The sequence below is a fragment of the Haloarcula rara genome (assembly GCF_029338235.1).
Lineage (GTDB): Archaea > Halobacteriota > Halobacteria > Halobacteriales > Haloarculaceae > Haloarcula > Haloarcula rara.
The window spans coordinates 1-56,548 of the sequence record NZ_CP119786.1 but is presented as its reverse complement, the minus strand read 5'-3'; the positions used below and the strand labels follow the sequence as shown (position 1 = coordinate 56,548).

49 protein-coding genes and 8 pseudogenes (1 of these 57 cut by a window edge) are annotated in these 56,548 nt (G+C 65.5%); 25 read left to right on the top strand and 32 right to left on the bottom strand.

Translation table 11 applies throughout. The features are described 5' to 3' along the window. From P1K32_RS16560 to P1K32_RS16550, 3 genes are all read right to left on the bottom strand, one after another. Positions 1-272, bottom strand: partial view of a MarR family winged helix-turn-helix transcriptional regulator gene (locus tag P1K32_RS16560; RefSeq protein ID WP_276252358.1) — the 5' portion only. It extends 4 nt beyond the left edge of the window; the window shows 272 of its 276 coding nt (coding positions 1-272); the start codon lies at positions 270-272; its stop codon lies beyond the left edge, outside the window. A gap of 654 nt (positions 273-926) precedes the next feature. Continuing rightward, positions 927-1,121: a hypothetical protein gene (locus P1K32_RS16555; protein ID WP_276252357.1), complete on the bottom strand. Its 195-nt coding sequence runs from the start codon at positions 1,119-1,121 to the stop codon at positions 927-929. A gap of 899 nt (positions 1,122-2,020) precedes the next feature. Continuing rightward, positions 2,021-2,866, bottom strand: a complete 846-nt coding sequence (locus tag P1K32_RS16550) for a hypothetical protein (RefSeq protein WP_276252356.1) — start codon at positions 2,864-2,866, stop codon at positions 2,021-2,023. Positions 2,867-3,039: 173 nt separating this feature from the next. Here P1K32_RS16550 and P1K32_RS16545 point away from each other — a divergent pair, with 173 nt between their 5' ends. Next, entirely contained in the window at positions 3,040-3,213 is a 174-nt protein-coding gene (locus tag P1K32_RS16545; RefSeq protein ID WP_276252355.1) for a hypothetical protein, read from the top strand. 3 nt (positions 3,214-3,216) lie between these two features. Here P1K32_RS16545 and P1K32_RS16540 read toward each other — a convergent pair whose 3' ends face one another. The 3 genes from P1K32_RS16540 to P1K32_RS16530 form a co-directional block, all read right to left on the bottom strand. Further along, complete coding sequence (locus tag P1K32_RS16540; protein WP_276252354.1) at positions 3,217-3,516, bottom strand: DUF3006 family protein; 300 nt, start codon at positions 3,514-3,516, stop codon at positions 3,217-3,219. Then, positions 3,516-4,895 carry a lamin tail domain-containing protein gene (locus tag P1K32_RS16535; protein WP_276252353.1) on the bottom strand — a complete coding sequence of 460 codons (1,380 nt, stop codon included), beginning with the start codon at positions 4,893-4,895 and terminating at the stop codon, positions 3,516-3,518. Before P1K32_RS16535 ends, P1K32_RS16540 begins: the two co-directional genes overlap by 1 nt. Positions 4,896-5,145: 250 nt before the next feature. Then, the gene (locus P1K32_RS16530; protein ID WP_276252352.1) at positions 5,146-5,448 is read right to left on the bottom strand and encodes a hypothetical protein; all 303 of its coding nucleotides are present in this window, start codon (positions 5,446-5,448) and stop codon (positions 5,146-5,148) included. Positions 5,449-6,590: 1,142 nt separating this feature from the next. Between P1K32_RS16530 and P1K32_RS16525 the strand changes: the two genes are divergently transcribed. Both P1K32_RS16525 and P1K32_RS16520 read left to right on the top strand, forming a co-directional pair. Then, positions 6,591-7,766, top strand: coding sequence for an inorganic phosphate transporter (locus P1K32_RS16525; RefSeq protein ID WP_276252351.1), 1,176 nt, complete (start codon positions 6,591-6,593; stop codon positions 7,764-7,766). A 34-nt stretch (positions 7,767-7,800) separates the two neighbouring features. Then, positions 7,801-8,229 (top strand): universal stress protein, encoded by a 429-nt coding sequence (locus P1K32_RS16520; RefSeq protein WP_276252350.1) that lies wholly within the window; start codon positions 7,801-7,803, stop codon positions 8,227-8,229. A gap of 12 nt (positions 8,230-8,241) precedes the next feature. Here P1K32_RS16520 and P1K32_RS16515 read toward each other — a convergent pair whose 3' ends face one another. Next, a complete protein-coding gene (locus P1K32_RS16515) occupies positions 8,242-8,676 on the bottom strand; it encodes a hypothetical protein (protein WP_276252349.1) in 435 nt (144 codons plus the stop codon). 483 nt (positions 8,677-9,159) lie between these two features. On the opposite strand from P1K32_RS16515, the gene P1K32_RS16510 reads away from it, so the two are divergent. Continuing rightward, a complete protein-coding gene (locus P1K32_RS16510; RefSeq protein WP_276252348.1) occupies positions 9,160-9,561 on the top strand; it encodes a hypothetical protein in 402 nt (133 codons plus the stop codon). A gap of 194 nt (positions 9,562-9,755) precedes the next feature. Then, positions 9,756-9,983, top strand: a complete 228-nt coding sequence (locus P1K32_RS16505; protein ID WP_276252347.1) for a hypothetical protein — start codon at positions 9,756-9,758, stop codon at positions 9,981-9,983. A 69-nt stretch (positions 9,984-10,052) separates the two neighbouring features. On the opposite strand, the gene P1K32_RS16500 is transcribed toward P1K32_RS16505, so the two are convergent. The 5 genes and pseudogenes from P1K32_RS16500 to cobN all read right to left on the bottom strand — a co-directional run bounded on the left by P1K32_RS16500 (position 10,053) and on the right by cobN (position 16,836). Further along, the gene (locus tag P1K32_RS16500; protein ID WP_276252346.1) at positions 10,053-10,433 is read right to left on the bottom strand and encodes a gamma-glutamylcyclotransferase family protein; all 381 of its coding nucleotides are present in this window, start codon (positions 10,431-10,433) and stop codon (positions 10,053-10,055) included. Positions 10,434-10,470: 37 nt separating this feature from the next. Further along, on the bottom strand, positions 10,471-11,256 hold the full coding sequence (locus tag P1K32_RS16495; protein WP_276252345.1) for a CbiX/SirB N-terminal domain-containing protein: 786 nt from the start codon (positions 11,254-11,256) through the stop codon (positions 10,471-10,473). 188 nt (positions 11,257-11,444) lie between these two features. Then, the gene (locus tag P1K32_RS16490; RefSeq protein WP_276252344.1) at positions 11,445-12,221 is read right to left on the bottom strand and encodes a cobalt-precorrin-7 (C(5))-methyltransferase; all 777 of its coding nucleotides are present in this window, start codon (positions 12,219-12,221) and stop codon (positions 11,445-11,447) included. After that, positions 12,221-12,959: pseudogene (locus P1K32_RS16485) on the bottom strand (precorrin-8X methylmutase). The gene P1K32_RS16490 and the pseudogene P1K32_RS16485 overlap by 1 nt, the downstream one beginning before the upstream one ends. Next, entirely contained in the window at positions 12,949-16,836 is a 3,888-nt protein-coding gene (gene cobN, locus P1K32_RS16480) for a cobaltochelatase subunit CobN (RefSeq protein ID WP_276252343.1), read from the bottom strand. Before cobN ends, P1K32_RS16485 begins: the two are co-directional and overlap by 11 nt. Before the next feature lie 35 nt (positions 16,837-16,871). Between cobN and P1K32_RS16475 the strand changes: the two genes are divergently transcribed. From P1K32_RS16475 to P1K32_RS16460, 4 genes are read left to right on the top strand one after another with little or no spacing between them, the layout of a single operon-like run. Beyond that, the gene (locus P1K32_RS16475) at positions 16,872-19,031 is read left to right on the top strand and encodes a VWA domain-containing protein (protein ID WP_276252342.1); all 2,160 of its coding nucleotides are present in this window, start codon (positions 16,872-16,874) and stop codon (positions 19,029-19,031) included. A gap of 50 nt (positions 19,032-19,081) precedes the next feature. Further along, positions 19,082-19,270 carry a CbtB domain-containing protein gene (locus P1K32_RS16470; RefSeq protein ID WP_276252341.1) on the top strand — a complete coding sequence of 63 codons (189 nt, stop codon included), beginning with the start codon at positions 19,082-19,084 and terminating at the stop codon, positions 19,268-19,270. Further along, the gene (locus P1K32_RS16465) at positions 19,270-19,980 is read left to right on the top strand and encodes a CbtA family protein (protein WP_276252340.1); all 711 of its coding nucleotides are present in this window, start codon (positions 19,270-19,272) and stop codon (positions 19,978-19,980) included. Before P1K32_RS16470 ends, P1K32_RS16465 begins: the two co-directional genes overlap by 1 nt. A 44-nt stretch (positions 19,981-20,024) precedes the next feature. Further along, entirely contained in the window at positions 20,025-20,405 is a 381-nt protein-coding gene (locus P1K32_RS16460) for a VanZ family protein (protein WP_276252339.1), read from the top strand. Positions 20,406-20,410: 5 nt separating this feature from the next. Here the strand turns inward: P1K32_RS16460 and P1K32_RS16455 are convergent, their stop codons facing one another. The 12 genes from P1K32_RS16455 to P1K32_RS16400 form a co-directional block, all read right to left on the bottom strand. Then, a complete protein-coding gene (locus P1K32_RS16455; protein WP_276252338.1) occupies positions 20,411-21,046 on the bottom strand; it encodes a dienelactone hydrolase family protein in 636 nt (211 codons plus the stop codon). A 92-nt stretch (positions 21,047-21,138) separates the two neighbouring features. After that, positions 21,139-22,218, bottom strand: a complete 1,080-nt coding sequence (locus P1K32_RS16450) for a hybrid sensor histidine kinase/response regulator (RefSeq protein ID WP_276252337.1) — start codon at positions 22,216-22,218, stop codon at positions 21,139-21,141. A 2-nt stretch (positions 22,219-22,220) separates the two neighbouring features. Further along, complete coding sequence (locus P1K32_RS16445) at positions 22,221-22,664, bottom strand: response regulator (RefSeq protein ID WP_276252330.1); 444 nt, start codon at positions 22,662-22,664, stop codon at positions 22,221-22,223. After that, the gene (locus P1K32_RS16440; RefSeq protein ID WP_276252336.1) at positions 22,657-27,801 is read right to left on the bottom strand and encodes a PAS domain S-box protein; all 5,145 of its coding nucleotides are present in this window, start codon (positions 27,799-27,801) and stop codon (positions 22,657-22,659) included. Before P1K32_RS16440 ends, P1K32_RS16445 begins: the two co-directional genes overlap by 8 nt. Before the next feature lie 181 nt (positions 27,802-27,982). Further along, positions 27,983-28,255, bottom strand: a complete 273-nt coding sequence (locus P1K32_RS16435) for a hypothetical protein (protein WP_276252328.1) — start codon at positions 28,253-28,255, stop codon at positions 27,983-27,985. Between the two features lie 177 nt (positions 28,256-28,432). Continuing rightward, complete coding sequence (locus P1K32_RS16430) at positions 28,433-29,710, bottom strand: SMP-30/gluconolactonase/LRE family protein (protein ID WP_276252327.1); 1,278 nt, start codon at positions 29,708-29,710, stop codon at positions 28,433-28,435. Further along, positions 29,703-30,074, bottom strand: coding sequence for a DUF3209 family protein (locus tag P1K32_RS16425; protein ID WP_276252326.1), 372 nt, complete (start codon positions 30,072-30,074; stop codon positions 29,703-29,705). The genes P1K32_RS16430 and P1K32_RS16425 overlap by 8 nt, the downstream gene beginning before the upstream one ends. Before the next feature lie 25 nt (positions 30,075-30,099). Beyond that, complete coding sequence (locus tag P1K32_RS16420; protein ID WP_276252325.1) at positions 30,100-31,323, bottom strand: CbiX/SirB N-terminal domain-containing protein; 1,224 nt, start codon at positions 31,321-31,323, stop codon at positions 30,100-30,102. After that, positions 31,320-31,979: a cobalamin biosynthesis protein gene (locus tag P1K32_RS16415; protein WP_276252324.1), complete on the bottom strand. Its 660-nt coding sequence runs from the start codon at positions 31,977-31,979 to the stop codon at positions 31,320-31,322. Before P1K32_RS16415 ends, P1K32_RS16420 begins: the two co-directional genes overlap by 4 nt. Further along, complete coding sequence (locus tag P1K32_RS16410; RefSeq protein WP_276252323.1) at positions 31,976-32,239, bottom strand: ferredoxin; 264 nt, start codon at positions 32,237-32,239, stop codon at positions 31,976-31,978. The genes P1K32_RS16415 and P1K32_RS16410 overlap by 4 nt, the downstream gene beginning before the upstream one ends. Before the next feature lie 2 nt (positions 32,240-32,241). Then, the gene (gene cobJ, locus P1K32_RS16405; RefSeq protein ID WP_276252322.1) at positions 32,242-33,324 is read right to left on the bottom strand and encodes a precorrin-3B C(17)-methyltransferase; all 1,083 of its coding nucleotides are present in this window, start codon (positions 33,322-33,324) and stop codon (positions 32,242-32,244) included. A 3-nt stretch (positions 33,325-33,327) separates the two neighbouring features. Further along, positions 33,328-34,257 carry a precorrin-3B C(17)-methyltransferase gene (locus P1K32_RS16400; RefSeq protein WP_276252321.1) on the bottom strand — a complete coding sequence of 310 codons (930 nt, stop codon included), beginning with the start codon at positions 34,255-34,257 and terminating at the stop codon, positions 33,328-33,330. 1,185 nt (positions 34,258-35,442) lie between these two features. On the opposite strand from P1K32_RS16400, the gene P1K32_RS16395 reads away from it, so the two are divergent. From P1K32_RS16395 to P1K32_RS16380, 4 genes are all read left to right on the top strand, one after another. After that, positions 35,443-36,006 carry a hypothetical protein gene (locus P1K32_RS16395; RefSeq protein WP_276252320.1) on the top strand — a complete coding sequence of 188 codons (564 nt, stop codon included), beginning with the start codon at positions 35,443-35,445 and terminating at the stop codon, positions 36,004-36,006. Between the two features lie 214 nt (positions 36,007-36,220). Continuing rightward, a complete protein-coding gene (locus P1K32_RS16390) occupies positions 36,221-36,745 on the top strand; it encodes a hypothetical protein (protein WP_276252319.1) in 525 nt (174 codons plus the stop codon). After that, complete coding sequence (locus tag P1K32_RS16385) at positions 36,742-37,695, top strand: peptidase associated/transthyretin-like domain-containing protein (RefSeq protein ID WP_276252318.1); 954 nt, start codon at positions 36,742-36,744, stop codon at positions 37,693-37,695. Before P1K32_RS16390 ends, P1K32_RS16385 begins: the two co-directional genes overlap by 4 nt. Further along, a complete protein-coding gene (locus tag P1K32_RS16380) occupies positions 37,695-39,575 on the top strand; it encodes a hypothetical protein (RefSeq protein WP_276252335.1) in 1,881 nt (626 codons plus the stop codon). Before P1K32_RS16385 ends, P1K32_RS16380 begins: the two co-directional genes overlap by 1 nt. Positions 39,576-39,582: 7 nt before the next feature. On the opposite strand, the gene P1K32_RS16375 is transcribed toward P1K32_RS16380, so the two are convergent. The 6 genes and pseudogenes from P1K32_RS16375 to cbiT form a co-directional block, all read right to left on the bottom strand. After that, positions 39,583-39,870 (bottom strand): hypothetical protein, encoded by a 288-nt coding sequence (locus P1K32_RS16375; RefSeq protein ID WP_276252334.1) that lies wholly within the window; start codon positions 39,868-39,870, stop codon positions 39,583-39,585. Positions 39,871-39,934: 64 nt separating this feature from the next. Next, positions 39,935-41,188, bottom strand: a complete 1,254-nt coding sequence (locus P1K32_RS16370) for an RNA-guided endonuclease InsQ/TnpB family protein (protein WP_276252315.1) — start codon at positions 41,186-41,188, stop codon at positions 39,935-39,937. A 249-nt stretch (positions 41,189-41,437) separates the two neighbouring features. Beyond that, positions 41,438-42,409 carry a cobalt-precorrin 5A hydrolase gene (gene cbiG / locus P1K32_RS16365; RefSeq protein ID WP_276252314.1) on the bottom strand — a complete coding sequence of 324 codons (972 nt, stop codon included), beginning with the start codon at positions 42,407-42,409 and terminating at the stop codon, positions 41,438-41,440. Positions 42,410-42,852: 443 nt separating this feature from the next. Next, positions 42,853-43,706 (bottom strand): annotated as a pseudogene (locus tag P1K32_RS16360) (cobalt-precorrin-4/precorrin-4 C(11)-methyltransferase); the annotation flags it as partial. Further along, entirely contained in the window at positions 43,703-44,488 is a 786-nt protein-coding gene (locus tag P1K32_RS16355; RefSeq protein WP_276252312.1) for a cobalt-factor II C(20)-methyltransferase, read from the bottom strand. The pseudogene P1K32_RS16360 and the gene P1K32_RS16355, both read right to left, overlap by 4 nt. Further along, positions 44,485-45,093, bottom strand: coding sequence for a precorrin-6Y C5,15-methyltransferase (decarboxylating) subunit CbiT (cbiT, locus tag P1K32_RS16350; protein ID WP_276252311.1), 609 nt, complete (start codon positions 45,091-45,093; stop codon positions 44,485-44,487). The genes P1K32_RS16355 and cbiT overlap by 4 nt, the downstream gene beginning before the upstream one ends. Before the next feature lie 148 nt (positions 45,094-45,241). Here cbiT and P1K32_RS16345 point away from each other — a divergent pair, with 148 nt between their 5' ends. Beyond that, on the top strand, positions 45,242-46,054 hold the full coding sequence (locus P1K32_RS16345) for a DUF7839 domain-containing protein (RefSeq protein WP_276252310.1): 813 nt from the start codon (positions 45,242-45,244) through the stop codon (positions 46,052-46,054). Positions 46,055-46,059: 5 nt separating this feature from the next. Here the strand turns inward: P1K32_RS16345 and P1K32_RS16340 are convergent, their stop codons facing one another. Then, entirely contained in the window at positions 46,060-47,235 is a 1,176-nt protein-coding gene (locus P1K32_RS16340; RefSeq protein WP_276252309.1) for a glycoside hydrolase family 27 protein, read from the bottom strand. 106 nt (positions 47,236-47,341) lie between these two features. Here P1K32_RS16340 and P1K32_RS16335 point away from each other — a divergent pair, with 106 nt between their 5' ends. From P1K32_RS16335 to rdfA, 3 genes are read left to right on the top strand one after another with little or no spacing between them, the layout of a single operon-like run. After that, positions 47,342-47,635 carry an AbrB/MazE/SpoVT family DNA-binding domain-containing protein gene (locus tag P1K32_RS16335; protein WP_276252308.1) on the top strand — a complete coding sequence of 98 codons (294 nt, stop codon included), beginning with the start codon at positions 47,342-47,344 and terminating at the stop codon, positions 47,633-47,635. Next, positions 47,632-48,072 (top strand): PIN domain-containing protein, encoded by a 441-nt coding sequence (locus P1K32_RS16330; RefSeq protein WP_276252307.1) that lies wholly within the window; start codon positions 47,632-47,634, stop codon positions 48,070-48,072. Before P1K32_RS16335 ends, P1K32_RS16330 begins: the two co-directional genes overlap by 4 nt. Positions 48,073-48,118: 46 nt before the next feature. After that, entirely contained in the window at positions 48,119-48,733 is a 615-nt protein-coding gene (gene rdfA, locus P1K32_RS16325; RefSeq protein WP_276252306.1) for a rod-determining factor RdfA, read from the top strand. Here rdfA and P1K32_RS16320 read toward each other — a convergent pair. Continuing rightward, positions 48,709-50,697, bottom strand: a complete 1,989-nt coding sequence (locus tag P1K32_RS16320) for an archaea-specific SMC-related protein (protein WP_276252305.1) — start codon at positions 50,695-50,697, stop codon at positions 48,709-48,711. The genes rdfA and P1K32_RS16320 overlap by 25 nt on opposite strands. A 240-nt stretch (positions 50,698-50,937) precedes the next feature. Here P1K32_RS16320 and P1K32_RS16315 point away from each other — a divergent pair. From P1K32_RS16315 to P1K32_RS17845, 8 genes and pseudogenes are all read left to right on the top strand, one after another. Further along, positions 50,938-52,082, top strand: a pseudogene (locus tag P1K32_RS16315) (PTS fructose transporter subunit IIC). A gap of 5 nt (positions 52,083-52,087) precedes the next feature. Continuing rightward, positions 52,088-52,561: a PTS sugar transporter subunit IIA gene (locus P1K32_RS16310; RefSeq protein WP_276252303.1), complete on the top strand. Its 474-nt coding sequence runs from the start codon at positions 52,088-52,090 to the stop codon at positions 52,559-52,561. After that, positions 52,558-52,842: pseudogene (locus tag P1K32_RS16305) on the top strand (HPr family phosphocarrier protein); the annotation flags it as partial. The gene P1K32_RS16310 and the pseudogene P1K32_RS16305, both read left to right, overlap by 4 nt. Next, a pseudogene (gene ptsP, locus P1K32_RS16300) lies at positions 52,838-54,514 on the top strand (phosphoenolpyruvate--protein phosphotransferase). The pseudogenes P1K32_RS16305 and ptsP, both read left to right, overlap by 5 nt. Continuing rightward, on the top strand, positions 54,511-54,951 hold the full coding sequence (locus P1K32_RS16295) for a PTS fructose transporter subunit IIB (RefSeq protein WP_276252301.1): 441 nt from the start codon (positions 54,511-54,513) through the stop codon (positions 54,949-54,951). Before ptsP ends, P1K32_RS16295 begins: the two are co-directional and overlap by 4 nt. Positions 54,952-55,055: 104 nt before the next feature. Then, positions 55,056-55,843: pseudogene (locus P1K32_RS16290) on the top strand (class I fructose-bisphosphate aldolase). Positions 55,844-55,846: 3 nt separating this feature from the next. Next, a pseudogene (locus P1K32_RS17850) lies at positions 55,847-56,167 on the top strand (aldehyde dehydrogenase family protein); the annotation flags it as partial. Between the two features lie 106 nt (positions 56,168-56,273). Next, positions 56,274-56,435, top strand: a pseudogene (locus P1K32_RS17845) (aldehyde dehydrogenase family protein); the annotation flags it as partial. Positions 56,436-56,548 lie beyond the last annotated feature (113 nt).

The window sequence follows — 56,548 nt, the reverse complement described above, 5'->3', positions numbered from 1 at the left end:
ACCATATCCTGGGCGTGAATCTTCTCTATGACGTCTGCCCCCTTCTCAGTTACCCCATAGACGCGTCCTTTCCGGCGTTCTTCGGAGACCAGTAACGTGACCAGTCCTTCGTCCTGGAGTTCCTGGAGGGCCCGCGAGATGTGGGCGATGGCACGGTCGGTGTCGGCCGCGACGAGCGAGGGTGTCGCAGGACCCGTTTGCAGTCTGTCGAGGGTATCGACACGGTACTTGGAGCTGATGACGTAACTCACGTCGTCCCACTCGTCGCTCATGTGGGCCCTCCCGAACGTCGATGGTGTGTTCCGCGAGGGGATTGGACGGTCATGTCGATGGTCGAGGGCGTCGATGTGGGTTAGTATACTGTGAACAATATTCGGAGCCGATGCGTATGTGCAGCATAACGAGTGGTTGCTGACCCACTTTCGAAAACACTTAGCTTGCACTCGAAAGCCCCGCAGTGGCCGATGTGGGAAATATACGTCTGAGCTACTCCCGGTGGAGAACTCGCCCGCATACGAGAAGGGCAGCAAGGTGAGGAGTGTTCTCCCAGTCGGGCCGAGTGGGCCAGCAGCGTCACTCCCGACCGTCGGAGTGGTGGGCGACTCGACGACCAGGAACGGTGTGGTGGGCTGTCGAATATCCGACCAGCGGTATCGCTTCGCGATATGCCCTGTAGGCCTGGTGATTGGGTCGCCGTTGACTGTCGATACAGTCCAGTCCCTCGGCATAACGACGTCGAAGCGCCAGCCAGAACCCGCGCTGCTGTTCGCGAAAGTAGTCGCATACGCATCGCTGAGTGCGAGACTGTCGCCGGGCGCAATGTACCCATCCCAGGTGGCTCGGTATTTGAGAAGCACCCATCCGTGTTCAGGCGGTCTGTTCGGTTCGTCCCCGACTGTCAACGAGTCCCTGTGTTGTACCGACTGTCAACCATCCGTCAATGTGGATGGGTCCGCGCCGTTCTCAGCGAGGATTCGTTCCAGGCGCTCCTCACCGTCCAACCAGACGGGGTCGAAGGTTCCGTTCGTTGCCGCCTCGGCTTCGCTGGTCGACCGTGCATGGTAGACGACACGGACTGTGAACTCACCCCTGGTCGACCCCTGGTAGAAATCGACCTGCACGGAACGAGTGACGTTCGCTGTCGGGGCCGTTATAGGAGTGCCAGTTCCAGCACGAACAGTAGAGTCGATACCCGCCGCTGACTGAACCTGTGCGGTCGTCGCTATCGGCCCACCAGCGAGGGCGATAACGACACATACGACGATAGTGACACGCGAATGTCACATGGCGAGGCCATCATGGTTGCGTCTCGACGATAAGAGCCCCGTGACGGGATACAGATTCGACCGGTATTGTTCATTGTTGGCAACGAGCGTATAACGAAATATGGGTTGCGTTATCACAGACCAGCTCAGCATGAGGGTCTACTCCCGAATTAAAAGATGGATGGGAGACACATGGGGGGATTCGGTGGGAGCATCGGCGGTAGCTGTCCAGGCATCGGGGAGACGCACTACCTTCCTCCCAGTTGATACTTCACCGGACAGTGTTAAATGTCTGTGGCATGGTGTGACATGAGTACTATCGGTACACGTTCGATGCCACGACGAGTTGGGCGATCACAGGAGACACAACACGGCAAATCCCGTCGCGTATCTCGTCTGTTACCACATCGGCACCGGCGAGTGGAACTATCCTCGCTCGATGGCTGGCCACCTCGACGCAGACCGTGTACAGGTCGAGGAACTCTGCGAGGAGACGGAGACGGGGGACTGCTCGAACGTGTCGAGTCGGGCACGGTCAATCAGCGCAACGTCAAAGCCAAAACGGCCGACGAGGTGCGCCAGCTTCTCTCCTGCTACCGCTTCTCACGCGAGAGTATTGCAGGGAGTGTCTCGACGGGGCGAGCCAGTGGGGCGAGCGCTTTCTCGCGGAGTTCAAGGCGACGACGGCAAGGAATCCCGGTACCGACTTGCCGACGGAGTTCACCGGGTAACGGGCCACCACGGATGAGCGAACCCTACTCGGCGGGAGACTGATACCGGTGGACGCGCTCGGCGACGGCCGACTCGAAGGCAGTGAGTGAGGCGATGAACGCTCCGTCCGCGAAGAGTTCCGCATACGCCTCACGGGCAACGTCTGCGACGAGCCGGTCACGAATTCCAGCCACTGTGGTCGATGTCCCATCGCCAGGCATCGCCGCAACTGTCTGCTCGATGCATTCCGAAGTCGCATACGCCGCGGCCAGCTCCGCGGCCGAGTGGCGCGCTGCATCCGACGGTTCGTCGCCGGGTTGGACACGCCACGCTGCGGCACGATTCCCGGCCTTATCCCGAATCAGGACGCCGGCCGCCGGGCCGTCGCGCCACGCCGACGGTGGGAACCCGGCCGACTCGTCGAACCGGCCTAAATCGGTGTGTGCCGCCGGCTGTTCTTTCTCGACCGCCGGGAGTGCTGGCACCCCTAGTCGGTCGAAGACCCCGGTCGCCGCGTCCGGTGACAGGAACGTCCCCGACCGGCCGGACCACACGTCGACGCCGACGAAGGCCGGTACTGCCTCCCAGTCGTAGTCGATACCCTCGTTGCGGGTGGCGATGCCACAGAACGTGATTTCGTCCGGGGCATCCGTCGCAGCCTGCAAGGCGTCCCGGTCCAGTTGGGCCTCTATCTTGTGGGCTGCCCGTCGGAACGCCACTGGTACCGCGGCCGCCGCATCGAACGACCCATCCGGTGTCGCGAAGGTCACGAACCCCGAGGGGGCGACTGTGAATCGGAACTGGCCGCCGGTAGGGAGTTCCTGCACCCAGACGTGCCCGGAGAACTCGCCCGTATCAGCAAGCGTCGATGTCTCGGGGCACTGCTTCACACGCCAAGCTATATGCCCACTGGTAGTAAAGGACGTGGGCGGCAGAGACCGCTATATCGTCCCGACGCCGGGAGCCCACGGCTGCGGTGATATCGCCACAGTCCGGTAGAAGTGTGCCTACCTTGCGCCACCACGTCGCCACAACTATACCGTCCACCTGAGACCCACTGCCCATGCAGGCAGCCCAGACCGAGTCGTCAGGAACCTGGCATCTCGTCGGCAGCCGTGGCTGTGGCGCCAATCCCGATGGAGACACCGTCGAGGGAACGTGGGCGACACTCCGCGACCGAATCGACCGGAGCGATGGCGACCGCTGTCGCCGCTGTAACTGGCCACCCAACCGCTAGGCCCTATTCGTCCTCACCAGAAGGCGGCCGTTCGGCGAGTCGGTCGAACCGATTCTGTGTCCGCTCGCGCCGCGTCGTCGTCCGCTCGGCCTCGTAGTCCCACGTGCCCGGCTCACCATCGACGACCGTCACCGACAACACCGCATCATCGTGGCGTCCGTCGTCGGGTAGCGCCGAGGCGTCGATGACCGCGTTCCCGACCTCGTCGCCGTCGGCCTCGAAGAACACCGTCGCCAGACCGTCCTCGACGGAATCGACGACAGCCGTGTACGTCCCATCGGCAAGGTCGACAGTGACAGTCATCAGTACGTCTCCTCTCGGACGATATCCCCCTCACTGTTTCGGACGGTCACCGTATCACCAGCGTTGTTCCAGACTGGCGACCCGTAGTCCCAGTACAGTTCGTCGTCGGTGTCGGTGCCAGCACCGGTGTAGAGGGTGACGCTGTCCCCAGCAGCCAGCGTGTAGCCGTCTGGGAACTCGTACGTCTTGTCGACCTCGTCGGCGACCGTCCAGCCCGTCAGATCGAGGTCCGTGTCCCCATCGTTGCCGAACACGACGTACTCGTCGTTGAGGTTCTCCCGGTCGTCTCCCGCTGCATCGGCGTGGATTTCTTCGATAACCAAATTCCCTCCACCGCCGTCCGTCGCGACTGGCGCGGGCGAAACCGCCGCCGCTCCCGTTAGCCGCTCACGTTCGGTGACAGCACCACCAGTCCCTGGCTCGATTGGGTCGCCGTCCCGGAGTACGGTCGGGTCCGTGGGGGCGGCCTGCTGTGTCTGAACCGAGACGGTGGTCCCGTTGCTGACCAGCACGATATCTCCGTGTAGGGCGGTCCAGTAGGCCGGTATCGACCGCGTCGCAAACCGGTCTAACACCGCCGCAGTTGGGTGGTCGTACTGGGAGTCGTACGCACTGGATATCACGACCGCGCCGGGGTCGACCGCATCCAGCAGCGCCCCACTGGTCGAACTCGAGGAGCCGTGGTGGCCGGCCTTCAGCACCGTCGCGTCGAGCTGCTGGCCGTACGTCTCGACGAGATACGCTTCCTGGTCGTCCTCGGCGTCACCGGTCAGGAGGAAACTCGTCTCGTTGTAGCCGAGTCGGAGGACGAGACTGTTCTCGTTGCGGGCCTCGCTCTCGAGGTACGGCTCGGGCGGACCGAGCACCTGGACGTCGACGCCATCGAACTGGATGCTATCGCCCTCACGCGTCTCGTACAGCGTCACGTCGTGTTCCTCGACGGCGTCGAGGTACTCGGTGTACGTCTGCGTGCTCGCCGCTATCCCCGGGTCGTAGATAGCGCCAATGCCGTCGGCCTCCGTCTCGTAGTAGTCGATGATGGCCGCGTTGCCGCCGATATGGTCGGCGTCGTTGTGCGAGACCACCAGCTGGTCGATTCGCGTTACGTTGTGTGACTGGAGATACTGTAACACGTACTCGCCGTCGTCGTTGTAGTGGCCGGTATCGACGAGCATCGTCTCGCCGGTCGGGCTGACGACGAGCGTACTCACCGACTGTCCGACGTTGATGTAGTGGACCTCGAGCGTGCTGTTCCACCCTGGTGTAGTTGTCGAAGTGGTGTGTACAGCAGCGCCATCGGTCTGGACGATACCCCCGCAGCCGGCGAGAAAGAGCAGACTGCAACAGAACACCAGAAGCACGACCCGGGGGCGGAACATAGGTTGCCATCACGGGGACTGCGCATATACGTTGTGTACCTAACAAAAAGACAGGCCACGGAGAGTTCAGCTCCCGAACGTGGTGGCGCTGGCTTGTCACTGGCCATCGTGCGAGCTCGTCGGTCCGAGCCGTCGTACTCGTCCAGCCTGGCACGCGTTCGAGGTTCGTCGTCGATATCGGACAAGAGCGAGGTCGTCAGGCGGGGTCGACCGGCGCGACGTACTGACTCCTCACCATGTCCCCGTCCCGCTACTGGACATAGTAGGAGTTGCGGCCGTTGATAGTCTTCGTGGTGAGTGTCCCCTTCGACGGGGCAACCCCGGCTTTCTCACGGGCGGACTCGACCGAGGGCTCCCACTCCCCTTCGTCCCACGACGTCGGCGTGTCCGCTTCGACGGACGCTTGGTCCTCGCTGGTCGCCTCGATATGGTCGGTGAGTTCGTCCACGGCGTCCACGGCTGTCGCTCGAAGCGTCGCCAGTTCCGCGTCGTCGTCGACGTCGATCCGTTCCAGGTTGTCACGGGCCTGGGAGGCGTGTGAGCGGTCGGTCATACACTAACCAACGGAGCGCCGAACCTTCCGAGTGTTGGTTAGCTGGCCGCGACAGCGGGCCGTCCCCGTCGAAACTAGCATGATAATACAGGCAAAACCGTCATACGCTCGGGAACCTTTCTCCATGACGGGCCCGAGTGCATCGCCCAGAACATCGCGCATCGTGTCTGCTACCCTATACGTATGGGCCGGGCCCGTTGGCTCGGGGTGGGCACTGGTCACGCTCGCCCCATCCGCGGTAGGACATCGCTACCGGTCCGGGACGTATCGAGTGAGCCACTCGCGATGTGTGGCCCTGAAATATAAAGTGACACGTGGGATACTGGAACGTTTATGTGTCTATGGACCAGAAGGTAATCGCCGTTCAAAGCCGGCTGTCAGAGGCACCCTACTCGGCTGGCGCCCGATGCCAGCCACTCATTTCTTCAAACCGCCCATAACGGCAGTAACGGCCCCAGAAAGCTCATAATTGTACAGCGCTGTGTCTGGTACGGGAACTGGAACTCACCACCGTGTCTGCCACCTGTGGGACCCGTTCCCTGTGTGTTCTACGGAGCCACACGCTGGTCCGGCCGGTCCGGTGTCTGGGGTGTTTCGGTTCGTGAGGTCCCTGGACGTCTGCGACCGCCCTGGCTGCGGAGACGGCCGTCGTCAGGACCGTGTCGGTCGGGTAAAGTATCGGTCGCCCTGCACGCGGTCGGTAATATCGACGAGCCCGTCGGCACGACAGTGGCGACACCGGCTCGGGGTGGTCGGCTCCGCGTGGACCGTTCCACAATGGTCACAGGCCAGAAATCGCAGTCCAGTCACGACCGTCTGTCGGTGCCCATAGCGCAAAACACTGCCGCCCGGACCCTCGCGGGTCTGCCTCCAGGACCCGACGGCCTTCACCCCCGTCTGGCCGCTCGAGCAGTTGGTACGTACCTGACAGAAGCAGGATTATGTCCACCGCTTTCCCAGAGACGACAAGGGCAACGGTCCCACGACGGGGCAAGCCATGTGTTCTCCGTAACTCCATCCGTCGCTCGGGACCAGGCCCCACAGTTCCCCCACCGGACCGCTTGACCGCGTTAGCGACCCAGCCTGGCAAACTAGTCAGCTGTGCTATATTTTATCCCGTCCCGCTCCGCCTAGACGGACAGATGGTCGAGTACCTCCTGGCACTCGGTGTCGTCGCCGCGGTGTTCGTCGGGTTCAACATCGGGGGCTCCTCCACGGGGATAACGTGGGGACCCTCGGTGGGCGCGGGAATCGTACGCAAATCGACGGCGGCGGGGGTGATGACGGTGTTCGTCTTCCTCGGCGGCTGGACGGTGGGCCGGAACGTGATGACGACGCTCAGCGAGGGTATCATCACGATGGAGCTCTCGCTGTCGGCGGGTGTGGCAGTCCTCTTTTTCATCGGGCTGGGCATTCTCGTCGCGAACATCTTCGGGGTGCCGGTGCCGACGTCGATGACCACAGTCGGTGCCATCGCCGGGCTGGGACTGGCGACAGACACGCTGAACTACCGGACCATCGCCGAGATAATCTCGTGGTGGGTCGTGACACCGGTCCTCGGATTCTGGATCGGTGTGACGGTCGGCCGATACGTCTATCCGGTAATCGACCGTCGCGTGCAAATCGAGACGTCCCGTGGACCGCTGCTCGTCCTCGACCGCGAGGGGCGCCTGCCCCGACCCGCTCTCGGCCCGAACACGACCGGTCGAGAACTGGTGACGACAGTCGTCGTCCTCACCATCGGGTGCTACATGGCTTTCAGTGCCGGCGCGAGCAACGTGCCCAACGCGGCCGCACCGCTGGTCAGTGGCGGCAATCTCGGGACGGACGTCGGCATCCTCGTCGCGACGGGGGCCATCGGGCTGGGCGGGTTCACCATCGCGCGACGGACGATGACTTCGGTCGGGGGCGAGCTGAGCGAGATTCCGCTGCTCGCGGCGCTTTTCGTCATGGTGACCGCCTCGACGATCACCACGCTGCTCTCCTGGATAGGCATCCCCATCAGCCTCGTTATGGGGACGGTGATGACCATCGTCGGTCTCGGCTGGGGGCGTGCCACCCGACCGATCACCGTCCGTGGCGCCGTCACCCGCGACACCGCCGACCACGAAATCGCTCCGGGAGCCATCACGGCCGATACCGCGCCCGAGAGGGCTGCGGCGCCCATCGGCGAGCCCGAGCCACAGCCGGTGCTCGACGCCCGGGAACTGTTCAACCCCCGGGCCGTCATCAAGTACGTCTCCATGTGGGTCATCGGGCCGACGATGTCGACAGCTCTGGCGTACGTGTTCTTTCGGCTGGTCCCCGGCGCCACGTGACAGTATATTTATATATACGAGCCCTACCACAGGCATGATTTCGCGGATACTCGTCCCGATGGACGACTCGGACCCCGCTGGGAACGCGCTCGCGTACGCGCTCGAGAACTTCCCGGACGCGGAGGTCACCGTGTTGCACGTCGTCGGCGTGCCCTCGATGCTGATGGGTGAGGCCGCCGGGCTCGCACTCGAGGACGACCTGGACGACGCAGCCCGGGAGCGGGCCGAACCGGTGTTCGAACGCGCCAGCAGGCGCGCGGCCGACCACGACCGCGAGGTCGGCACCGTCGTCGGCGTCGGCCACCCGGCCCGGAACATCCTCGACCGCGCCGACAATTACGACACCGTGGTGCTGGGGAGCCACGGCGCCGACTGGAACCGCGCAAGCCACCGGTTCCTGGTCGGCAACGTCGCGGAAACCGTGCTCCGTCGCGCCTCGGTGCCGGTCACCGTCGTTCGCTGACCGTATCGGGGCTCATCGGTCCCCGGGTTCGTCGGCGGCCCTGGTGACGTGCGAGTCAGCCCCGGCGCTGTCGAGACGCTCGTCGACGGCCTCGACCCGCGCCTCGACGCTGTCGAGCTGGTCGCCGATGGTCTCGTCGAATTGCCGCGCGACGCGCTCGTCGACCACCTGTTCGACGGTGCCGTTCACCGCCCGTTCCATGGAGTCCTCGACCTGCTCGCCGACCTGCTCGTCCATCGCCCGTTCGACGGAGTCGTCGATGGCGTCCTCGACGACCCTGGTCATCCAGTCCGGGTCGAAGCGGGCCATCTTCCAGACGACGTGGAGGAGGTACGCCGAGAACACGCCGACGCCGAACGCGATGCCGATACCGAACTCGACAGTCGCGATGAGAGCGATGGCGAGTAGTATCAGCCCGCCGTAGGCGAGATCGACCGCGGCGTCCACGCGAGCCGGGCTTACCATCCGCACACAGGCGTGGCGCTCACCGGCTGTCGCCCGATTTCTCGCTGCAGATTCGCGGCCGTCACGTGACACAGACGTGGGGAGTGCATCTCGCGACATCATACGAGTTAGTCTGGTGAAACGTTTTCCCAGCTGGACCGACGGCTATGGTCACCGGGCGCAGTAGCCTACGGTCTCCAGCCAGACCGGCAAGCGGGAGTCACTGTCGCGGCGCGCGGCTGGCCGGCCGGGTACGCAAACTCGTGGTCGCTGTCGTCTGTCAGTCCCGCCGGCCCGACCTGGGGGGCGCTGTCGGTTTCGGCCGGGCCCGCGCTGTCAGTCGACGAGGGGCTGGCGCTCCCCATCGGGCATGACAGTCACTACGCTGCTGTGATAGCAGCGACCGAACCGTCCGTGACAAGCTGGCCACTGCTCCGTGTAGGTATGACCATTATAAGTTCACACCCCATGAATATTCATAGTACGATGTCGACAATTTCCAAGTCGGGTGAAAACGCCGACGCGAGCTACGAAATCCGTGCTGACACGACCGTGAACACGCTGTATCTGGAGTTCAGCGGGACACTGACAGCCGACGAAATGCAGACCGCCGCCGACGAGACCATCGACGCGGCCGGGAGCCTCGACGACGGCTTTGGCATCATCAACGATATCTCCGAGTTCACGCCGCCCTCGCCCGAGGCTGCAAAGCCCATTCAGGAAGCGCAGGTCAAGCTGAAGGAGCTGGGCGTCGGCGACGTGGTCCGGGTCGTCGCGGCGGAGACCAGCACCGTCACCGAGAACGCGTTCCAGCGGCGGTCCCGGCAGGCGGGATACGAAGGAAAGACAGCGACGTCGGTGGCCGAGGCAGAGCGGAAACTGGACTAGCCCGCCCCACACGCGCGTGGTCTGAAGTGCCCGCCTGGCCGGGCGCACCACTCCGAGTGTCCGCCCACAGTTACTATCATATATCCGACTGTTTACCATCGCTATTACGGGATTCTGCCGTGAGCGCTCCAGATAGTTACCACGTGCAAAGATAAGGTACTGGGTCTATCTGTTGGAAGAGTGTACACGTCTCCATGGATGGACAGACATTGGCCGAGTCGCTGTCAGAACAAGAACTCGCGGAGCGCGTCCTCAGAGCGGAGCAGCGCATCGACTGTATGGAAACGACGCTGGCCGCCGTCACGGACGAAATCGACGGCGTATCACTCTCTAGCCGCTGCAGCAAATGCGAGAAGTCGCTGTTACTCATCAAAGACGGGATGTTGTACTGCCCGCAATGTGGAGACGGTCACTCGCTATAACAGTCGTCTGTAACAGACGTCTGTATTGTATAGCGTGAGACCGGCCGGCGGGGAGCGGACGTTGCGGGACTACCAAACAGTGACGACGACGTCGCTGGTTTCGAGATATCGGTCGACGCGGTCGGCAAAGGGCCCCGTTCCGGGCCACGTAGCGGTGACGCCGAGCTGTGCCGGGTCGCCGATGTAACACTGGACAGTGGAACCGTCGTCGGCGGAGAGAGACCGACGGACGTAGAGTCCGCGGTCGACGCCCTCGTACCGGTCGAGGGTCGCCACCTCGGGCGTCGAGAGGAGACGCCCCTCACAGCGCCCGCCAGGGGCGAGGGTCGGATACGCACCGTCGACGCGGTGGAGTCCTCGGAGTTCTGCCCGCCCGTCGAACTCGTAGCGGTCCAGAATACGCCCGGCAGTCGACGGCTCGGTGAGCGTCCCGTAGACGAACACCTCCATAGCTGTGCTCGCGGCGGCGGCAAAATAAGTGGGCTGTCTATCGGGACCGACCGTCGCCGTCGGTCACAACCGGTCGCTGGGTCTCCGTGAGCGTCGCCTCGAAGGACGACACCGGCTCCGACGAGCCGGCGAGCGTGCGCTGTTTCTCTATCTCGGCGGCGATAGCGTCGGTGACACCCGGATGGTCCAGCAGTGGGTCCGCGTACGCGATGCCGCCGCGGTCGAGTTCGAGCGCCGCCGGAATCCGGCGTTCAGTCACCTCACTGCGGCCCAGGAACAGCGGGACAGCGACCGCGTTGCTGGTCGGGACGTTGTAGCGGACACACTCGACGGCCGGGTTCTGGAGCAGATAGCAGGTCAACACCGAATCGTACGCCGATTGGGCCGCCAGCCGGCTCGCGTGGTAGTCCGTCGTCTGGCGCTGATAGGGTTTCGAGCTACTGCCGAAGCTCACGAGGACGAGCGAGGCGTCCTCGCCGGGCGTGACCTCCGTCCCGGCCCGCTGTGCGAGCACGTCCGTTATCGCCGGACTCTGGCCCAGCGGTTCACAGTAGTGGACCGTTCCCGGGACAGCCGAGAGCGCGGCCGGTATCTCGGTCGTCGTGTCCCGCGTGTGCGCGGCGACCATCGGGACTGCGTACACCGTCTCGGCCGTCACCGAATCTAGTTGCGGTGTAAGTTCGCGAACCGGCTCGTCCGCGTACGTCGCGACCGCGACGGATTCGACGTCGGTGCGCTCGCGGAGTCGGCTGGCGTGGGTCTCCAGCAGCGCCGCCAGTCCGTCGGTGGCACGCCCGATCAGGAGTATCGTTTCGTTCGTCATGTCGCCCGGGTGTTGTACAATTTCATTTGTTCTACCCCAATCTCTCTTGGGCTAGACGATGACGGGGTCCATCAAATAGGTTGTGGTGAGTGGGCTCTCGGCGAGCAGTGAGAGTCCTGGCACCGGACAGCTAGGGCGAGGAAGCCGGCAGAAACGCAGTCAAGAGACCTCGAACGCAGGGACAATACTCAGTCTGTGTCGTTCCCGGCCCGCACTGCCAGCACCGAGAGGTCGGAGTAGGGCGTCTCTTCGCGGCCGTCGCCGCCGGCCGACGAAGCGAGCGCCTCCAGCGTGGTCCGCGTGACGGCCTCGTCGTCGTGGGTCAGCCGTTCGAGGACGAGCGCCGACAGCGACGGGTCGGCGCCGACCTCCAACAGGTCGGCGGCGATGTCGCCGGGCATCCAGTCGAACGGCCGAGGGAGGACGAGGAGATGGCGCTGGCCGACATGGTCCCTGAGTCGGTCGAGGTCCGCCTGGATGGGACCGCTCTTGTGCAGCGTCACGAACTCCGTGTCCTCCATCGGCGTCCGCGCGCGACTGGCGGCCACCTGCAGCGAGGAGATACCCGGGACGACACGCACGGGGGCCTCGACCGCCCGCTGGACCTTCCCGACGAACTGATAGCCCGAATGGTTCGGGTCACCCATCAACACCGCCACGCCGCTCGCCCCGGCCGCAACCCGGTCGCCGAAGCGAGAGAGCGCCTCGGCCTCGTCCCGATAGCCACAGGTGAGCAGGTCGGCGTCGGTCGCCTCGCTTACGAACTCGACGACGGTCTCGAAGCCGACGACGACGTCGGCTTCCTCGAGGGCTCGCCTCCCGCGCCCGGTCAGATATTCCGTGTTTCCGGGCCCGATGCCGACGGCATAGACGGGGTCGGTCCCCGTCTGGGTCGGTCGTTCCGGTGCCGACGCAGCGAGCGTCGCGGGGTCGGGGCCCGCCTCGAGGTCGTACTCCTCGCCCATCAGTCCGCACCCGCCATTGCGTCCGTCTCGACGGCGACGCTCCCATCGCGGGCGTCGCTCGCGACGTGGACGAGTTCGTTCGTCAGGCCAGCGGCGAGCCCGCTGCCCCCGGCGACCGACCGTCGTGATGGCTGGGACGCCGTACGCCTCGGCGACCTCGCGGACGCGTTCGCGGCTCGTGGCCGCCTTCACGAAGCCGACGGGGGTGGCGACAATTGCGGCGGGTCGGGTCCCATCCTCGATGCAGTCGGCCAGCGCGAGCGCGGCGGTCGGCGCGTTGCCGACGACCGCGATGGCCCTGTCGTAGACACCCTGTTTGTCGAGTTCAAGCACCGACGCAGCGGTCCGGGTCATCCCCGTCTCGGCGGCCAGGTCGGCCCCGTTCCCGATGGCCTTTCGCACGTCACAGCTGTGGCCCCGGCCGGTGATGCCGGACTTGACCATCGTGATGTCCGTGACGATGGGGTGTTCAGCCAGCACGGCGCGGGCGCCAGCGCGGACCACGGCCGATTCCTCGGCCCCCGAGAAGCGCACCAGATGCTGGAACTCCGGGTCGCCGGTCGCGTGGACGGCTTTCTGTCGGATGCGGTCACCCAGCGTCTCGTCGGGGACGAGCTCGCGGACGCGGTCCATGCTCGTCTCGGCGATGTCCATCGCGTCACCGGTCGTCGCGCCGAGGTCGGCGTACTCCTCGAAGTTCGTCTCGTCGGCCGACTCACTGTCATCGTCAGTCGTCATCACTCGTCACCCCCTCGCCGTCGGCGGCACCGGCACGCGCCTCCAGGTCACCGTCGACAGCGAGGTTGATATCTCTTAGCCAGTCTGCCATCTCGTCGCTCGCATCCCAGAGCCCGCGGTCGATGGCCTCCAGCAGCGTTTCGGTGATGCTCTCTAAAGCCCAGGGGTTCACGTCTTTGAGCCAGTCCTGGCGGTCCTCGTCGAGGGCATACTGCTCGGCCACGTCTTCCCAGAGCCGGTCACTGACGACGCCGGTCGTCGCGTCCCAGCCAAGCACCACGTCGACGGTCGTCGAGAGGTCGCCGGCGCCCTTGTAGTCGTGTTCCTCCATGGATTCGAGCCAGCTCGGGTTGAGCACGCGGGCCCGCATCGCCTTGCGGACCTTCTCCTCGTTGGTGTAGACGTCCACGTTGTCGGGGTCGGAGGAATCACCGACGTACGACGCCGGTTCGGTCCCGGAAATCTCCGAGACGGCGCTGATGAAGCCGCCGTGGAACGCGTACCAGTCCGAGCTGTCGAACTCGTCCTGTTCGGCGGTGTCCTCTATCTTGACCGTGGCCTCGACGCTGCCGAGGCGGCGCTCGAAGGCGTCGTGGGCCTCGCTGACCCGGCCGCGAGAGCCCATCGCGTAGCCGCCCCACTGGACGTACACGTCCGCGAGGTCCGAGCGGCCCTCCCAGTTGCCCTCGTCGACGGCCTTGTTCGTGCCCGCGCCGTAGCCGCCGGGCCGGGTGGTGAAGACGCGGGCTTTCGCAGCGCTCTCGGCGTCAGATGCATCCATCCCCTCGTTCACGAGGTCGTCGGTCTCTTCCTCGACGTGTTTCTTCACGTAGTTCATCTCGTGTGGTTCGTCGAGGTCGACCACCGCGTCGACGGCGTCGTGGACGACGCTCGCCGCCGCCGGGAACGCGTCCCGGAACAGGCCCGAGACGCGGGTCGTCACGTCGATACGCGGCCGGCCGAGTTCCTCGAGGGGAATCGGCTCGACGTCCTCGACGCGGCCGGCGTCGCTCCAGACCGGCTCGACGCCCATCAGGGCGAGCACCTGTGCGATGGTCTCCCCGCGCGTGCGGACGGTTGGCGTACCCCAGACGACGACGCCTATCTCCTCCGGGTACTCCCTTGCCTCGGTCTCGTGCCGTTCAAGCACGCCGTCGGCGACCTCGCTGCCCACGTCCCACGCGGTCTTGGCGGGCACCTTGCGCGGGTCCAGCGTGTAGAAGTTCCGCGCGGTTGGCAGCAGGTCCACGCCGCCTCTGGTGGGCGCGCCGGAGCCGCCCGGCGGGACGTACTCACCCGCCAGTGCGTCCGCAGTGCGTGGAATCTCCTCGGCTGCGCCGGCGACTCGCGGCGCTGCTTCCTCACAGATGTACGCAAGCGCCTCGCGGAGCTGGTCGTGGGCGCCCGATTGCGCCCGAGCGTCCCCGAGCGGGTCGATGTCGACGACGAGGAGGTTCATGTTCACTTCGCTGCTGTTGTCCGCCAGCTCGCTCTCGGGCACGTCGAAGTCGTACTCGGCCAGCGTCTCGACCAGTTCGAGGCTCGTCTCGTGGATGTGGTCGGCGGCCTCGGCGTAGGTCATCCCCAGCGCCTCGTCGTACTCGCCCGGCGCGTTGCGGAGTTTGTCGTAGTCCACACCGAGCACTCCCGCGACGCTCTCACGGAGGGAGGGCGCACTGGGGTTCTCGAGGCGGGTGAGCGCGACCAGATAGTCGACCAGCCGGTCGTCCGTTGGCGGCTCGCCCATCGTGTGGAGCCCTTTGCGAATCTGAGTGGTCTTTACGTCCGTCAGATACTCGTGGACGCGCTCGACGAGTTCGTCGATAGAAACCTCGGCTCCGTCAACGGAACCCTCAGCCAGCGTCGAGCCTGCTTCTTCAGGCCCGCGAACGTTGGCTTTCTCGTCTATCTCGCCGGTGATACCCAGCTCGACGGCCAGATCCATCTCGTCGACGACCTCCCAGATTCGCTGCTCGAGATGCTCGCCGTCGTCGGTCCGGGCGTCCTCCATGCCAGCTTCCCGATACCTGTCGGCAAGTTCCTCCAGGTCCGCGAGGTCGTCGTAGGTGCCCGCGTTGGCCATCACCGGCGTGAGGTAGTCGACGATAGCGGCATAGGACCGCCGCTTGGCCTGTGTCCCCTCGCCGGGGTTGTTGACGATGTACGGGTAGACGTTCGGGATATCGTCGATGAGCTGGTCGGGCGCGCTCTCGCCGTCCAGCCCGACGGTCTTGCCCGGCAGCCACTCCAGGCTACCGTGGGTCCCCAGGTGGACCACCGCGTCGGCCTCGTATCTGTTGCGCAGCCAACGGTAGAAGGCGACGTAGTCGTGGGGCGGCTGCAGGTCCGAATCGTGATACACCTTCGAGGGGTCCATACCGAACCCGCGCGGGGGCTGGACGGTGACGAGGACGTTGCCGAACTCGACGCCGGGGATGGCGAAGGGCCGCTCCGGTGGCTCGCCCCACTCCTCGAGGACGTTCTCACGGAAGCTACTGTCCAGTGTCTCGAACCACGCGCGGTATTGCGAGGGAGCGACAGTATCCACACTCAGCTCACGGACGTCCTCGGGGGCGACCCAGCGGTCCTCCAGCGTGAGCTGGGCGGTCAGGCGCTCGACGAGGGACCTGCCGCTGTCGGGCATCGTGGGCCCCGTGCTGTATCCACGAGCGTCCAGCTCTTCCAGCAAGTTGACCGTGCTCTCAGGTGAATCGAGCCCGAACGCGGTCCCGATGCCGTCGTCGCTGGGCGGGTAGTTGTGCAGCACGACGGCCACCTGCTTCTCGTCGTTGGGCGTGTGGCGCAGCTCGGCCCAGTTGACGGCGAGTCTGGCCACGTGGTCGATGCGGTCGTCGATGGGGAAATGCTGCTTGGGGGCGCTGCCGATGTCGGCCGCGTCCTCGGTGCGTTCTTTCCCCGAAATCGGATGGGTAATGACGTTGCCGTCGAACTCCGGCAGCGCGACCGAGAGGGCGAGTTCGAACCCCATTACGCCGGTGTCGCTGCTGTCGTAGCGCGAGCGCGAGCGCATCGTCGTCACGGTCTGGATGACCGGGACACCCAGTTTATCGAGGAAGACGTCCTGAGCGGACTGGCCTTCGTCGTCGGCATCGCGGCCGCGTTCGTCCATCGAGAGCGAGAACATGAACGACGAACAGACGGCATCGACTGTGGGATTCCCGTCCGCGTCCAGCAGCCACTCCTCGGTCACCTGCTCGGCACTCCACTGGCCCTCGGTGTCGGTCGCTGGCTCACAGAAGATAGGCAGGGCGTTCGCGCCCTGGGCCTCGATGGCCCGGACCTGCGCGTCGACGTAGCGGGTGTTCTCGTGAGTCCAGTGGGACTCGTAGAACCAGACCGCGACGGTCGGTTTCGCGGGGTCGAACGTCGCCAGCAGCTCGTCGTAGCTCGCGCCCGGGTAGTCGGGATGGTAGACGCCCTCCGTCGGAAGCGCGACGGGGTCGTCGTAGGCGGGGTCCGCCTCGCCGTACTCGCTGACGAGATAGCGCAGGCAGTTCGCGACGTTGCTCGCCCCGCCCTTCTCCAGATAGTCGTAGACGGTATCGCGCTGACTCGCCGGCACCGACGTGTCGTCGTAGGCGAAGGCGTCGCCGGTAGCCTTCACGACCAGCGGGACCCCGGCCTCGCGCAACCGTTCGACAGCCCGTTCGTAGCCTGGCATACTGTCTTCGGCGCCGTGGAGCCAGAGGATTACGGCGGTCGCGTCTGTCAGTTCCTCGATGAACGAATCGACGGCGGGTTCGTCGTCCAGGTCGCTCTCGGAGCGGACGACGAGGTCGGCGTCTAGCTGGCCCGCGGCCCGCTGGACGGCCCCGAGTTCGTTCTCCGTCGCGGTGTAGAGTCCGAGCTGTGGCATAACGTTATTAAAACTCCATTGTGATTAGTGCAAGTATGGTTGATTTCGCTGCGGACAAAAAGGCTTCGGGGGCACCGGCCTTTGACGACGTGGTCGGCCAGCAGGAGCTGAAAGACGGACTACTCGCCGTCGCGGCCGACGAAGGGCTAGACGGGCTGCTTATCCGTGGCGAGAAGGGGACCGCCAAATCTACGACCGTGCGAGCGCTGGCCGAGCTGTTGCCCGAGCAGCGAGCCGTCGCGGACTGTCCGTACGGCTGTCCGCCAGACGAGCCGGACCGGCAGTGTTCAGACTGTCGCGAGCGAGCGGACCCGCCCGCCGAGCACCGGCCCACGCCGCTGGTGACGCTCCCGCTCGGGGCGACCCGTGACCGCGTGGTCGGGACCCTCTCCGTCGAGGACGCACTCGCCGGCGAGGCGACCTTCGACCCGGGACTGCTCGCGCGGGCGAACCGCGGACTGCTGTACGTCGACGAAGTGAACCTGCTCGACGACCACCTCGTCGACGTCGTCCTCGACGCCGCCGCCAGCGGCGTCAACCGCGTCGAACGCGACGGTGTCACGGTGTCCCACCCCGCCGAGTTCACGCTCGTCGGGACGATGAATCCCGAAGAGGGAGACCTGCGCCCGCAACTGCGGGACCGCTTCGCGCTCCAGACCGAGGTCACGGCCTGTGGGGATATCGATGACCGCGTGGCCATCATCGACCGGGCGCTGGGCGATGCCGCTGCGACCGACGGCGGTGCCGCCGGCGGAACCCGACCGGCCGCTGAACGACTCCAGACCGCCCGCGAGCGATTGCCCGAGGTTGCCCTGCCAACCGAGTTTCGCGAACAGATAGCAGAGCTCTGTCGCGAAGCGGGACTGGACGGCCACCGCGGCGATATCTCGACTGCCCGCGCAGCCCGGACCTTCGCCGCACTTGACGACCGGACCAGCGTCCTCGAACCGGACGTCGAACGTGCCGCGCGCTTTGCGCTTCCCCACCGGCTCAAATCCACCCCGTTCGAGGACGCACCGACCGTCGAGGACGTCCTCGACGACCAGTTCGACGACGGAGACGAGAGTGGGGACGACGAGGGCGAATCCGAAGCCGAGGACGAGGCGGACGGCCAGACGGATGGTGCGGACGAGAGAGACGGCGACGGGGGAGACGGAGATGGAACGGCAGGTGATGGCGACGGGCCTGGGAGCCAGGAGGACACCGACGGGGACGGGAGCGGCACCGACGGAAGCGACGGCGACGAGGGAGAACCAGACCAGCAGCCGGCGGACGGCAACGGCGCCGAGAGCGATGGGACACCCTCCGAAGCGGAGGCGAGCGGGCAGGGAGACGAACGGCCCACTGCCAGCGACGACCGTGGCGATGACGACTCGGCGGACGCTGACGAGGAGACGGCCGGCACGGCGACACCGCTGCTGCCAGGCCAGTCACGGGCCGAAATCGGCGAGAGTACGGCCCCCGAGGTCGACGCCCCCGCGGTCGATACCGACGGTGCCGATGCGAGCGGTCACGCGAGCGCGACCGATACCGACCGCGGCGCCACCGTCAGGACCGAACGGGCATCGTCCGACAGCTCGGTCGACGCGGCCGCATCGGTCAGAGCCGCCGCCCGGCGCGGTAGCGACGGCGTCGAATCGCGAGACCTCCGCCAGTCAGTGCGGGCGGGCGACGCGGAGACGCTGGTCGTCTTCGCCGTCGACGCCAGCGCGTCGATGCGTCCGGCGATGCGAGCGGCGAAAGGCTGCGTGCTCGAGCTCCTGCGAGAGGCCTATCAGGCCCGCGACGCCGTCAGCGTCGTCACCTTCGCGGGCGAGGACGCCGACGTGGTGCTCCCGCCGACCGACAGCGTCTCCCTCGCGGCCCGCCACCTCAAGGACCTGCCCACCGGCGACCGGACGCCCCTGCCGGCAGGGCTCTCCACCGCGACCGAGGTACTGAACGCCGCAGAGCCCGACGCCGCCGTCGCCGTAGTCGTCACCGACGGCCGGGCCAACACCGCCGACGGGAGCCCGGTCCAGGCGACCCGCGAGGCGGCCAGTCGGCTGGGCGCGGTCGCCGACCGGACCATCGTCGTCAACGCCGGCACAGAGGGGCGGGCGGCCCTGACCGACACCATCGCGGAGGCGACCGACGCCACCGTGGTCCCGTTGTCGGCCCTGACCGCCGAGCGCATCGACGCCGTCGCCAGGTGAGGGTCGGAAGTTTTACAATCTTAGTTGTCTTTACTACAATTAGAATTTCAATGCAGGCCGAAACAGATACCGTTCGCGGTCGTGTCGATATCGCTACCAGCAGACTTTCCGGGACCCAGATGGCGCTGGGCCTCGCGCTCGTGGCCGCGCTTGGCTTTACGCTCCTGTTCGTGCAGGACCCGATGGTCCACGACGCCATGCACAACTTCCGTCACGGCGCCGGCATCACCTGCCACTGATGGGGACTGAGTACCTCGAGCGCGGCGCTGTCGCCGGACTCGTCGGCGGGCTCGGATACGGCCTGTTCCAGGCGACGGTCGGCAACAGCTTCACGGCCGGGCTGGAGACCTTCGAAGCCGGGCACAGCCACGGCGGTGGGCCGGTCGTTGACGGCCTCACGACGGCGGCCGTCAGCGTCGGCGGCGGCGTCCTCTGGGGGCTCCTCTTCGGTATCGCCGTCTTCGGTATCGGCTACTACTTCCTCGAACCGGTGTTGCCGGGGCGTGGTGTCACCCAGCGGCTTGCACTCGCGGCCGCGGGCTTTCTCACCATCTCGGGCGCGCCGTGGCTCCTCCTGCCGCCCCAGCCGCCGGGCGTCGAGCAGGCGCTCGCGACCGACACGCGCATGGCTCTCTACGCCGGGATGATGGCCGCCGGAGCGCTCGTCGCGGCCGCGTGCGTGGTGGCGTACCGACGGACGGCGAATCGACACCCGGTCGCCACTGCGGCGGCGACGGCCCTCCCGCTTGCCCTGCTTTCCGTCCCGGTCGCACTGGCACCGGCAAACGCCGTCAGCGGACCGGTCCCGCCGGCACTCGCGGCCGCCTACCGGTGGACTGTCGTCTTCGGTCAGCTCGGGCTGTGGGCGACTATCGCGGCCGTCCACACCTGGCTGGGCGAGCCCGCGATAGTCACCGAGTCAACGCCCCACCAGGTCCGCGCTGACTGAGTACCGGCCGGACACTAATTTATCAGCGCTGCGAAGACCGCCCTATGTCTCCCGACCGGTCCTCGCGTGAGTCACCACGGCGAACTGCACTCCTCGCGGGCCTCGTCCTCTTGCTCGGGTCGCTTATCCCGTCGCCGTTCGAGCGCCACGAGGCCTTCGAGCGCGTCGGCCCCGACAAACTCCTGCACTATCTCGGCCACGCCGGCTTCGCGGCGGCGCTTGCGGACGCTCTGGCCGCGGAGGGAGTGGCCCCGCGGCGCGCCGGCGGACTCGCAGTCTGTGGGTCGGTCCTGCTTGGCCTGGCGATCGGCGTCGGCCAGCGGTACGTCCCCGGTCGTGTCCCGGAACTGGCCGACCTGGTCGCCAGCGCGCTCGGGTCGGTCGTCGGCGCCGGCTGCTGGTACCGGTCCGGCAAGCGGTACTAGAGCGGTCAGCGAAGCGTCTCCTCGAACCAGTCCGCGGCCACCGTGGCGACCTCCCCGAGCTCGTCGTCGCCCTCGAAGAGGTGACCGGCGCCCTCGACGACGTGCAGCGAACGGTCACAGGTGAGCCGGTCGTACGCCTCCCTGTTGAGAGCGAGCACCTCGCTGTCGGCGCCGCCGACGATAAACAGCGTGGGTGCCGTGACATCAGCAAGCGAGTCCCCCGCCATGTCCACGCGCCCGCCCCGCGAGACCACTGCGTCGATGTCGGTGCCGTAGCGCGCCGCCCCGCGCAGCGCCGCGGCGGCGCCCGTACTCGACCCGAAGTAGCCGACTGCCAGCTCCGAGTCCTGCTCCCACACCCACTCGGTAACCGAGACAAGCCGGTCGGCTAGCAGTGAGATATCGAAGCGGTTCTGTCGCTGCTGGTCTTCGGCTTCTGTGAGGAGGTCGAACAGGAGCGTCCCCAGACCGCGCTCACGGATGACCTCGGCGACGTAGTTGTTACGCGGGCTCTTGCGACTGGAGCCGCTCCCGTGGGCGAAGACCACCACGCCCGGCGCACCCTGGGGGACATCGAAGCTGGCCTCCAGTTCGATGCCGTCGACGGGGATTCGGACCGCTCCCTCGGTGTGCTGGACCATGCGATAATATACGTCCAGCTGACATATTACTGTGTCCGATAGACGGCCTGGCGATGAACAGTTCACCACAGTGTCGGCTTTTGCCGACAGACTCAGACACGACGAAGCGTCACCGAAAAGACGCTACCGTCAAGGTTCGGCTCGCCAGCCCAATCGGAGCGGTCCCGAATCTGAACGGTGCCGTCGTACATCGCCACCAGCGTATCTACCAGATAGAGCCCGATGCCCGACCCGTGGCTCTGCTCTCCCATCGCGCCCTGCCCGAACACGGACGATTTCTGACTGTCTGGAATGCCCGGGCCATTGTCACAGACGTGGACCGCGACCCGGTCGGCGTCGGTCTCGACTTCGACCGAGACATGGGGTTCGGCCTTGTCGTTGTGTATCACGGCGTTGTTCAGGAGGTTCCGGAACACGGAGGAGAGCAGGTCAGTGGCGGTCACCTGCAGCCCCGGCAGAAGCGACTCCGGCACGGTGATCGTCGCGTCAGCGTGGGCCGAGTTGGCCTTGGCGACCTCTGTCTCGAGGACACTCGGCAGGGATATCGGGTGCAGTTCTGGCTGTTCCTCCCCGTCGAGTATCTCCATGAAATCCCCAGCGGTGTCGGCGATGGCCTCGATGTGTTCGCTGGCCCGCATGATGCGGTCCAGGTGGTCTTCGCCGGCCGGCTCGACGTGCTCCCGGAGGGCCACTCCCCACCCGAGAATCACGGTCAGGTCGTTTTTGATGTCGTGTCGGACAATCTGGTTGAGCAGCGCCAGTTCCCGGTTTCGCTGCTCCAGTTCCTCCTGCTGGCGGGCGCGCTCGATGGCGTATCTGATAGTCTGGCCGAGGAGTTTCGGGCCGAGGTCGGTCTTGATGAGGAAGTCCTGAGCACCCCGTTCGACCGCTTCGACACCGACACCGTCCTCGTCTAGCCCGGTGAGGACCACAACTGGCTCGGTCCCGGCCACATCGAGCATCGTCTCGAGCGTTTCGAACCCGCCACTGTCGGGGAGGTCGAGGTCCAGCAGGATGATATCTACCGTGTCGTCCCGGGCCTCGGTTGCCTCGGCGAGGCGGTCGACGTGTCGAACCGTGAACGTCTGGGTCTGTTCTTTGAGGAACTCCTCGATGAGTCGCGCGTCGCTGGGATTGTCCTCCACCAATAGTATCGTGTGTTCGTCTGTCATGGTCAGTGGTCCCCGTCCGTCCCCGTGACCCAGAACCGAACTGCGCCGGCGATCCGTCGGATGAACTCGTCGGGGTCGGTCGGTTTCTTGATGTATCCGTTGGCCGATGCCTCGTAGATTCGGTGGATATCGTCGGGATTCTCCAGGCTGGAGACGACGACGACCGGCAGTGTGTCGGCGGAGTGGGCCCCACGTATCCGCTGCAGTACTTCCAGTCCGGACAGGCCCGGGAGATTCATATCCAGCAGGAGTAACTCGGGTCGGTCGCTCACAGCGCCCTCGGTGTCTGTGAGTGCCGCAAGCGCCCGCGGCCCGGTGTCGTACTGGTCCAGGTCGATATCGCTATCGGCAGCAGTGACACCCGCTTCGATGAGTCGGATGTCACCGGGGTTGTCTTCGATAGACACCACCCGCGGCGCGTCCGGACCAGTCTCCGGGTCACTCACTGCGCTCACCACCGGCCGGAAGCGTCACGGTGAACGTGGAGCCGTCTCCGGGCGAAGATTCGACCCGGATATCGCCCCCGTGTCTGTCGACGATTTTCCGACAGATAGACAGGCCGATACCCGTCCCCTCGAACTCCTCGTTCGTGTGGAGCCGCTGGAACACCTCGAAGATGGCGTCGGTCTGGTCCGGGGCCATCCCGATGCCGTTGTCACTGATGGCAACGCTGACCATCCCGTCGGTCTCCGTGATTTCGAGACCCACCTCCGGGGTCCCCGTGTTGTACTTGATACCGTTCTCGACGAGGTTCTGGAAGAGCTGTAAGAGCTGGGTCTCCGCACCCCGTACAGTGGCCGCCGTCGCCGGGACTGACACAGTCGCGTCAGTCTCGGCGATTTTCACCTCGAGCCCGTCGGTCACCCGGTCGAAAAGCGCCGCGAGGGCGACCGGTTCGAAGGCGTCGTCGCTGGTCCCGACCCGAGAGTAGGTCAGGAGCGCCTGAATCATCTCGCGCATCCGGTCGGCTCCGTCGACGGCGAACTCGATGAACTCACTGGCGTCACCGTCCAGCGCGTGGCCGTATCGCCGCTCGATGAGCGTCAGATAGCTCGATACAGTCCTGAGAGGCTCTTGCAGGTCGTGTGAGGCCGCGTACGCGAACTGTTCGAGTTCACGGTTGGACCGCTGGAGGTCTGCCTGGGTCCGGCGCAACACCGCCTCGCGTTCCGCGCGGGTCAGCGCCGTTTCGACCGTCGAGGAGAGGACTTCGAGCAGGTTTATATCCGTCTCGGAGAACGCCCGCGGCTCGAGTGACCCAGCGGTCATGATACCGTGCTCGCCCAGTGGGACAGACGCTTCCGAGCGGAGCTTCGTGTCCGGGTTCACGAGCCCGGACGCCGTCGACAGGTCGTTGTACACCCGGACTTCTCCGCTGTCGAAGGCCGCCCAGGCGAGCCCGGACCCGCGCTCGAACGTCGGCTGTTCCGTGATATACGCCGCCGACTCCTCGCTCATACACTCCGGGACCAGCTGTTCAGTCGACTCGTCGTACCACCAGACACCCGTCATCTGCATGTCGAGCACCGACTTCGCGTTCTCGACCACCAGCGAGCCGATTTCGGCTTTCGACTCCGCGGTCATCAGTTGCTGTGCCGTCTCGTTGATATCGCGGAGTTTCCGCTCGAAGGTCTCGCTGGTCAGCTCGTAGCTTATCCACTGGACGAGGAGTTCGACGAACGCCCGCTCGGTCTCGTCGAAAGCGTGGTCACGGCTCTCCCGGTCCGCGAAACAGAGCGTTCCGTAAGCTTCGCCGTCGACGGTCACGGTCCCGCCGATGTAACACCCCAGATCGGACCGCTCGTAGGCGGCGTCGTCCGCCCAGCCCTCGGCGACCGCGTCCCGGATGCCCAGCGTCACCTCCTGCTCTATGGTTTTGCGGCAGTACGTCTCCGATTCCGGTACGGAGCGACCGGCCCGGAGGTCGGGGTGGTCCCCGACCACCTGCACGATGTGCTGTGTCCCCTGCTCCATTCGGTTCAGGAACCCGTACTGGATGTCGAGCCGTTCGGTCCCCAGTTCCAGCAGCGCTCGGAGCTTATCCTCGAACGGCTGGTCGGTATCTGACGCTATTTCGGTGAGCTCCCGGAGTGATTGTTCGCTCTCCCGCAGAGATGTCTCGAGTCGTTTCTGTTCCGTGATGTCGATAAGATACCCGAGATAGTGGGTTATCTCGCCGTCGGTACGGAGTATCTTGGTGTTGTCTGTGACCCAGCGCACCTGACCGCTCCTGGTCACCATCCGGTAGGGCTCGTGGGTGAACCGGTCGACGGTCCCGTCGCTCTGGACGCCGACTTCCTCGGCGATTCGGTCGAGGTCGTCGTCGTGAATCAGGTCCGCGTAGGGGACCGCACCCGACTCCAGTTCCTCGGCGGTGTAGCCGAATGTGTCGGCGACGTTGCCGGAGACGTACTCGACCGGCCAGCCGTCGTCGTTGCGCCACTTGAACACGACGGCCGGCCCCTGGGCGAACATATCCCGCTCGGCCTCCAGGTTGAGCTTCGATTCCTTCTCCTCGGTGATATCGAGGTGGATACCGACCGCACGAGACGGGGCGCCGTCGTCGTCGCGGGCGACGATTTTCCCGACGTCCCGTATCCATTTCCAGTCACCGCTCTCCGTCTCCATCCGGTGTTCGCAGTCGTACAACGCCTTCTCCCCGGCGATATGTGCCCCGAGTTCGTCCTCGACAGCAGCCACATCGGCCGGATGGACACGGTCTTCCCAGGTGTCGAGTGTCGGTTCGATATCCGGCAGTGAGAGGCCGAGCATCGACGCCCACTGCTGGTTGAACGTGACCTCGTCAGTCTCCATGTCCCAGTCCCAGACGCCGAGGTTTGCCCCTTCCACGGCCAGGTCGAGTCGCTCCTTGACCGTCCGGAGTTCCGCTTCGCGTCGCTTCCGCTCAGTGATATCCCGGTCGACGGCGATGAACCGTTCCGCACCGTCGACCTCGGTCTTGTTGACCCACACCTCCACCGGGAACGTCTCACCGTTCTGTCGGCGGTGTTCGCTCTCGACTTTCAGGATGTCATCGCGGTCCATCTCCGACCAGACAGCGCGGAGTTCGGACGGTTCGATACCGACCTCGATATCGGCGACCGACATCGAACACAGCCGCTCACGGTCGTACCCGAGCGATTCGACGACCGTGTCGTTCACGTCCAGGATAGCCCCCTCGGCGTCGTGGACGATGATACCGTCGGGGGACTTGTCGAACAGCGCCCTGAGCTGGCTGCGCTGGCGCTGGAGCTCGCGCTCTCGCTCTTTCTGGGCCGTGATATCACGGTTCGTACATATCAACTCGCCGCTCTCGAGGACCGAGAGCCCCAGGTCCTGATGGACCGACGTGCCGTCGCGTTTCCGCCCGAGAGTCTCCCCGCGCCACTCACCAGCGTCCGCGAGCACCGGGAACACCTCCTTCTGGAGGCGCGCTATCTCGTCCCCACCGTAGACGTCTCGCCACTCCGCACCGACGAGCTCGTCGGGGTCGTAGTCGAAGATAGCCGCGTGGGCCTCGTTCATGTAGACGTACTCGTCATCGTCGAGGATGGCGATGCCGTCCATCGCCACCTCCATCGCCGCCGACTGGAGCTCGATTTCGGCGTCACGCTCCTTTCGCTCGGTGATGTCGGTCGCGATACCGACCAGTCGGCGGGCCGTCTCAGTGCCTGCGAGCAACTCGGCGCGGGCTTCGACCCACATCCAGTTGCCGTCGTCCTGCCTCACCCGATACTCTATCTGCAACGTGTCGCCGTCCTCGCGTATCTGCTGCAGGGAATCACGCACCGTCGCGCGGTCGTCCTCGTGGACGAGGTCGATGAACTCCGCGAAGGTGCTCTCCGTGGCCCCCGACGCAAGCCCGAAGAGCTGTTTCATCGAATCGGTGTAGACCACGCTTTTGGTGTCCAGATTCAGCTCCCAGACGCCCGCGTTCGTCCCAGCGAGGGCGACGGTGAGCCGCTGTGTGGTCTCCTCGAGTTCTCGCTCGCGCTCTTTTGCCGCCGTGATGTCCGTCGCGATTCCCAGCACCGCCTCGTCGCTGTTGCCGACCGGGTCGTACGGAATCTTCGTCGTCTTGAACGTCCGTGTCTCACCGGTAGCGACAGTCATCGGTTCGGCTGCGATCTCCTTTCGCTCGCCGGACTCGATGACGGCGATATCGTCCGCCTGGAACTGTCTGGCCTCGGCCGGCGACGAGACGAGGTCGCTGTCGGTCGCCCCCTCGATTTCCGCGACGGGCAGACCGTTGGCATCCGCCGTCGCCTGGTTCGCCAGTATGTACTCGTTGTCCCTGTTCTTGGCGAACACGAGCTGTGGCAGGAGGTCGATAATCTGTCGGAGCCGGTCGCGGTTCGCAGCGGCCCGTTCCTTGTTCTGCTGGCGGCTGAGCTCCTTGCCCACCCACTGTGCGAGCACGCGGACGAACGTCTTCTCACCCTCGGTGAACGGCTCCGACCGCTCCGTCGCCCCGGTGAACTCGAGGGCCCCGTATCGGTCGCCGTCAACGACGACGCTGGTCCCGATGTAGGACCCGTCTGTGTCACCCGGCGACCGGTCGCTCGCCTCGACAGCAGACACGGCCACCAGGTCATCGGTACCGACGAGATAGGCCGTGTCGACCCGGTCGCCCGGCTGGGCGAGGCCGTCGGGACCGTAGGCGTATTCGACCGTTGACGCGCCGTCGGCCACCGACGAGAGCACCCCGGCGTCAAGTCCCAGGTGGTCGGCCCCCAGTTCGAGCAGCGCAGCGATTTGCTCCGCGGACGGTCGGGAGTCGTCCGTCGTGATATCGTGGAAGGCCTGGAGCGCGTCCGTGCGGGCCTCGACCTGTTGGGCCCACTCGATGCGTGCACTCGCGTCTCTGACCGACAACAGTGAGGCCAGCGTCTCGCCGTCGGTGGCCTGCAGGGGCGTCCCGAGTGTCTCACCCTCGAAGGTGGTCCCATCGGCACGCTGGTACTCGACGACGTAGGTCTCGGTTCCGTCGTACCCTTGCTCGGTGAACCGCTCGGCGCCCTGACGCCTGAAATCAGACGGGTCAGTGTACAGAATCGCTATCGATTCCCCGACGACATCGGCCACATCGTATCCAAAGAGCTGGGCCGCAGCGGGATTGAAATCCGTGATGCACCGGTCGCTGTCGGCGACGACCAGCGCGTCCTCTGTGCCTTCGAAAACGGTCTCGAAGAGGCGCCGTTGCCGCTGTCGGTCGAGCGCGGCGCCCCGTTCGTCGGTGATATCGTAGAAAAACGCGGTGAGTCCGTCCTCAGACGGATAGATTCGGACCCTGAACCACCGCTCGCGCTCCTCGCTGTAGCTCTCGAATCGCACCGGAGCCTGTGTCCGCATGGCCTCCCGGAGCTTCCCGCCGACGCGACCGTCCCCGACATGCGGGACGGCGTCCCAGATGGTCGTCTCGAGAAGCTCCTCGGGCCCACGTCCCAGCAACGCCCCGGCCTCGGCGTTGACGAACGTGAACTGCCACTCCGTGTCGACAGCACAGACGGCTTCGTCGACGCGGTCGAGAGCCCCGTAAACGGCGTCAGTGTCGCTCGCAGGAGCCCCGGAATCAGTACTCATCGACGCCTCTCGGAGGACACATCACGCCGACAGCGACAGCACTCTCTCGGTTCCCAGGCCCGCCTACTGGGCCGGCCCGGAGCGAAGCCAGTCCGTTCATGATACACTCACGTTCTGTCGGTATATAATATCTCTCTGGCCGCGGAACGTTTGCACAACCGTTCTCGTGGCTGGACGCCGCCTACTCATCTATCTGCCCGAATAGCCGCCTTAGTTCCGCTGGCACGTCCTCGAGTGCCGCAGTGAGAAGTTGCTGTTTGGGATGGTCCGCGTTTGCGATTATCTCGCCGAACTCCTCGGCCAGCCATTCGACAGAGTAAAACTGCGTGCTGTGTCCGCTTCCGGTGTCCAGGTAGGCGAAGGCGTCCTCAGAGAAGGTCGTGTGCGGGAGATTCGAGAGCAGCCAGGTCTCCGGGTCCGGACTGCTATCGGTGGGCGAATCGGTCTGTTGCATACGCATCGTTCTTGCCTATAAGAAGGGATGCCATAGTACTCACCACACACCCTTACAGGTAAGGGGAATTGGCCGAAGCCGAACCACGCGGCCACCCTGTTGTGATGTGCTCCGGCAAAGCGGTTGCCAGCCCCGCTGTATGTAGCCTACCGACGGGACGAGTCGCCTGTCCCGGAGTTATCGGCCGGTCCGGTGGAGCCGGTAGGCCCCCCGCTCGCGGCCCTCGTCGTGGTAGACGACCGGCTCCTCTATGGCGACGAGAGTGTCGCTGTCCACCGCTGCCGCGGTCACGACGCCCGCCGTCTCGAACGTTTCGAGGTGGCCGGTAGCGATATCGAAAACGCGGAGCGCGTGCGTGTCGCCGTCCCTGTCGCGGAAATGCTGGGCGCCCGGTACGGCCAGCAGGTCGCCGTCGGCGCCGAGCCCGCTGGCGAAGCCGACCACGTCGGCCGACCAGCGTCTGTGTCCGTCGAGCGAGACACCGACCGCAGTGTGTTCCTCGGGGTGACGGACATCGGTCTCACGGCCGTCTTCGGGGTAGGTGTTCCCAGTGACGAACACCGCGCCCGACGCCGTGGCGTGGACGTGATTCGGATAGGCGTACACGACTTCGCCGTCGATAGCGTCCGGTGTCGCAAGCGGGAGACGCCACCGTTCCGCGCCGTCTGGCCCGAGACGGTAGCCGTGGTAGTCGCCGTGGCTCGTGAGGATCGCCCCGTCCTCGAGGAGGGCCACGTCGCCGACGCGACGCTGGCCGTCGGTCCCCGGATCCCACATCCACCGCGGCGTCCCGTCGATAGCGTCGAGCACGACGAGACCGTGCTGGTGGTCCCCGGGACACCGGTTGTAGGCGACGGCGAGGCGGTCCTCCCGGACCGACAGCGAAATCGGTGACGCGTCCGTGTGGTAGGTCCACTCGACCGTTCCGTCGGCCCCGAACGCGTAGACGACGCTCTCGAAGTGGCGTTCGGTCGCCTGGTCGGGCCGGCGCTCGTACCGCCTGGCGGCCGCGTAACACCGGTCGCCGTCGGTGACCAGCCCCGCGACGAACGGCTTGCAAAAGCGGGTGTCGGACTGGGGGTCGCCCACGTCACTGCAGGTGTCGTACCGCCACCGGAGGGTGCCGTCGCGGTCGTGACAGCGAACCGCGCCGCGGGCGCTGCGCTCGCCGACGACCACGCCTCCGACGGCCCGAGACGCGGAGCGGCGACCGCCGCCGGAGTGGACGCCACCGAAGGGCGTCGCGGCGACGACGCTGGGCTCGCCCGACGTCGCCTGCCGCCACCGGTTCGTCGGCGGTCCGTTCCCGCCCACATCGAAGCCCAGCAGGGTGCCCTCGTGTGTCCCGACGACGGCCAGCCCGTCGGAAAGCGTGACGGCCGAGCGGCGACCCTGCTGTCGGGAACGAGCCGGGGGAATCTCGCCCAGCGGTGCCGCCGACGCCTGCTCACTCATCGACTGGGAACGCCTCGTGGAGCACGTCGTGGGCCTCGCCCAGACCGTCGAGAACGCTCTCGCCCTGGGCGGTGATGCGGCTCACGGCGCGTTCGGCGTCCCTGACGGCGACGAGCCGGCCACGCATGTAGTCGTACTCCGCGCTGTCGCTGTCCGTGCGGGCGATCCCCTCTTCGAGGTCGACGAGGGCGGCGTCGAGGTGGCGCTCGATGGCGGCGAGCGTCTCCGCGTTCGCGAGCGCCTCGATGGGGCCGGTCATGTGCCCCTCCAGCTCCTGTTCGGCGTGCTGGCGCGCGTGGTCGTCTTCGGTACCGAGAACGTTCATGAGGCCGAGTCGAAGGGCCTCGATTTCGTAGCAGCTCATAGGTATCGTATTGTTGTGGTGTTACTTACAGCGTCTGGTCGACCAGTTCGCTCACGATGCGGTCCCGGTCCAGATGGTCGGCGACGAGTCGGTCGGCGTCGTCCTCGCCGACGTCGCCGTACCAGACCCCGTCGGGGTAGACCGCGACCATCGGCCCCTCGCCACAGCGACCCAGACAGGACGACCGGGTGATACGAGCGTCGCAGTGGTCGCTGTCGCGGGCGGCCTGGCGCAGCCGTTCGAGCACGGCGGGCGCGCCGTCGGCGGCGCAGGTCTGGTTCGTACAGACGGCGACGTGTTTCTCGGGCGCGTCGTGGACGTGTGGGTCGTCGTCGACGTCCTCGCGGTCTTCGTGTTCGGCCTGGTGGGTCAGCGCCCGCAACATCGCCCGGGCGCCCCCGGTGTCGTCCTCGTAGCCGTCGAGTTCGACCTTGTACTTGCAGGTGTCACAGGACATCTCGACGCTCCCCGTACGGGCCTCCTGCCAGCGGTCGCCCAGCACGTCCAGCAGCCTGTGGTCTGTCCCCAGCGGTTCACCGAAGCCGGCATCGACGTAGGGGTACTCCTCGTCGAACTCGCGGGCACCGTCCTTGATACGGCCCGTCAGCACGCCGTCACCGAGCATGTACGGCAGGACGACGACGGCGTCGGGACGTGTCTTGGCCACGTCGTGAAGGGTCTCATCGAGGAGTGGCTCGGTGACGCCGATGAATGAGGCCTCGACGCGGCCGAAGTCCCGTCCCTCGTACAGCAGCCGCGCGAGCTTGTGGACGTCGGCGTTGGCGTCGGGATCCGAGGAGCCACGCGCACAGACGACGACGGCGACGTCGTCGGCCTCTCGGTCCACGCCGAGTTCGGCCTCGACGGCCGCTGCTCGGTCGTCCAGCAGGTCCAGAATGGCCGGGTGGACGCCCAGATGCGCGCCGTTGTTGATGGTCAGCTCCGGATGGCGCTCGCGGGCCTGCGTGACAGCCAGGGGCACGTCGTTCTTGACGTGGCTGGCCGCAAACAGCGAGAGGTGGACGACCGTCACCTGCGAGACAGTGGCTGCGAGCCCGGCGATGGCGTCGTCGATGGCCGGCTCGGCCAGCTCGAGGAAGGCGGCGTCGACCGGGATACCGAGCCGCCCTTCGAGTTCGGCGGCCAGTTCGCGGACCTGCTCGTTTGATTTTTCGCGGCGGGAGCCGTGCCCCGCAAGCAGGATAGCCTCGTCATCGAGGCCCTCGGGAGCGGTGGTCGCTTCGCTCATCGGACTCGTTCGATGCTCTTGCGGAGCTTGCGCCGACGGCTCGGGGCGAAGAGCCCGCTCGATTCGCTCCCCTCGTAGAGCCACTCGCCGACGGCGGGGACGGCGTCGTCGTCGACACCGAACCAGTACCCCGAGGAGGCGTCGCTGCAGTCGTCGTAGGGAGCCGCGACCGGGATATCCTCGAGCAGCGACTGTATCGTCCGGAGGAGGCCCCGGCTCTCGTGAACGAAGGAGAGGCCGACGGCGTCGTCGTCTGACTTGAAACAGACCGTCCCACAGCCCTCCACGAGCCCGCGGAGCAGCTGCCGGTCGTAGTCGGCCAGCGGGTCCAGCCGGTAGCCGCCGGACTCTCCCTCGAAGGGCAGTCCCAGCGCCCCGCTGGCCCGTTCGGCCAGGGGCCCGACGACCTGGACCGTGTACTCCTCCTCCCGGCGGGTAATCGAGGTGTCGTGGGCGTACTGGCGCTCGACGATACGCTGGTCCGTGCGCTCGGCGCCGGCGACGCTCGCGAGCCGGCGAGCGGCGGTCTCGTCGGTCGTCCGGACGGTGACACAGTTCTGTCCGCACGCGCCGTCGCCGGCGACCCGGCCCCAGAAGTACGCCGTCTCGGGGTGGGCCGCCAGCATGTCGGCTGGCGGGCCGGTCTCGATGCTCATCGACCGGCCTCCGTCGGTTCGAGCGTCTGGGGCGGCGCGTCGGTCTCGGCGTCCTCGACGGTGATGGCGTCCAGCGGGCAGGCGTCGGCCGCCTGCTCGGCGTCGCCCCGGTGGTCGTCGTCGAACGTCGCCGCGATAGCGTGCTCGTCGTCCACCTCGATGGCGGCCAGTCCGTCGGCGTCTTCCACGAAGCGGTCGTCCCGCACCAGACAGGCGAAGACGCCGTCGCAGGCATCGCGGTCGATAGTTACTGTATACATTGTCAGTAATCGTATTTCGTCTCGTACCCACGTGGCGTGACCATCCGGTCGTCCCAGACGTAGGTGTCCTCGTTGCCGACCAGCAAGGTGGTCGTCATGTCCACGAGGTCTGTCTCGCCCAGTTCCGGGAGCTCCTGTAGCTCGACGATTTCGACCTGTTCGTCCTCGCGGCCGGCGGCGTGGACGACGCCGACGGGCGTCTCGGGGTCGCGGTGTTCGAGCAGTATCTCACAGCACTTCTCGTAGTTCTCGCGGCGCTTGCGGCTCCACGGGTTGTAGATGGAGATGGTAAAGCCCTCCTTGGCGGCGGCGTGGAGCCGTGACTCGATGGTCGGCATATCGGTGAGGTGGTCCGACAGCGAGATCGAGACGGTGTCGTTGACAAGCGGCGCGCCGACGCGTGCGGCACAGGACTGGGCGGCCGGGACGCCCGGCACCACGTCGAAGTCGAGCATCGACGCCGTCGCGCCCTTCGATTCGATTATTTCGAGGGCGAGCCCGGCCAGCGCGTAGACGTTCGGGTCGCCGCTGCCGATGATGGCGACGTCGTTGCCGGCAAGCGCCCGGTCGATGGCCTCCTCCGTGCGGGAGACCTCGCCACACATCGGCGTGTTGTAGATGTCCTCGGCCCCCTCGACGACCTCGTCGGGGAGCAGTTCAACGTAGGTTGTATAGCCGACGATGTGTTCGGCTTCCAGCAGCGCCGACCGTGCCCTGGCGGTCATCCCCTCCGGCTGGCCGGGGCCGAGGCCGACGGCGACGAGCCGACCGGGGTCGGCTTCGAAATCGTCGACGGTCGCGCCGACCTCTTCCTCGTCGGAGCTGTTGGCTCCGCAGGAACTGCTGCTGGAACCGGATGAACTCGAAGACGCTCCACATTTCGAGGAGCTTTCGGTGCTCGTCTCCGTCGAGTTCCCTGCCGTCTCGCTCGCGCCGCACTTCGGGGACGCGTCGGTGCTCGCCTCTGTGTCTGTTTCCGTCGTCGATGCCTGACTCGCGGCTTCGCCGCTCGTCTCGCCCGAGGCGCTTCGCGCCTCGCTTGCTCCACACTTCGATTCAGTCGATTCGGTGTTGTCGGTGCTCATAGTTCAGAAGTCCTCCACGTCACGCCCGCCACGCGGGGTGACCAGATAGTCGCGGTAGTCGTTGCCCCAGACCTCGGTCTCGTGTGTGCCGACGACGATGGACGACCCCATCCCGCCGACCTCCTCGGTGTGCTTGGGCAGTTCGCCGAGCGTCGTGATGGTCTCCGTTTCGTCGTCGAGATTCCGTCCGGCTGCGCCGCGGCCGGCGTCGTTAACGATCGCGGCGGGCGCATCGTCGGCCCGCTCCTCTCGGAGCACCTCGACGGCCTGCTCGTAATCCCGCCAGCAATTGTACAGCACGACGACGAACCCGGAGATAGCCGCCGCGCGGAGCTTCTCCTCGATCTCGTCCCAGCCGCGCCACTTGTCCGACAGGGAGATGGTACAGAAGTCGTTCGACAGCGGCGCGCCGAGATTCGCGGCTCCGGAGAGGGCGGCCGTCACGCCGGGGACGATTTCGATGGGCACGTCGTCGGCGTCGTCGGCCTCGGCCATCGTGAACATCAGGTCGGATTTCCCGTAGACGTTCGGATCGCCCCCGGAGACGTGGGCCACGTCCTCGCCGGCCCGGACCCGCTCGAAGGCTTCACGGGCGAGTTCGACCTGCTTGCCCATCGACGAGCGAATCAGAGTCTGGTGGGAGCCGTCGGGACGCTCCAGGACGGTGCCCGCCTCGTCGGCCACCTCGCCGTCGTCCGAGCGGTCCTCCAGCGCCGACGACGCCGGCGGCAGCGTCCCGTCTTTTCGGAGGAACTCCTGATAGAGGTTCGACGCGATGACCGTGTCGGCGGTCCTGATAACGTCACTCGCCCGCTGGGTCATGTGGTGGGGGAGTCCGGGACCGATGCCGACGACGTAGAGGGTGCCGTAGCCGTCTGGCGGAGTCGCCGTCGCGTCTACGGCCGATTCGGCGCTGCGGCGGTCGCTGCTCATCGGTCACCGCCGAGGTCGGCAGGCGGTCCAGGGGCAGTGCTATGAGACATAGCGTCTACAACGGAGCTTTCGCATAAAACAATTTTGTTTGTATTACACCAAGCTAGGTTTTCTTCGTGCGTCAGGGCTGTTGGGGGGCCACTCTCGTCACAGAATCGCTTCAACGCGTAGGGCTGTCGTGAACGACTATCCTGACATCGGCACAGCGTGGCAACGGGGTGTCGAGTTTGCCTTCGAATCGGAGAGAAAGAGACGCCGTCACGAATTTATATTTCGGATATTTTGTTTCAATATATGTCCCGGAAAAGACCGGAGATACTCGTTACCATCGGGATATTTTATACGCTCTGGGCTACCGGACTTCTGAATACGACGATCTACACCGACCTACAACTGCTCGCCGGGTTTGCAGCACTGCATATATTTGTCGAAGTATCGTTACTCCCCGTGAAACGACTGGCCCGGAGCGGGGAACGGAAGACGGATTCGTGAAGTCCGATAGCAATCGTTCCGCTCAGATAGCCCGCTTCTGGAGGGGAGCCACACCTCTGTTTTCGTGACAAACAGAGTGGCGAGGAGAGTGAGACGGGCAGTATGGGGAAATCATCACGGGAGAACGGTGTCGTCGTGGTCCCGACGGGTCTTTTGCGTGGGCTTGGGAGGGCGATAGCGGCGTCTACAGTCAGTGCAGGCGCTGACTCGGGGCCACCCGGAAATCGAGACCACGAGGCAAAGATTCGAACGAACCCTCCAGAGGTGCTTAGCGCCTGTTTTCAGCGGAACCCCCGTCTCCCCCTTGCAACCCGTGTAACGTTGCACGGCGATCAGCAGTTCCCGTTCCGGAAACCGGGCTGTCGCCGCACGACCGAGCCGGAACACGACGGTAACTGGATGGCATCGATAGCTGACCGGGAATCAGTGCTGAGTGTGTTCGTTGACCGAGAACACGCTCTGGTTGTACCGAAATCCGGTCCGTGGTGACAATTTCGTCCCACCGTCGCGGAGCTACTATCGCGGACATCGCTCTTCAATATGTCTTTGAAGCACTCTCTGGCGTAGCATAAAACCGTTCAAACGGAGATAGACTTCCTTTCGAATAGGAATTTACAATACTAATAAAATCTATACCGGAACCAAGCGCGTCCCACCTGGGCACGTGCGAACGAGCAAACTGAAGTGAGAGACATGAACCGACGCAAGTTCATCATCGGAACCGGAGCGTTCACCGCCGCCGGTACGGCAGCTATCGGGACAGGCGCGTTCACCAGTGTCGAGGCGAAACGTACTCTGGACGTTTCTGTCGCTGACGACACAGATGCGTTACTCGCTCTCGTCCCGAAGGAGACCCCAAACAGTGAGGAATACGTCGAGGTAGATGAGACGACCGGAACACTCAGTCTCGATTTTACCGAGACGGAAGCAGGCGGACAGGGACTGAACCGGAACGCAGACACTGTCATCGACGACCTCTTCGAAATCCGAAACCAGGGCACCCAGGAGGTCGTTGTCGGCATTACGGACACCCCGGACGGGATGAGTTTCTACGCAGCCGAGGACGACATCGTCCCGTCAGGCGGCCTCTCACTGAACCAGGAATCGGTCGGTGGGGAGACCGGAGGCCTCCCTCGTGTGTCACCGGGTAAGGCACTCACTCGCGTTGGTGTGCGATTCCAGGGGCTGGAGAACGATCTCAGCAGCCTCGAATCGTTCGACGGCTCGGTGACGATCAACGCGTACGTCCAGGACTAGGGCTGGAGCATGAGCGGGCTCTCGGTCCACCGGAACGTGGCCACCATGCGAGTTAGGCTATCCGAATGGTGTGAGCAGCAGGTACGTTCCGAGGGGGGCCGAGACCGTCGCACAGAAACGTGCAGCCAATGCTTGATGATACCCAGACTGGTGTCCGGACTGAATCAGTCTACACGGCAGTTCGATTCTGCCGCTGGGCCTGGGAGGTGATCCAATGAAACGACGAACATTTCTTCTCGGAACGGGGATAACAGCGAGTACAGGCGTTGCCGTGCTCGGAACGGGAGCGTTTTCGGGCGTCGAAGCGGACCGGAACGTTGTCGTCGATGTGACCGGTGATGCGGAGGCATTTGTCCGGCTATCTCCGGTCTCCGGTCCGGCGGGAAACGGAGACTACGCGACCGAAACACAGCACGGAGAGCTACAGTTGACCATAAGCGAAAACAACGAGAGCGTGGACGGTGGCGGGCTCAACGCACAGGCGACGACAGTCATTACCGATGTGTTCACTGTTGGAAACCAGGGCACAGAGGATATCGAACTGCGGATTGATCCGGTTGTGTTTCCCGACACGGACCTCGCAATCGGAATCATTCCGCAAGACAGGGACCCGACGTCGCCAGTCTCAGTCCCCGTCGGTTCCCATCAGGTGTTCGGTATCGCTGCAACAGCGGACGGGTCTATCGATCCACCGTCGGTTTCCGAGACAGTCACTGTTCGCGCGGAGGTGTCACGATGAGCGATACCGAGTTGCTGGCTGCACTGCTGGAGGAACCACCGGAGGAGGTCTTCGAGAACGAACAGGTCAGACACGAATTCGACGAGGCACTCCAGGAGATAGCCGGGAGCGAAACTGATTCGGATCCAGACCCACCCGAGGATAGTGAGGTCACTGGACAGATAGTTGGGGACGATACAGGTGACCCGCTCCCGTGGGCGGTCGTCGAGTCAGAGACCACTGACGGAACAGCGTTCGCGTCGGCCGGCGAGGATGGGACGTTTATGATTGCTTCCCCGACCGCAGGTGGGTCCATCAGAATCGTCGCATCACAGTACGAAGAGGAGGTCGTCACAGTCGGTGCGGACACCGATGCACTGGGTGAAATCCGGCTCGAACCATTTTCTGTCCCGGAAAGTGAAATCGAGGAACGATACGACGACCTCGGTGTCGAACCGCCGGAAGAACGCGAGTATCCACCGGACGAGCAGAACACGGCCACCCTCGAATCGGACTCGGGAGATGCCCGGGTTTCGGTGACCGGGGAGGGAATCAATCCACAGCTACTCGGTGTCGAGAAAGAGCAACCGCCAGCGTTCGAGACGGACGCAATCGACACCACAGCTGCAAGCGACATCATCCACGTCTGGAACGAGCGGGATATCGAGACGGGCGAACTCGAAGTCGGCTACGACAATTCCGACGTCGCCGGCGAGGAGGAATCGTTGCGTATCCATCGGTACGACCCAGCGTACCAGACGTTCGTCGCACTCGACTCGACCGTCGATACGGATGCGGAGACTGTACGCGCAGAGTTCGAAACCAGTGGCCTGTACGCGGTTTTCGACCCCGACCAGTGGGAGGAAAAGCTGCGTTCAACGGCACCGATTCCACTCGATGCGGACGGAGAGCCACTGACGACGACACCGGAAGCGAGTCGGCTAGGCAGTTACCGGAGAGGTGAGAACTGATGCCTTGCAACGACCAGACGCCAGACGCTGTCGAGGTACCGTTTCTCAGAGATAACTTCTTTGACAACGAACTTGGTGCCTGGGACCCGAACCAGGGAGAGGTTGGACCACGCCATGGCGTGTTCGACCCCATCAACCACTACGGAGACGTCTCGGTTGCGAACCAGCAGTTACAGCTGGAGGCCCACGGCTGTTACCAGGCCGTCGCATTTCAGACGATAGGCGAGTTCACCGGCGATGTCCACGTCCGATTCGACTTCGAGCGTGTCCCGTTCGGTCAGGAGGACAACGTGCACCACACTGACGTTTACATCCTCGAAGACGGGGACGAAGCTAATCGGGATATCGTTCGCGACTCGACAACTGGGACGGGGTTCGAACCCGAGGCCACGGGAGAAGCGAGCGGGTCGGTCACAGCAGAGGCGTCGGTCGATGGTGTGGTCACCGTCGTCTTCGAGGTGAAACCCCGTCCTGTCTTTTTCAACGATGGGACTGCGTGTTCGTTCGGCGCCGGGGGCGGCACGACACTGAAAATCGACAGCGTCGAGGTCGGAACCGTCGTCGAGAATTACTCCGACACTGATGGTGATGGGCTTCCTGATTCGATCGAACTCAACGGCATCCCACTCGGGAATGGGCGGACCGTCGAAACGGACCCGCTCGACCCCGACACTGACGGCGACGGACTCGAAGACGGTGAGGAGATACTCGTCGACCAGTTTGTCACGCACCCTGACAACGATGCCCAGTACTATCTGATGAACAGTGACCCGACCCTACTGGACAGCTCCGGCTCCGGGCTGAGCGATTACACCGAGCGTGCGCTGGGTGTCGATCCCCTGGCATCGAACACCGACGGTGACGAATTCGCCGACCACGAGGATTTCGACCCGCTCGAGCCGTACGAACCCAACCGCCTCTCTGACAGTGAACGCGCCGCCGCGTTTCGGGACGGCGTCATCCGGGGTGACACCGGAGCCGACGGCGGTATCTGGGAATCACCCTACAGCGATACACCGCCGTACGTCGCGGGACATATATTGGGCGCGTCAATTCCCTACCTCGGAACAGGCGCCGACCTTCGGGACCTGGCCGCAAACATCAGGCAAGGGAACCCAATCGGAGTCGCGCTCTCCGCTGCCGGGATCGTTCCGGGTCCCGGCGACGCGTCCAGAGCGGTCAGTAAAATCCGAAATTTCCTCAGACGGAACCCGGACAAGCACAGGTGGTTGATAAAGGTCCTCGACGAGGCGGGCATCCTGGACAACCTACCCGAGCAACAGCTCAGGTCAGCGGTGAGACGCACCAAATACGGTGCGTACGTACTGGATAAAGCCTCTAACGTAGATGACGCAGTCAGATTTATAAGGGCGTTCCCCGATACGGTCGACCCCGAGGACGTGGCCCTCGAAGTGGTTGCCGCGGATAGATACTTCTATCTGATGGTCGAGAACCGGTACGCGTACATCAGGGAGCGGTACGTGACCGGGACGCGCGGTCGCGACCGGATATCGAGTTTCTTCCCGACGGGAGCGACGATACCCGCCGGCGAGTGCAGACCGTCCGTGTCACTCCCGAACCGGATGTCCGAAACGGAAGTCAGTCTACTCATCGGCGCCGCGATACAGTCCGAGTTCGAGCAGTACCGGCGTTCACGGTATCCATCGGAGCGTGCGTATCCGTACAACGTCATCTCGGAGATATCCGAGGAGATTACCTACGACCCGACAGCGGACGGATTCGACTACGGCATCACACAGATGAAAGTAGTCATCAACCCCACCAGAGGGTGGATTATCGGTGCCTATCCACAGAGCGGACCAGCGGTCAAACGGTGGAACGGCGACGAGGTCGTCACCGACCCCGACCCGCTACCCTGAAACCAGTTCAGGACTTCTCGGTCTCGTCGTCTCCCCCGGCCAGCCCCGACAAGACCAACGTTACCACCAATAGCAGGAACGCGACGCCCATGATACGCATCGAGAGAGACACTGGCCGGGCAACGAGTCCCCCGAGCCCGAGTATCTCTGCATACGACCATTCGAGACTCCCCCGCCGTTCTTCACCGAACACGTAAAGTATCAGGAAACCCACACCGAACAGACACATTTCCAGCTTGATGATGAGGTCACCGTGTTCGTCGATGAACTGAAGGACCCGAGACATATCTATCACCGTCGTTATTACCTATGTTTACACCTGGATTAATATTTATATCTTGATTTAGCGCTCGATTGAGCTACCCACGGCTAAAGCCGTGGGATTCAGCGTGGACTCCCGTTCTGGCCTCAGTTGAGGCAGGAGAATAGCCTCCGTTCACGTTCACTATCCCGCTGTTTAGGCGCACGCCCAAGGGTGCGCCTCCGTCGCCGCCAGTTTGGGTGCGACGGAGATACCGCAAACCGATGTTCTTCGCAGCGTTGTAGTCCGCGTGGTTCTCGTAGCCACAGTCGAGGCACTCGAACGCGTCGCCATCCCGGTTGTCTGGATGAGTAAACCCACAGTGCGAGCACCGCCGACTCGTGTTCTTCGGATCGACCTGCACCACCACAATACCGTATGCTTCGGCTTTGTATTCGACGTACTCGTACAGGCGGTCGAACGCCCATTTGTGTCCCCACGACGCACCAGTTCGCTCGCGGATGTCGGTCAAATCCTCGAACGCGATGACCGAACACCCGCTCTCGCGGGCTTCCGCGACGAGTTCGTTGCTGATGCGATGCAGCATCAGTTTGAACCGGCCGTCTTCTTTTCGACCGACAGATTGGATGTTCTCGTGTGCCCAGCGCGTCCCGCACTGCTGGAGGTCACCACGCCGTTTCTCGTACTCGCGCCGCCAGTGGTTGAACTCGTCACCAGTCCAGAACGTGCCCGTTGAGGTGACGGCGAGGGTGTTCACGCCGAGGTCAACCCCGAGAACCGTTCCGTTCTCGGTGGTTGCCTGTTCCGACGTGTCGGACTCCACGTCCTTCTTGCAGTGGATGTGAAGCATCCAGTCGCCGTCACTGGAGTGCAGTTCCGCACCCGTCGTCTCGTACTCGACTGAGAAGAGGTACTTGGAGTGCGGTGTGTTGCTCTCCTCGTCGGGTAAGACATACTCGGCTTCGATGCGGCCCTCTGTGGTGGCGAGACTCACGTGGTCGTCGTGGAACGTCGCAGTACGCTTGTCGTAGACGACGTGCGGACTACTGAAGTGAGGTTTCGACGCTTTCTTGCCATTTTTCCAGCTGGCAACGACGCTTTTGCAGGCTTCGGCGGCCTTGTTCCGAGCAGCTTGCACCAGTCCACCGTTGAACCCGTCCGTGGCTTCGCGCACGTCGTCGTAGGTTTCCTCGTCCAGCGTGGTCTTGCTGGTTGTGACGTACTCCCCGTCGAAAGCGTGGTCGACGACGTACTGCACTGACCATAGAAACGTGTCGACGGTGTCTTCCAGAAGTGCGGCGGCGTCGCTGTCCACGTCGAGTGCAACGGTGACAGTGCGCCGCACCTCCATATCTTATTTGTCGGTCTGATTTTTCTTAAATATCGGGGAGTCAGTATGCTACCGTCACGTGGTTTGGTTCCCAGTTGTCGGCTTCATCCCACGTTCACAAGAGCGACGCTCTTGTGCAGCCCACCAGAACGCGGAGCGTTCTGGGGACGGCTAAAGCCGTGGGTTTTCGCCTCGCACTTTCTATAATTTGAGGACGGTCCGGAATACGGCTCCGCCCGTGGCACCCGACTAGCAGCGTCGCCGGCCGGGCTATCGCCCGATAGCCACCGTCACGGCCTCGTCGTATCTGGTCTTCTCGGCCAGCAGGTCGTGCTCGCGGCCGCCGGCGATGGCACTGGCCTCGGCGATGCCCGGCCAGCCGATGAGCTCCTTCGACCGAGATGGGGTGGGGCCCTCGAACCCTTCCAGGGTCGCTTTCTCGAAGGCGACGACGCCCAGCCCCCACGCTTCGGCGGCTTCGAGCATCCCCGCCTCGTCGGCTTTGCGGGTCCCGGTCGCGACGAACTCCACATCCGAGCGGTCCAGTCCCGCCTTTTCGAGGGCCGCGTCCCAGGCGGCGTGGAACTGCTCGACGTCGGCGCCTGCCACCGAACCACAGCCCAGCACGACGCCGTCGTCGCCGTTCCGTTTGAGCACGCTGACGGTGTCGTCGACCAGGACCGCTTTCGGGCCGTCGAGGCGTTCGATTGGCCCGAGTTCGTCGTCCAGCACGGCGAGGTTGGTCGCCACCGTCGAGTCGCCGTTGACGACGTGGGCGTCCAGCGCTTTTGCCTGCTTCTCGACGCCCTGCTTGCCGGCGGCCTCGCTGGCGGTGGTCATCGCCGGCACCGCGCCCATACTGGCGAGGTCGTCGGCCACCTGGTTCGCGCCGTGGTGCCCGCCGGTGATGGGGATGGCCCACGTGAGCTCTTCGTCGACGACACAGATTGCGGGGTCGTCCCACTTGTCGTCGAGCAGGTGGGCCGTCTTCCGCATCGCGATGCCGCTTGCCATCAGCCCGATAAAGCAGTCGTACTCGCCCCAGTGCTCCTCGAAGACGTCGCCGTGGTACTCCAGAATATCGACGGACTCGTAGCGGTCGCCGATGCCGTCGACGATGTCCTCGGCGGTGTCCAGCTTTCGCTCGAAGGCGACGATCGCTATCTCTTCCGCGACTTCCCCGTCGGAGTCGGGCGCTTTGCAACTGTTCGAACCGGAATCGCTGTCGCTGTCAGTACTCATTGGAATCTCCCGGCCGGCGAACGGTCTGTACGCGACTGCCGGCCGAACGGTCGCGCGTCTGCAGCGTACTCGTCTGTAAACTCGTCTGTACTACGGTGCGGACGGCGCGCGCTGGCGCGCCCCCGTGGCGCGCCGGAACTGTGCGAGGGATGAGCGACCGCAGGGAGCGAATCGGTTGGGGAGCCGTCTGGCCCGCGGTGCTGTGCAGTGCTGTCCAGGTGGACTGAAAGGGGCCGCTGGCTCGGGGACGCCCGACGACGCAAGCACTGCAGCGAGCGAACGCAGTGAGCGAGGGAAGCGCACAGCGAGTCGCGCGAGCCGAGCCAGCGGGGGCTTTCTGGCGGTCCAGAGCGGTATCGCCGACACGTCCTTTCTGGCGGTTCCAGTGAACTCGAGAAACGACGGCACATCCGGCTAGTCGTCGGCCTCCCCGATGACTCGGAAGCATCCTCGCCCCGGTTCGCCCACCCGCCATACAGGAAGGAGCGCTCGTAGTCCTCGCCGCCCACCGCATCCCCAATTATCACCATCGCAGAGGCGCGGTAGCCCGCGTCTTCGACCTTCTCCCCGATGGTCCCGATAGTCCCCTCGATGACGTCCTCGTCGGGCCAAGACGCGTGATACACGGCAGCGACGGGCGTCTCGGGGTCGTGGCCATCGCCCAGAAGCCGCTCCATCGTCTCGCTGACCGCGTGGGTCCCGAGGTAGATACATGTCGTCACGTCGCCCATGCCGACGAACTCCGAGATGTGGTCCTCCTCCTCGGTCAGCGTCTTGCCCTGCGGGCGGGTGAACGCGACGTGGTTGGCGACCTCGTTCAGCGTCAGCTGGGTCCGCATCGTCGCACTCGCCGCGAAGGCCGACGTGACGCCCGGGACGATGTAGGTTGGCACCCCTTCGTGTTCCAGGGCGTCCATCTGTTCCAGTGCCGCGCCGTAGATGGCGGGGTCACCGCTGTGGAGGCGGACCACTGTGTCGCCAGCCTGGTAGGCGTCCCGCATCAGCGGAATGAGCTCCTCAGGTCCTTGCCGATGGAGGAGACGGTCTCGGCGTCGGCACAGTATTCCTCAAGGAGTTCGCTGTTGACCAGCGAGCCGGCGTGGACCACGAGGTCGGCCTCGGAAAGCAGTTCCCGGCCCGCGACGGTCAACAGCTTCGGGTCGCCCGGACCGGCGCCGACGAAGGGGATGCCTTCTTGCTCGTCGCCGGCGCTGTGGTCGTAGACGCGGTCGTCGCGGTCGGTCGCGACGGCGTCGATGGCGTCCTGTGGGTCGGTCTCCGACTGGTCGTCCGTCATTCGGCCACCTCGTCGCCGCTCAGTACACCTTCGGAGCGTTCCTGGCAGGCGATGCTGGCCGCTCCCCCGTCGGATATCACACCGGCACTGTCGACCCCTTCGAGGAAGGCATCGGTGGCCTGCTCGACGCGAGCGTCGGGTCGTTCGGCGTAGGCGAGGGTGTAGTAATCGCGCTCGTCGATATCGTTCGGGTCCGTCGTCACGTGGGTCTCGCCCTGCTCCATGAACAGCCGGCGGCCGTAGGTCACGTCGTAGCCCGCCTCGACGAGGCCCTCGTGGGTCGCCGGGGCGTCGGTCACTTTGAACAGAATCATCCGGTCTGGGCCGGTCGGCGAGACGCCGCCGTCGGCCTCCCGCAGGGCCAGACTCGACCCCGCGGTAATCTCGACGCCCAGCGCCGTCGCGAAGGCGGTGACCGCGCTGACGCCGGGCACCACCTCGAGGTCGACCTCGGGGTGGAACGCCGCCAGCGTGCGACGGAGGTGGCCAAAGGTCGAGTAGACGTTCGGGTCCCCCAGCGTGACGAAGGCGGCGTCGCCCTCGCGGGCCTGCGGGGCGATTTCGGCGGCGGCGGCCTTCCAGGCCTCGCGGAGCTTCTCCTCGTCGCGCGTCATCGGGAAGTCGAGGTCGCCGATACGCTCCTCTTGGACGTGTTTCGTCGCGACCGTCCGGGAGAGCCGGCCGGGCGAGTAGACCACGTCGGCGTTCTCCAGCGCGCGCTTGCCCCGCACCGTCACGAGGTCGGCCTGTCCGGGGCCGAGGCCGACGCCGTAGAGAGTCATCGGTCGCCCTCCGAGCCATCGCCGGGGGCGCCAACGCCACTACCGCTGTCGGCCGCCACCTCGTCGCTCGCACTGCCGACGAGCATGTAGACGGGGTTCTCCGAATCGAAGCTCGTCGCCCCGGCAAGCTCGTAGCCGTGACTCACCTGGAACTGGAGGACCTCCTCCAACAGGTCCCGCTCGCGGAACGCCTCGGTGGCCGCGCCGGCGACCTCCAGCCGGGAGACGTTCATCACCACGCGGTCGACGGCCGTCTCGACGGCGTGGTCGAGGACGGCCTCGTAGTTGCGGCTCCCGCCCAGGAAGAGCGCGTCAGCGTCGTCGGGCAGTCCCTCGGGCGCCTCGGCCTCTCGGAGTGTGACCTCGGCCTCGGTGTCGTTCGCGGCGAGGTTCTTTTGGGTCACCTCGAGGCGTTCGGGTTTGCGTTCGAGCGCTGTGACCTGGCCGGCGCGCCTGGCCGCGTCGATGGTGACCGCACCGGTACAGGAGCCGACCTCGACGAAGTGGTCGGTCGGGGAAAGCGCCAGCTTGCTCGCGAGGACGGCCCGAACCTCCGGCTTCGTCGGCCCGGCCTTCGCGTCGTGGGGCAACGAGACGTGTGCCATGGCGAGTACAATCTCGTGTGGCGCATAAAACAATTGTGCTTGTATTACTCCAATTATTATTGTGCTATCGGCGATTGTGCGCCGGCTGGGACCAATCTGGCCTTCGGTAACGAAAAACTACTTTACAACGTGGCCCCGAGAGACGACAATGGGACAGCGTTCGGACGGCAGCGAGGAGTTCGGCGTCCTCCGGAGCAAGCGGACCGCCACTCGATACCAGATTATGGTCGAGGTCGCGGAGCGCCAGCCGGCGGTCAGCCAGCAGGAGATAGCCGACGCCATCGGCATCACCTCACAGGCCGTCAGCGACTACCTCCAGGGGCTCTCAGAGGAAGGACACGTCACCAAGCATGGCCGCGGGCGCTACGAGGTCACCAAGGAGGGCGTCGACTGGCTCATCTCACAGACCGACTCCCTGCGGAGCTTCGTCGGTCACGTCTCCGAGGACATCATTGGCCAGGTCGACATCGAGACGGTACTCGCGACGAGCGATATCGAGGAGGGCGAGACCGTCTCCGTGACGATGCGCGAGGGCGTGTTGCGCGCCGTCGCGGGCGACGCTGGCAACGCAACCGCAGTTGCGGTGACCGACGCCGCCGCGGGGACGGACCTGGGCATCACCAACGTCGAGGGGGTCGTCGAGTACGACCTCGGCGACGTGACCGCAGTGTCGATTCCCCGAGTCCAGAACGACGGCAGCGGGGCCGTCGACGCCGACCGCATCGCACAGCTGGCGACCGACCACGACCTCATCGCCGTCGCCGGTGTGGAGGCGCTAGCCGCCGCACGGGCCGCTGACATCGAGGTCGACATCCGCTACGGGAGCGTTGCCGCCGTCGAGGAGGCCGCCACGAAGGGCCAGGACGTACTCCTGCTCGCCAGTGCCGACCAGCTCTCGACCCACACCGACGCCCTGGCCGGGGCGAACATCGGCTACGAAGTGCTCGACGCCGCCGATTAGGGCGCTCAGGTCGGTGTCACGCGGAACACGGCCGTATCTCGTGGCTCGACAGTCGCCGACAGCTCCCCGAAAGACTCCCACTGCTCGCCGGTCCAGCAGTCCAGAACCGAGTATCGCTCACCGGCCGTCGGGACCGACGTCTCGTCGACGTGCGTCCGTATCTCCGCCTGCTCCTCGCCGCGGTTCCACAGTGCCACCGCGGCGCCGTCAGCGAGGCGCTTGCTCCAGACCTCGCGGGTCGGGTCGCGCCGGTCTGGCGTCCCCTGGAGCCCGAGTGGGTCCTGGTCGATAGCGAGCAGTCGCTCGTTGGTGAGCAGGTCGAGCAGGTCCTGGGAGAGGCCGGTGAGGTCCGTGCCGACGAACAGCGGCGCGCCGAGCAGACACCAGAACGCGAAGTGGGTCCGGTTCTCGACGTCGGAGAGTGGCCGCTCGATGTCGGTCGGTTCGTGCTGTGACTGGGCCGAGTCGGGCCCGTTGCCGACCTGGAGCATATCGGGGTCGTTGTACCCCCCTGGTCCGTGGGCCGCCGCGATATCCAGCACCGCCACGCGGTCGATGATGTCGGCGATACCAAGGCCGAACTCGTCGTCGACGGTGTGCCACGTCGCGACTGCGTCGTCGGTCACCCGCCAGCAGTGCCCGCCCACGTTCCGGCCCCACTCCCAGGGGTTCGATTGCCCCCACTCACAGATGCTGTAGACGATGTCGCGGTCGACCGCCGCGAGCGCCTCGCCCATCGCCCCGTAGCGGTCCACGGCGTCGCGCCCGCAGTGGTCCCCGCAGTTGTCGTACTTCAGGAAGTCGACGCCCCAGTCGGCGAACTGTTCGGCGTGCAGTCGCTCCCGTCCAAGGGTCGCCGGGTACCCCTGGCAGGTGTGACTGCCCGCGGAGGAGTAGAGCCCGAATTGCAGCCCCCGGTCGTGGACGTAGTCGGCCAGAGCCGCCATCCCGCTAGGGAAGTCCTCTGAGTCGGCCACCAGTCGACCCGCGTCGTCGGTCTCGTCGGCCATCCAGCAGTCGTCGACGACGACGTACTCGTAGCCGGCGTCGCGCAGTCCAGTCTCGACCAGCGCGTCCGCAGCGGCGCGGATGTCGTCCTCGGTGACCGCACAGCTGTGGGCGTTCCAGGAGTTCCAGCCCATCGGCGGGGTGGCGGCGAGTGTCGCGTCGGCGTCGGTCACAGGTTGGAGTCCCCGCGGGCGAACAAAACAGTTGGCACGGCGGTCCGAACGCTACCGCGTCCGGCGACAGCTTTAGTAATACGTTGCAATAACAGTACAACTAGCTATGGCGAGTAGTACAAGTGACCCGGAGGTAGTCCGCGTCTCACAGAAGGGGCAGGCGACGATTCCGAAGCCACTACGGGAGAAGTTCGGTATCGAGAGCCCCGGAGAGGTGTTTATTTACGAGGAGGAGGGCCGAATCGTCATCGAGCCGGTCCCAGGTCTCACCGAGCTACACGGCATTCACGCAGGCGAGGGTGAACCGGGCGAGGTTCTGGCCACGGTTCGAGCCGAGAAGGAAGCCGAGAAGCGACGCGAGGCGGACCGAGCTGACGACCTGCGGCCCAGTGACAGATGAGCGACGGCTATGTCTTCGATACGGAAGCGATCATCTCCTTTCTGTACAACGAGCGCGGTCACGAGCGGGTCGGAACACTCCTCGAACAGGTGTCGGCGGGTGATGTCGAGGGGTATCTGGCCGAGACCAACGCCAGCGAAGTGTACTATCTCGTCGCTCGCTTCGAGGGAACGCCCGACGACGAACCGACGGCAGCCTCGCTCCGGACCGCCGACCGGGACCTCCGGACGCTCACGCGGAACGGACTGACACTCGCCCGGGCCGACTGGCGACACACCGGGGAGATCAAGGCCGACGGTGATATCTCCCTGGCCGACGCCGCTGCCGTCGCGCTGGCATCGGAGCGCGACGCGACGCTGCTGGTGGGGGCCGACGACGACTTCGATTCGTTACCGGTCGACCTCGATATCGAACGGTTCCGGACCGACGCCGTCTGAATACCGTGACAGAACGCCTTTGCCCTGCGCTCCCCTGGACCGACCAATGAGTCCGGACAGCTCCGAGCCGCGCTCGAAAGTCGCGCGGCTCATCGAGGCGTACGACCTGCCCCCGCTCGGCGCGGACCTGGAGGCCGCCTGGCTGGGCGAGGCTGGCGAGCGACAGAGCCTGCGCGACCTCGCCGACCGGTTCAATCGAGCACTGTTGCTGGCGGCGGTCCGGGACGCCGGCATGGACGTCGTCGACGGGGAGGCACAGAACTACTACCGGCTCCTCACCGATGAGTCGGTGAGCGCCGGGCGTCGAGTCGAGGCCGAGAATCGGCTCGAAGCCGCGGGTGTGGACGTCGATACGTTGCGGGAGGACTTCGTCAGCTACCAGTCGATACGGCACTACCTGACCGAAGTTCGCGGCGCGAGCTACGAACGCGACGAGCAGTCCGCTGGGGTCGAGCGCGAACGCTCCGTCATCGACCGGCTCCAGAGCCGGGTCGAGCGGGTGGTCCAGGACACTGTCGACCGACTGCGGGCGGCCGGTCGGCTCTCGGTGGGCGAGTACCGCGTCCTCGTCAGCGTCGACGTGCTCTGTGAGGACTGTGGCGCCCAGTACACCGTCGGGGAGTTGCTGGACCGCGGTCACTGCGACTGCGATTCGCCCTGACCGATGTTCCGGACCCGCTCGTAGCGGTCCGGCAGGGCCGCGGCGTCCTCCGGCAGCAGGGCGACGACCAGATACGGTACCTCAGCGGCGAAGTACTCGACCAGCGCGGCGATTCGCTCGGCGTCGATGGCCTCAAGCGAGTCGAGCAGCATGAACGGCACCTGCTCGGCCACGTCGTGGACGAGATAGCCGGCCAGCGCGAACACGAGCCCGGTGACGGCCCGCTCGGACTCCGAGAGGTGCGCAACCGTGTCCTCGTAGACGGTCCCGCCGTCGGAGCTGCGGACCACGTGGAGTTCGAACTCCGAGCCCTCGATGACCGACTCGGCGTCGACAGTGGCCACGGAGTCTGCGGGGCCGTCGAGCCGTTCGAGCCAGATGCGTTCGACGTTCTCGTACTCTAAGATGTCGAGCAGGTCGGCCATCCGCTCGTTGAACGCCGTCGTCGCCTTCGTCTCCAGCGTGTCGATGCGGGTTCGCAGGTCGATGAGCTCGTCGACCACTGACTCACGGCGGGCCACGAGGGCCTCGTCCCGTCGTATCTCCGCCTCTGCCGTCGCTATCTCCGCTTCTATCTCTTCGAGCGTCGACTCCAGAGATTCGAGTTCGAACTCCAGCTCGTTGGCCTCGCTGTGGAGGTCGAGCACCTCGTCGACCTCGGCCGAGCGCAGCTCCGTCACCTCGGCTTCGAGTTCGCCGACCCTGGCCGAGAGGTTATCCCGACGCTCGCGCAGGTCCGACAGCGTCTCCTGGCGGCGCGCAATCTCCGTGTCCACCTCCTCGATGGTGTCAGTGAGCTGGTCGCGACGGTCCACCGTCTCCCTAATGCGGGTGACCCCGTCGGACAGGTCCTCGATTTCTGCCTCCAGATCGTCTATCTCCGCGAAGGTCTCCGCTCGGTGCTCGCGGAGACTGTCGAGCGTGCGCTCGAAGCGTGACGGCTTGACAGTCGAACCACAGGTCCAGCACGTCGTCTTCGAGCCCCGATAGAGCTGGTCGGTGATGTCCCCGACACTCTCTGGGGTCCGCCCGAGTGCCTCCGTGATACGGTCGTGCTCGCCGTCGACGAACTCCTCGTTGAACCCGATGATGGTCTGGAGCCGTGAGGTGTACGTCGATAGCTCGCGCTTGCGCTCGCGGCGGGCCGAGAGGCGGTCCTCTAGCTCTGACAGCCGGTCGGCCGGCGCGTCGGGGAGGCCGGCCAGTTCGGCGGCGAGCCGGCCGCGTTCGTCCCGTAGCGCTGAGAGGCTCTCCTGTTCGGTCGTGATGTCGGCCCTGACACGACGCAGCTCCTCCCGGGTCACCCGGAGTTCGTCGAGCCTGGTCTCCAGTGCCTCCGTGTTGGACTGGGTCAGGTCGACCGTGAGGTCCCGCTCGTCGAGACGGTCCTCGACCGCGGCCAGTTCCTCCCGGACCTCGGCTATCTCCGCCGTCGTGGCCTCGCGGCGCTGTTCCAGCTCGGGGAGACGCTGTTTGAGGTCGGCGATGTCGTCGAGTTCGTCGTCGATGTCGGCCTTGCGCTGCTCGGCCTGGTGGATCTCACGTCGCAGCTCCGACATGTCCACCGGCCGCATGATGATGTCCCTGAGGTCCGCCCCCCGGACGACCGCCTGGCGCGCCTCGTTGTCCTCTAGCAGGAACGCAAAGAGATTGGCGAGCGTCGGGTCCGCGAGCAGTCCGTCGCCGGAGCTGACGATGCCGTCCTCGGCCCGCGTGAGCTGGCGTTCGTACGTTTGCTCGCCCAGCGTGAGCGAGACCGCCCCCTGCTTTGCGTCCCCTTTCACCGCGGTCCAGTCGCTGCCGAGCGCGGCCATCATCGCCTTCAGGAACGAGGTCCGGTTGGTCGCGTTCCGGCCGGCCAGAACCGTAACGCCCGGCGACAGCGCCACTGTTGCCGAGTCGATGCCACCGATGTTCTCGACCCTGACGGTCGCGTCCGCATCGGCCGTCGTCGCCGGGTGCATAGCTCTACCTCTGACGGTCGCAATCTTAAACGCTGGGACGCGCGCGGCGACGGTGGTGCCGTAATTAGTTGATTACAGGAGGACATAATAACAAGCATATGCTTGTTAGGTCAGCCGCGCCCCACCCCTCATTCCATACAGAACCAGTCACTCAATTCCCTATAAGCATCAATACCAATCGTTGTCGTGCAAAAACGCTAACTTTTATGGTAGATAGTGGACGTAGCCGCAGGTGTCGCAATGTCAGAGAGCCCCAAATTCGAACGACTGCTCCGGTCGCACGTGACCTCCGTCAAGGAGGACCTGATGACCGGCGTGTCGTTCATGATTCCGTTCGTCACAATCGGTGGTATCTTCCTCGCCCTCGCGTACGCGGTGGGGGATACCCAGGCAGTCTTCGATAACACCGGCTCCCCCGGCTGGTTCCTCGCGCAGGTCGGCACTGCCGGCCTCACCATCATGGTCCCGATTCTCGGGGGGTATATCGCCTACGCCATCGCGGACCGCCCGGGACTTGCGCCCGGGTTCCTCCTGTCGTTCATCATCCAGGATGGGGTCGTCGTCTCCGAGGCCGCCTCCGTCATCGGCGTCGCGGGCGGCGAGGCCGGCGCCGGCTACCTGGGCGCCATCGTCGCCGGCCTGCTGGCGGGCTACGTCGCCCGCTGGTTCAAGGGACTGGACGTCCCGGAGTTTCTGGCCCCGATGATGCCCGTGCTCATCATCCCCGTGGCGACAATGGCGGTCCTCACGCCTATCATGCTGTTCGTGCTGGGCGTGCCGGTCGCGCTCGCTAACGCGAGTCTGACCGGGTTCCTGGAAGGGATGCAGGGCGGGCAGGCGATGTTCGTCGGGCTCATCCTCGGCGGGATGATGGCCTTCGACATGGGCGGCCCCGTGAACAAGGTCGCCTACGTCTTCTCGACGGGGCTCATCACCGAGGGCATCTACGCGCCGATGGCGGCCGTGATGATCGGCGGGATGGTCCCCCCCATCGGGCTGGCCATCTCGAATTTCATCTCTCCGCACAAGTACGCGGCCGAGATGTACGAGAACGCAAAGAGCGGGGTCGTGCTGGGCCTCTCGTTCATCACGGAGGGGCGATTCCCTACGCCGCGGCCGACCCCCTGCGTGTCATCCCGGCCGTGATGGCTGGCTCCGCCGCCGGCGGCGCGGCGTCGATGGCGCTGAACGTGACGATGCCCGCGCCCCACGGCGGTATCTTCGTCATTCCGCTGTCGAACAAGCCGTTCATGTTCCTGGCCTGTATCGTGCTGGGCTCGTTCGTCACGGCGGCCGTCGCGCTCCTCCTCAAGCCCGACTTCGAGGACCGCATTGAGGCCGGTACCGAGTCCGGCACAGGCACTGCACAGCCGAGCGACGACTAACACCAATGACAGACCAGATTACAGACGACATCGACGAACTGATTCCGGCGAGTCACATCTCGCTGTCCGAACCGCCCGCGGGGAAGGAGGCGACTATCGAGTATCTGCTCGACCTCGTCGTCGAGTCGGGACGCGTCGAGGACCGCCAGACGGCACTCGACGCGCTGCTCGCCCGCGAGGAGGAGACGACCACCGGCGTGGGAATGGGTATCGGCATCCCCCACGCCAAGACCGAGGCCGTGAACCGCCCTTCGCTGGCCTTTGCCCGCTCGGAGACGGGCGTCGACTTCGGGTCGATGGACGACGAGCCGGCGACGCTCATCTTCCTGATACTCGTCCCCGAGGAGGGCGGCGAGGACCACCTGCAGATACTGAGTTCGCTGTCGCGGGCCCTGATGCACGACGACGTGCGTGGACGCCTGCACGCGGCCGAGGACGAGAGCGAGGTCCAGGCGACACTCCGGGAGGCGATTGCATGAGCGAAGAACGTATCGTCGAAATCGTCCCGGAAGCGGGGCTGCACGCCCGCCCCGCGGCGCTGTTCGTCGAGGCCGTCAACGACCACGAGGCCGACGTGGAGGTCGGCCCGCCCGAGGGCGACCTCGTGCCGGCCCAGTCGATGATTGCCGTCACCAGCCTCGGCGTGGGCCAGGGCGAGGAACTCCGCCTCGTCGCCGACGGAGCCGACGCCGAGGCGGTGCTTTCCGAACTGGAGCGAATACTGACGACCCCCGAGGACGAACTGAGGCATAGCCATGGCATCCCGCACACTCACCGGCACCGGCGCGACGCCCCGCTCGGGTCTCGGCACCGTCGTCTGGTACGACCCCGAAATCACGCTCCCCGACGCGGACGAGCCGGTCGACGTCGCCGCCGAGCGCGACCGCTTTGCCGACGCCGTCGAGACCGCCCGGGCCGAACTGGAGAGCGAGCGCAACGCTACCGCCGAGCGCGTCGGCGAGGACGAGGCCGCCATCTTCGACGCCCACATCCAGTTCCTGGAGGACCCGACCATCGAGGAGGCCGTGACAGCGAGCATCGAGGAGGGGCCCAGCGGCCACCGCCGTCGACGACACCTTCGCCGAGCACATCGAACAGTTCGAGGGGATGGAGGGTCGGATGGCCGAGCGCGCCGACGACCTCCGAGACGTGCGGGACCGCCTGCTGCGACTGCTGACCGGCGGCGACCGGGTTAACCTGGCCGACCTGCCCGAGGACAGTGTCGTCCTGGCCGAGCGGCTCACCCCGAGCGACACGGCTCAACTCGACCCCGAGACGGTGGCGGGCTTCGCCACTATAACGGGAGGCCGGACCTCACACGCCGCCATCTTCGCGCGGTCGCTGGCGCTGCCGGCGGTCGTCGGCCTCGGCGAAGGGCTGACCGACGTGGCCGAAGGCACCGAGGTCGTCGTCGACGGTGACGCCGGCGAGTTACTCGTCGAACCCGACGACGCCGAACGCGAGGCCGCGCGGGCCGAGGAGGGCGCAGACGTCATCCCGGAGTCGGTCGCGACGAGCGACGGTCGCGAGATAGAGGTCGCCGCCAACGTCGGCCGCCCGGAAGAGCTGGAGCCGGCGGCGGCCGGGGCGCCGACGGCGTCGGGCTCTACCGCACCGAGTTCCTCTTCCTCGACCGCCAGTCCCCGCCCGAGGAGGACGAGCAGTACGAGACCGTTCGGGACGCGCTCGACACCTTCCCCGACGGCCGCGTAGTCGTCAGGACACTGGACATCGGCGGGGACAAGCAGATTCCGTATCTCGACCTCCCCGAGGAGGAGAACCCGTTCCTCGGCGAGCGGGGCATCCGGCGCTCGCTGGACCCCGACGCCGAGCTGTTCCGCACGCAGCTGCGGGCGCTACTCCGGGCGGCCGCCGATGGCGCCGGAGAGCTGAACGTGATGTTCCCCCTCGTGGCGACCGTCGAGGAGCTCGAGGCCGCCATCGGGGCAGTCGACGACGCCGCCGCCGACCTCGCGGACCGCGGCGTCGACTACAAGCGCCCGTCGCTTGGCGTGATGGTCGAGACACCGAGCGCCGTCTTCATGGCCGACGAGTTCGCCAGGCGGGTCGACTTCCTCTCTATCGGGACGAACGACCTCACGCAGTACGTGATGGCGGCCGACCGCGAGAACGAGCGCGTCGGTGACCTCCACGACCCGACGCATCCGGGCGTGGTCCGGGCCATCGGCCACACAGTCGAGCAGGCCCACGCGAACGACGCCTGGGTCGGGATGTGCGGCGAGATGGCCGGCAACCCCGACGTCACCGAACTCCTGGTCGGGCTCGGACTGGACGAACTCAGCATGAGCGCCGTCACCGTCCCCGACGTGAAAGTCGCCGTCGGCGAGACCGAGTACAGCGCCGCACGAGAGCGTGCCGACAGCGCTCGTCGTGTCGCAACACGCAGCGAACTACACGAGACAATACAATGAAATTCGTCGCAGTCACCGCCTGTCCGACCGGTATCGCACACAGTCAGATGGGCGCCGAGAACTTAGAACAGGAAGCCAAGAGACGCGGCCACGACATCGAAGTCGAGATTCAGGGCGCGATGGGCGCCGAGAACGAGCTCTCGGCCGAGGACATCGAAACCGCCGACGCCGCTATCATCGCCGCTGACACCTCGGTGAATCGTGACCGCTTCGAGGACCTCCCGCTGGTCACAGGGACGATCAAGGCCGCCGTCAACGACGTCGAGGGCCTCATGGACGAGGCCGAGGCGGCCGCCGAGGGCGACCCCGACACCGAACGCGAGGTCGCCATCGACGAGGCCGACGACGCCGACCACGACAGCGGCTCGCCGGACGTGCGACGCGGCGGCGACCGCTCGAAGAGTCTCGTCGCCCGCCTCAAGCGCCTGCTGAGCTGACTCCGTCGCCGACAGTCGCCCGACGACTCGTCGTCGACGCGCCGACCCGCGGCCACGCACCGACACCCGACCGCAGAACGCACGCAGACACCCAACAGACACATATGTACGATTTCACCGACTCACCGCTCGTCCGCAACGACAAGACACTGGTACTCGCTCACGACCACGGCCTGGAACACGGCCCGAAACAGTTCAGCGGCGTCGAGGAACGCCTCGACCCCAGAGAGGTGTTCGAGATGGCCACCCACGACGCCGTCACGGCGCTTGCTGTGGGGAAGGGACTGGCCGAGACCTACTACCCCAGCTACGAGGACGACGTGAACCTGCTGGCCAAACTCAACGGTAGCTCCGACCTCTGGATGGGCGACCCCTACTCGCCGAAGAACTGGACCGTCGACTACGCCGCCGAACTGGGTGCCGACGCCATCGGCTACACCATCTACCCCGGCGTCAACGAGGAGCCACGGATGTTCGAGGACTTCCGCCCGGTCCAGGAGGCCGCCCGCGACCACGACCTCCCCATCGCCATGTGGGCGTACCCGCGCGGGCAGGCCGTCAAGTCACATCGTAGCGAGGACATCATCGCCTACGCCGCACGGCTCGGGCTGGAACTGGGCGCGGACTTCACGAAGGTGAAGTACCCCCGCAGCAAGGACGCGATGGCCCACGCCGTCCGGTCCGCAGCGGACAACCGCGTCCTGCTGTCCGGCGGGTCGAAGACCTCCGACCGCGACTTCCTCGAACTCGTCTCTGACTGCATGGACGTCGGCGTCTCCGGGCTGGCCGTCGGCCGCAACGTCTGGCAGCGCGAGGACCCCGGCACATCCTCGATAAGCTCGAATCGGTCGTCTTCGAGGAGGCCACGGCCGACGACGTGCTGGAGGGGTAATCGATGGACGTTACACAGACCGAACGGCGGGTTCGACCGGTCGTCGCGGGCGAACGCCGCGACGGGAGCGGGTCGACCGATGTCGTCGACCGGACCACCGACGAGGTGTTCGCGACCGTCGCCACCGGCGACGCGACGACGCTGGCCAGCGCGGTGGCCGCCGCGAGCGGGGCGGTCCCGACGGACCTTGAGACGGCCGTCATCCAGCGCGCGAACTGGTCTGGGGCCATCGCGAGTGGAATCAGGGACCGGAGCGACGAACTCGCGGACGCGCTCGTCCGCGAGGCCGGTGTCCCGATAACCAGCGCCCGCGACGAAGCGGCGACGGCCGCGAGGCAGTTCGACCGCGTCGCCGACGTGCTCCGTTCGCTCACCGGGGCCTACCGCACCTGGACGACGGCCAGGGGGCCGGGGACAACTCCTCGTCGCCGCGGTCCCGCTCGGAGTCGTGCAGTGTCGTCCGTCCGTTCGAGCCCCGCTGGCGACAGCGGCTCTGCAGCTCGCGCCCGCCCTCGGCGCCGGCAACGGCGTCGTGGTGACGGCCCCGGCAGCGACGCCGGTCGCCGTGTCGATACTGACCGAACTCGTCCGCGAACACGTCCCCGGGGAGCGGTCGGGTTCGTCCCACTCGTGGCCGAGGCCGACGGGCACGCACGTACCGTTAGCCGGGGGCCGACGCCGTACCGACGCCGGGGCTTCGGCGGG

Excerpts from the sequence above, each read along its gene's own strand:
- P1K32_RS16450 (WP_276252337.1), bottom strand. The coding sequence starts at position 22,218 with ATGACAGACGAACACACGATACTATTGGTGGAGGACAATCCCAGCGAC.
- P1K32_RS16500 (WP_276252346.1), bottom strand. The coding sequence starts at position 10,433 with ATGGAGGTGTTCGTCTACGGGACGCTCACCGAGCCGTCGACTGCCGGG.
- P1K32_RS16435 (WP_276252328.1), bottom strand. The coding sequence starts at position 28,255 with ATGCAACAGACCGATTCGCCCACCGATAGCAGTCCGGACCCGGAGACC.
- cobJ (WP_276252322.1), bottom strand. The coding sequence starts at position 33,324 with ATGAGCACCGACAACACCGAATCGACTGAATCGAAGTGTGGAGCAAGC.
- P1K32_RS16355 (WP_276252312.1), bottom strand. The coding sequence starts at position 44,488 with ATGACTCTCTACGGCGTCGGCCTCGGCCCCGGACAGGCCGACCTCGTG.
- P1K32_RS16535 (WP_276252353.1), bottom strand. The coding sequence starts at position 4,895 with ATGTTCCGCCCCCGGGTCGTGCTTCTGGTGTTCTGTTGCAGTCTGCTC.
- P1K32_RS16455 (WP_276252338.1), bottom strand. The coding sequence starts at position 21,046 with ATGGTCCAGCACACCGAGGGAGCGGTCCGAATCCCCGTCGACGGCATC.
- P1K32_RS16495 (WP_276252345.1), bottom strand. The coding sequence starts at position 11,256 with ATGACGAACGAAACGATACTCCTGATCGGGCGTGCCACCGACGGACTG.
- P1K32_RS16390 (WP_276252319.1), top strand. The coding sequence starts at position 36,221 with ATGAAACGACGAACATTTCTTCTCGGAACGGGGATAACAGCGAGTACA.
- P1K32_RS16330 (WP_276252307.1), top strand. The coding sequence starts at position 47,632 with ATGAGCGACGGCTATGTCTTCGATACGGAAGCGATCATCTCCTTTCTG.
- P1K32_RS16470 (WP_276252341.1), top strand. The coding sequence starts at position 19,082 with ATGCAGGCCGAAACAGATACCGTTCGCGGTCGTGTCGATATCGCTACC.
- P1K32_RS16460 (WP_276252339.1), top strand. The coding sequence starts at position 20,025 with ATGTCTCCCGACCGGTCCTCGCGTGAGTCACCACGGCGAACTGCACTC.
- P1K32_RS16295 (WP_276252301.1), top strand. The coding sequence starts at position 54,511 with ATGAAATTCGTCGCAGTCACCGCCTGTCCGACCGGTATCGCACACAGT.
- cbiG (WP_276252314.1), bottom strand. The coding sequence starts at position 42,409 with ATGAGTACTGACAGCGACAGCGATTCCGGTTCGAACAGTTGCAAAGCG.
- P1K32_RS16430 (WP_276252327.1), bottom strand. The coding sequence starts at position 29,710 with ATGAGTGAGCAGGCGTCGGCGGCACCGCTGGGCGAGATTCCCCCGGCT.
- cobN (WP_276252343.1), bottom strand. The coding sequence starts at position 16,836 with ATGCCACAGCTCGGACTCTACACCGCGACGGAGAACGAACTCGGGGCC.
- P1K32_RS16520 (WP_276252350.1), top strand. The coding sequence starts at position 7,801 with ATGATTTCGCGGATACTCGTCCCGATGGACGACTCGGACCCCGCTGGG.
- P1K32_RS16380 (WP_276252335.1), top strand. The coding sequence starts at position 37,695 with ATGCCTTGCAACGACCAGACGCCAGACGCTGTCGAGGTACCGTTTCTC.
- P1K32_RS16370 (WP_276252315.1), bottom strand. The coding sequence starts at position 41,188 with ATGGAGGTGCGGCGCACTGTCACCGTTGCACTCGACGTGGACAGCGAC.
- rdfA (WP_276252306.1), top strand. The coding sequence starts at position 48,119 with ATGAGTCCGGACAGCTCCGAGCCGCGCTCGAAAGTCGCGCGGCTCATC.
- P1K32_RS16540 (WP_276252354.1), bottom strand. The coding sequence starts at position 3,516 with ATGACTGTCACTGTCGACCTTGCCGATGGGACGTACACGGCTGTCGTC.
- P1K32_RS16465 (WP_276252340.1), top strand. The coding sequence starts at position 19,270 with ATGGGGACTGAGTACCTCGAGCGCGGCGCTGTCGCCGGACTCGTCGGC.
- cbiT (WP_276252311.1), bottom strand. The coding sequence starts at position 45,093 with ATGGCACACGTCTCGTTGCCCCACGACGCGAAGGCCGGGCCGACGAAG.
- P1K32_RS16345 (WP_276252310.1), top strand. The coding sequence starts at position 45,242 with ATGGGACAGCGTTCGGACGGCAGCGAGGAGTTCGGCGTCCTCCGGAGC.
- P1K32_RS16420 (WP_276252325.1), bottom strand. The coding sequence starts at position 31,323 with ATGAGCGAAGCGACCACCGCTCCCGAGGGCCTCGATGACGAGGCTATC.
- P1K32_RS16395 (WP_276252320.1), top strand. The coding sequence starts at position 35,443 with ATGAACCGACGCAAGTTCATCATCGGAACCGGAGCGTTCACCGCCGCC.
- P1K32_RS16400 (WP_276252321.1), bottom strand. The coding sequence starts at position 34,257 with ATGAGCAGCGACCGCCGCAGCGCCGAATCGGCCGTAGACGCGACGGCG.
- P1K32_RS16335 (WP_276252308.1), top strand. The coding sequence starts at position 47,342 with ATGGCGAGTAGTACAAGTGACCCGGAGGTAGTCCGCGTCTCACAGAAG.
- P1K32_RS16530 (WP_276252352.1), bottom strand. The coding sequence starts at position 5,448 with ATGACCGACCGCTCACACGCCTCCCAGGCCCGTGACAACCTGGAACGG.
- P1K32_RS16490 (WP_276252344.1), bottom strand. The coding sequence starts at position 12,221 with ATGGGCGAGGAGTACGACCTCGAGGCGGGCCCCGACCCCGCGACGCTC.
- P1K32_RS16525 (WP_276252351.1), top strand. The coding sequence starts at position 6,591 with ATGGTCGAGTACCTCCTGGCACTCGGTGTCGTCGCCGCGGTGTTCGTC.
- P1K32_RS16545 (WP_276252355.1), top strand. The coding sequence starts at position 3,040 with ATGCAGGCAGCCCAGACCGAGTCGTCAGGAACCTGGCATCTCGTCGGC.
- P1K32_RS16505 (WP_276252347.1), top strand. The coding sequence starts at position 9,756 with ATGGATGGACAGACATTGGCCGAGTCGCTGTCAGAACAAGAACTCGCG.
- P1K32_RS16310 (WP_276252303.1), top strand. The coding sequence starts at position 52,088 with ATGACAGACCAGATTACAGACGACATCGACGAACTGATTCCGGCGAGT.
- P1K32_RS16440 (WP_276252336.1), bottom strand. The coding sequence starts at position 27,801 with ATGAGTACTGATTCCGGGGCTCCTGCGAGCGACACTGACGCCGTTTAC.
- P1K32_RS16410 (WP_276252323.1), bottom strand. The coding sequence starts at position 32,239 with ATGTATACAGTAACTATCGACCGCGATGCCTGCGACGGCGTCTTCGCC.
- P1K32_RS16510 (WP_276252348.1), top strand. The coding sequence starts at position 9,160 with ATGTCGACAATTTCCAAGTCGGGTGAAAACGCCGACGCGAGCTACGAA.
- P1K32_RS16385 (WP_276252318.1), top strand. The coding sequence starts at position 36,742 with ATGAGCGATACCGAGTTGCTGGCTGCACTGCTGGAGGAACCACCGGAG.
- P1K32_RS16415 (WP_276252324.1), bottom strand. The coding sequence starts at position 31,979 with ATGAGCATCGAGACCGGCCCGCCAGCCGACATGCTGGCGGCCCACCCC.
- P1K32_RS16425 (WP_276252326.1), bottom strand. The coding sequence starts at position 30,074 with ATGAGCTGCTACGAAATCGAGGCCCTTCGACTCGGCCTCATGAACGTT.
- P1K32_RS16475 (WP_276252342.1), top strand. The coding sequence starts at position 16,872 with ATGGTTGATTTCGCTGCGGACAAAAAGGCTTCGGGGGCACCGGCCTTT.
- P1K32_RS16320 (WP_276252305.1), bottom strand. The coding sequence starts at position 50,697 with ATGCACCCGGCGACGACGGCCGATGCGGACGCGACCGTCAGGGTCGAG.